Annotated in this window: 54 protein-coding genes and 1 pseudogene; 18 read left to right on the top strand and 37 right to left on the bottom strand. The window is 65.4% G+C overall.

What is annotated here, in order from left to right:
• Positions 1–38 precede the first annotated feature (38 nt).
• The 3 genes from ygfZ (at position 39) to ACYP5B_RS31825 (ending at position 2,298) form a co-directional block, all read left to right on the top strand.
• On the top strand, positions 39–1,034 hold the full coding sequence (gene ygfZ, locus ACYP5B_RS31835) for a CAF17-like 4Fe-4S cluster assembly/insertion protein YgfZ (RefSeq protein ID WP_267603072.1): 996 nt from the start codon (positions 39–41) through the stop codon (positions 1,032–1,034).
• Between the two features lie 31 nt (positions 1,035–1,065).
• Positions 1,066–1,356: a DUF4936 family protein gene (locus ACYP5B_RS31830; protein WP_150990383.1), complete on the top strand. Its 291-nt coding sequence runs from the start codon at positions 1,066–1,068 to the stop codon at positions 1,354–1,356.
• A 114-nt stretch (positions 1,357–1,470) separates the two neighbouring features.
• Complete coding sequence (locus ACYP5B_RS31825) at positions 1,471–2,298, top strand: NRDE family protein (protein ID WP_400092983.1); 828 nt, start codon at positions 1,471–1,473, stop codon at positions 2,296–2,298.
• Positions 2,299–2,308: 10 nt separating this feature from the next.
• On the opposite strand, the gene ACYP5B_RS31820 is transcribed toward ACYP5B_RS31825, so the two are convergent.
• Together ACYP5B_RS31820 and ACYP5B_RS31815 are read right to left on the bottom strand one after the other, a co-directional pair.
• Positions 2,309–2,791, bottom strand: a complete 483-nt coding sequence (locus ACYP5B_RS31820; protein ID WP_459572300.1) for a hypothetical protein — start codon at positions 2,789–2,791, stop codon at positions 2,309–2,311.
• Positions 2,792–2,881: 90 nt separating this feature from the next.
• Complete coding sequence (locus tag ACYP5B_RS31815; protein ID WP_459572299.1) at positions 2,882–3,781, bottom strand: LysR substrate-binding domain-containing protein; 900 nt, start codon at positions 3,779–3,781, stop codon at positions 2,882–2,884.
• Positions 3,782–3,937: 156 nt separating this feature from the next.
• On the opposite strand from ACYP5B_RS31815, the gene ACYP5B_RS31810 reads away from it, so the two are divergent.
• Entirely contained in the window at positions 3,938–5,209 is a 1,272-nt protein-coding gene (locus ACYP5B_RS31810; protein WP_459572326.1) for an MFS transporter, read from the top strand.
• 20 nt (positions 5,210–5,229) lie between these two features.
• On the opposite strand, the gene ACYP5B_RS31805 is transcribed toward ACYP5B_RS31810, so the two are convergent.
• Complete coding sequence (locus ACYP5B_RS31805) at positions 5,230–5,655, bottom strand: GNAT family N-acetyltransferase (RefSeq protein ID WP_267603080.1); 426 nt, start codon at positions 5,653–5,655, stop codon at positions 5,230–5,232.
• Between the two features lie 202 nt (positions 5,656–5,857).
• Here ACYP5B_RS31805 and ACYP5B_RS31800 point away from each other — a divergent pair, with 202 nt between their 5' ends.
• From ACYP5B_RS31800 to denD, 7 genes are all read left to right on the top strand, one after another.
• Positions 5,858–6,610, top strand: coding sequence for a FadR/GntR family transcriptional regulator (locus ACYP5B_RS31800; RefSeq protein WP_267603082.1), 753 nt, complete (start codon positions 5,858–5,860; stop codon positions 6,608–6,610).
• A gap of 34 nt (positions 6,611–6,644) precedes the next feature.
• Positions 6,645–7,541, top strand: a complete 897-nt coding sequence (ltnD, locus tag ACYP5B_RS31795; RefSeq protein WP_267603084.1) for an L-threonate dehydrogenase — start codon at positions 6,645–6,647, stop codon at positions 7,539–7,541.
• Positions 7,542–7,552: 11 nt separating this feature from the next.
• Positions 7,553–8,857, top strand: a complete 1,305-nt coding sequence (otnK, locus tag ACYP5B_RS31790) for a 3-oxo-tetronate kinase (RefSeq protein ID WP_459572298.1) — start codon at positions 7,553–7,555, stop codon at positions 8,855–8,857.
• On the top strand, positions 8,854–9,492 hold the full coding sequence (gene otnC / locus ACYP5B_RS31785) for a 3-oxo-tetronate 4-phosphate decarboxylase (RefSeq protein ID WP_459572297.1): 639 nt from the start codon (positions 8,854–8,856) through the stop codon (positions 9,490–9,492). The genes otnK and otnC overlap by 4 nt, the downstream gene beginning before the upstream one ends.
• 173 nt (positions 9,493–9,665) lie before the next feature.
• The gene (locus tag ACYP5B_RS31780; protein ID WP_459572296.1) at positions 9,666–10,997 is read left to right on the top strand and encodes an MFS transporter; all 1,332 of its coding nucleotides are present in this window, start codon (positions 9,666–9,668) and stop codon (positions 10,995–10,997) included.
• Positions 10,998–11,057: 60 nt separating this feature from the next.
• Positions 11,058–11,840, top strand: a complete 783-nt coding sequence (gene otnI, locus ACYP5B_RS31775; RefSeq protein ID WP_267603089.1) for a 2-oxo-tetronate isomerase — start codon at positions 11,058–11,060, stop codon at positions 11,838–11,840.
• Between the two features lie 73 nt (positions 11,841–11,913).
• A complete protein-coding gene (gene denD, locus ACYP5B_RS31770) occupies positions 11,914–12,903 on the top strand; it encodes a D-erythronate dehydrogenase (protein ID WP_459572295.1) in 990 nt (329 codons plus the stop codon).
• Positions 12,904–12,983: 80 nt separating this feature from the next.
• Here denD and ACYP5B_RS31765 read toward each other — a convergent pair whose 3' ends face one another.
• The 3 genes from ACYP5B_RS31765 to ACYP5B_RS31755 all read right to left on the bottom strand — a co-directional run bounded on the left by ACYP5B_RS31765 (position 12,984) and on the right by ACYP5B_RS31755 (position 15,590).
• Positions 12,984–13,421, bottom strand: a complete 438-nt coding sequence (locus tag ACYP5B_RS31765; protein ID WP_150990356.1) for a YbgC/FadM family acyl-CoA thioesterase — start codon at positions 13,419–13,421, stop codon at positions 12,984–12,986.
• A gap of 100 nt (positions 13,422–13,521) precedes the next feature.
• Positions 13,522–14,508: a tripartite tricarboxylate transporter substrate binding protein gene (locus ACYP5B_RS31760; protein WP_267603095.1), complete on the bottom strand. Its 987-nt coding sequence runs from the start codon at positions 14,506–14,508 to the stop codon at positions 13,522–13,524.
• A 116-nt stretch (positions 14,509–14,624) separates the two neighbouring features.
• On the bottom strand, positions 14,625–15,590 hold the full coding sequence (locus ACYP5B_RS31755; protein WP_459572325.1) for an alpha/beta hydrolase: 966 nt from the start codon (positions 15,588–15,590) through the stop codon (positions 14,625–14,627).
• A 307-nt stretch (positions 15,591–15,897) separates the two neighbouring features.
• Here ACYP5B_RS31755 and ACYP5B_RS31750 point away from each other — a divergent pair, with 307 nt between their 5' ends.
• Together ACYP5B_RS31750 and ACYP5B_RS31745 are read left to right on the top strand one after the other, a co-directional pair.
• Positions 15,898–17,046, top strand: a complete 1,149-nt coding sequence (locus ACYP5B_RS31750; RefSeq protein WP_400092997.1) for an iron-containing alcohol dehydrogenase — start codon at positions 15,898–15,900, stop codon at positions 17,044–17,046.
• Between the two features lie 81 nt (positions 17,047–17,127).
• Positions 17,128–17,649: an O-acetyl-ADP-ribose deacetylase gene (locus ACYP5B_RS31745; RefSeq protein WP_267603097.1), complete on the top strand. Its 522-nt coding sequence runs from the start codon at positions 17,128–17,130 to the stop codon at positions 17,647–17,649.
• Between the two features lie 119 nt (positions 17,650–17,768).
• Here ACYP5B_RS31745 and ACYP5B_RS31740 read toward each other — a convergent pair whose 3' ends face one another.
• The 16 genes from ACYP5B_RS31740 to ACYP5B_RS31665 form a co-directional block, all read right to left on the bottom strand.
• Positions 17,769–18,050 carry a helix-turn-helix domain-containing protein gene (locus tag ACYP5B_RS31740; protein WP_459572293.1) on the bottom strand — a complete coding sequence of 94 codons (282 nt, stop codon included), beginning with the start codon at positions 18,048–18,050 and terminating at the stop codon, positions 17,769–17,771.
• Between the two features lie 222 nt (positions 18,051–18,272).
• A complete protein-coding gene (locus ACYP5B_RS31735; RefSeq protein ID WP_459572292.1) occupies positions 18,273–18,983 on the bottom strand; it encodes an aspartate/glutamate racemase family protein in 711 nt (236 codons plus the stop codon).
• A gap of 157 nt (positions 18,984–19,140) precedes the next feature.
• Entirely contained in the window at positions 19,141–20,061 is a 921-nt protein-coding gene (locus ACYP5B_RS31730) for an alpha/beta fold hydrolase (protein ID WP_318235395.1), read from the bottom strand.
• Positions 20,062–20,137: 76 nt separating this feature from the next.
• Entirely contained in the window at positions 20,138–21,040 is a 903-nt protein-coding gene (locus tag ACYP5B_RS31725) for an SDR family oxidoreductase (RefSeq protein WP_267603101.1), read from the bottom strand.
• A gap of 55 nt (positions 21,041–21,095) precedes the next feature.
• The gene (locus ACYP5B_RS31720; RefSeq protein WP_459572291.1) at positions 21,096–22,031 is read right to left on the bottom strand and encodes a glutathione S-transferase family protein; all 936 of its coding nucleotides are present in this window, start codon (positions 22,029–22,031) and stop codon (positions 21,096–21,098) included.
• Positions 22,032–22,179: 148 nt separating this feature from the next.
• The gene (locus ACYP5B_RS31715; protein ID WP_459572289.1) at positions 22,180–23,001 is read right to left on the bottom strand and encodes an SDR family oxidoreductase; all 822 of its coding nucleotides are present in this window, start codon (positions 22,999–23,001) and stop codon (positions 22,180–22,182) included.
• Positions 23,002–23,005: 4 nt separating this feature from the next.
• Positions 23,006–23,860: a class II aldolase/adducin family protein gene (locus tag ACYP5B_RS31710; RefSeq protein ID WP_267603106.1), complete on the bottom strand. Its 855-nt coding sequence runs from the start codon at positions 23,858–23,860 to the stop codon at positions 23,006–23,008.
• Between the two features lie 129 nt (positions 23,861–23,989).
• Positions 23,990–25,000 (bottom strand): NADP-dependent oxidoreductase, encoded by a 1,011-nt coding sequence (locus ACYP5B_RS31705; protein WP_459572288.1) that lies wholly within the window; start codon positions 24,998–25,000, stop codon positions 23,990–23,992.
• Positions 25,001–25,080: 80 nt separating this feature from the next.
• The gene (locus ACYP5B_RS31700) at positions 25,081–26,457 is read right to left on the bottom strand and encodes a serine hydrolase domain-containing protein (protein WP_400093007.1); all 1,377 of its coding nucleotides are present in this window, start codon (positions 26,455–26,457) and stop codon (positions 25,081–25,083) included.
• A gap of 100 nt (positions 26,458–26,557) precedes the next feature.
• Positions 26,558–27,001, bottom strand: a complete 444-nt coding sequence (locus ACYP5B_RS31695) for a PaaI family thioesterase (RefSeq protein WP_318235399.1) — start codon at positions 26,999–27,001, stop codon at positions 26,558–26,560.
• 91 nt (positions 27,002–27,092) lie between these two features.
• Entirely contained in the window at positions 27,093–27,875 is a 783-nt protein-coding gene (locus ACYP5B_RS31690; protein ID WP_400093008.1) for an SDR family oxidoreductase, read from the bottom strand.
• Between the two features lie 70 nt (positions 27,876–27,945).
• Positions 27,946–29,796 carry an acyl-CoA dehydrogenase gene (locus tag ACYP5B_RS31685; RefSeq protein ID WP_400093009.1) on the bottom strand — a complete coding sequence of 617 codons (1,851 nt, stop codon included), beginning with the start codon at positions 29,794–29,796 and terminating at the stop codon, positions 27,946–27,948.
• A 205-nt stretch (positions 29,797–30,001) separates the two neighbouring features.
• Complete coding sequence (locus tag ACYP5B_RS31680; protein ID WP_400093085.1) at positions 30,002–30,409, bottom strand: PaaI family thioesterase; 408 nt, start codon at positions 30,407–30,409, stop codon at positions 30,002–30,004.
• Positions 30,410–30,446: 37 nt separating this feature from the next.
• On the bottom strand, positions 30,447–31,625 hold the full coding sequence (locus ACYP5B_RS31675) for an acetyl-CoA C-acyltransferase (RefSeq protein ID WP_318235402.1): 1,179 nt from the start codon (positions 31,623–31,625) through the stop codon (positions 30,447–30,449).
• A gap of 138 nt (positions 31,626–31,763) precedes the next feature.
• Complete coding sequence (gene pncA, locus ACYP5B_RS31670) at positions 31,764–32,399, bottom strand: bifunctional nicotinamidase/pyrazinamidase (protein ID WP_400093010.1); 636 nt, start codon at positions 32,397–32,399, stop codon at positions 31,764–31,766.
• A 92-nt stretch (positions 32,400–32,491) separates the two neighbouring features.
• The gene (locus tag ACYP5B_RS31665; RefSeq protein ID WP_459572287.1) at positions 32,492–34,573 is read right to left on the bottom strand and encodes a 3-hydroxyacyl-CoA dehydrogenase NAD-binding domain-containing protein; all 2,082 of its coding nucleotides are present in this window, start codon (positions 34,571–34,573) and stop codon (positions 32,492–32,494) included.
• Positions 34,574–35,039: 466 nt separating this feature from the next.
• Between ACYP5B_RS31665 and ACYP5B_RS31660 the strand changes: the two genes are divergently transcribed.
• Complete coding sequence (locus tag ACYP5B_RS31660; protein WP_459572286.1) at positions 35,040–36,560, top strand: amino acid permease; 1,521 nt, start codon at positions 35,040–35,042, stop codon at positions 36,558–36,560.
• A gap of 58 nt (positions 36,561–36,618) precedes the next feature.
• On the opposite strand, the gene ACYP5B_RS31655 is transcribed toward ACYP5B_RS31660, so the two are convergent.
• The 7 genes and pseudogenes from ACYP5B_RS31655 to ACYP5B_RS31625 all read right to left on the bottom strand — a co-directional run bounded on the left by ACYP5B_RS31655 (position 36,619) and on the right by ACYP5B_RS31625 (position 42,234).
• Positions 36,619–36,789, bottom strand: a complete 171-nt coding sequence (locus ACYP5B_RS31655) for an RNA polymerase sigma factor (RefSeq protein WP_400093087.1) — start codon at positions 36,787–36,789, stop codon at positions 36,619–36,621.
• Between the two features lie 73 nt (positions 36,790–36,862).
• Positions 36,863–37,102, bottom strand: coding sequence for an RNA polymerase sigma factor (locus ACYP5B_RS31650; RefSeq protein ID WP_400093013.1), 240 nt, complete (start codon positions 37,100–37,102; stop codon positions 36,863–36,865).
• Positions 37,103–37,104: 2 nt separating this feature from the next.
• A pseudogene (locus tag ACYP5B_RS31645) lies at positions 37,105–37,296 on the bottom strand (YgaP family membrane protein); the annotation flags it as partial.
• A gap of 431 nt (positions 37,297–37,727) precedes the next feature.
• A complete protein-coding gene (locus ACYP5B_RS31640; protein ID WP_400093015.1) occupies positions 37,728–39,053 on the bottom strand; it encodes a dicarboxylate/amino acid:cation symporter in 1,326 nt (441 codons plus the stop codon).
• Between the two features lie 587 nt (positions 39,054–39,640).
• Positions 39,641–40,603 (bottom strand): threo-3-hydroxy-L-aspartate ammonia-lyase, encoded by a 963-nt coding sequence (locus ACYP5B_RS31635; RefSeq protein ID WP_267603122.1) that lies wholly within the window; start codon positions 40,601–40,603, stop codon positions 39,641–39,643.
• Positions 40,604–40,631: 28 nt separating this feature from the next.
• Positions 40,632–41,603, bottom strand: a complete 972-nt coding sequence (locus ACYP5B_RS31630) for an ornithine cyclodeaminase family protein (RefSeq protein WP_400093016.1) — start codon at positions 41,601–41,603, stop codon at positions 40,632–40,634.
• Entirely contained in the window at positions 41,593–42,234 is a 642-nt protein-coding gene (locus ACYP5B_RS31625; RefSeq protein WP_400093018.1) for a helix-turn-helix transcriptional regulator, read from the bottom strand. The genes ACYP5B_RS31630 and ACYP5B_RS31625 overlap by 11 nt, the downstream gene beginning before the upstream one ends.
• 300 nt (positions 42,235–42,534) lie before the next feature.
• Here ACYP5B_RS31625 and ACYP5B_RS31620 point away from each other — a divergent pair, with 300 nt between their 5' ends.
• Positions 42,535–43,908: an esterase-like activity of phytase family protein gene (locus ACYP5B_RS31620; protein WP_459572285.1), complete on the top strand. Its 1,374-nt coding sequence runs from the start codon at positions 42,535–42,537 to the stop codon at positions 43,906–43,908.
• A 228-nt stretch (positions 43,909–44,136) separates the two neighbouring features.
• On the opposite strand, the gene ACYP5B_RS31615 is transcribed toward ACYP5B_RS31620, so the two are convergent.
• The 8 genes from ACYP5B_RS31615 to ACYP5B_RS31580 all read right to left on the bottom strand — a co-directional run bounded on the left by ACYP5B_RS31615 (position 44,137) and on the right by ACYP5B_RS31580 (position 52,307).
• A complete protein-coding gene (locus tag ACYP5B_RS31615) occupies positions 44,137–44,457 on the bottom strand; it encodes a type II toxin-antitoxin system PemK/MazF family toxin (protein ID WP_318235876.1) in 321 nt (106 codons plus the stop codon).
• Positions 44,451–44,699: an AbrB/MazE/SpoVT family DNA-binding domain-containing protein gene (locus ACYP5B_RS31610; protein WP_318235875.1), complete on the bottom strand. Its 249-nt coding sequence runs from the start codon at positions 44,697–44,699 to the stop codon at positions 44,451–44,453. Before ACYP5B_RS31610 ends, ACYP5B_RS31615 begins: the two co-directional genes overlap by 7 nt.
• Before the next feature lie 653 nt (positions 44,700–45,352).
• Complete coding sequence (locus ACYP5B_RS31605) at positions 45,353–46,066, bottom strand: ABC transporter ATP-binding protein (protein ID WP_267603127.1); 714 nt, start codon at positions 46,064–46,066, stop codon at positions 45,353–45,355.
• Positions 46,066–46,839 (bottom strand): ABC transporter ATP-binding protein, encoded by a 774-nt coding sequence (locus ACYP5B_RS31600; protein ID WP_318235874.1) that lies wholly within the window; start codon positions 46,837–46,839, stop codon positions 46,066–46,068. The genes ACYP5B_RS31605 and ACYP5B_RS31600 overlap by 1 nt, the downstream gene beginning before the upstream one ends.
• Positions 46,836–48,149, bottom strand: a complete 1,314-nt coding sequence (locus tag ACYP5B_RS31595) for a branched-chain amino acid ABC transporter permease (RefSeq protein WP_318235873.1) — start codon at positions 48,147–48,149, stop codon at positions 46,836–46,838. The genes ACYP5B_RS31600 and ACYP5B_RS31595 overlap by 4 nt, the downstream gene beginning before the upstream one ends.
• A gap of 4 nt (positions 48,150–48,153) precedes the next feature.
• Positions 48,154–49,101: a branched-chain amino acid ABC transporter permease gene (locus tag ACYP5B_RS31590; RefSeq protein ID WP_400093022.1), complete on the bottom strand. Its 948-nt coding sequence runs from the start codon at positions 49,099–49,101 to the stop codon at positions 48,154–48,156.
• Positions 49,102–49,294: 193 nt separating this feature from the next.
• The gene (locus tag ACYP5B_RS31585; RefSeq protein ID WP_400093024.1) at positions 49,295–50,533 is read right to left on the bottom strand and encodes a branched-chain amino acid ABC transporter substrate-binding protein; all 1,239 of its coding nucleotides are present in this window, start codon (positions 50,531–50,533) and stop codon (positions 49,295–49,297) included.
• A gap of 148 nt (positions 50,534–50,681) precedes the next feature.
• A complete protein-coding gene (locus tag ACYP5B_RS31580) occupies positions 50,682–52,307 on the bottom strand; it encodes a 3-(methylthio)propionyl-CoA ligase (RefSeq protein WP_459572284.1) in 1,626 nt (541 codons plus the stop codon).
• A gap of 272 nt (positions 52,308–52,579) precedes the next feature.
• Between ACYP5B_RS31580 and ACYP5B_RS31575 the strand changes: the two genes are divergently transcribed.
• From ACYP5B_RS31575 to ACYP5B_RS31565, 3 genes are all read left to right on the top strand, one after another.
• Positions 52,580–54,271, top strand: a complete 1,692-nt coding sequence (locus ACYP5B_RS31575; RefSeq protein WP_459572283.1) for a protein adenylyltransferase SelO — start codon at positions 52,580–52,582, stop codon at positions 54,269–54,271.
• A gap of 128 nt (positions 54,272–54,399) precedes the next feature.
• Positions 54,400–54,846, top strand: coding sequence for a peptide-methionine (R)-S-oxide reductase MsrB (gene msrB, locus ACYP5B_RS31570; RefSeq protein ID WP_267603142.1), 447 nt, complete (start codon positions 54,400–54,402; stop codon positions 54,844–54,846).
• 70 nt (positions 54,847–54,916) lie between these two features.
• Positions 54,917–55,419 (top strand): septation protein A (locus ACYP5B_RS31565; protein ID WP_459572282.1); only part of this gene is annotated, 503 nt, incomplete at its 3' end.

Here is a 55,419-nt window from a genome sequence, read left to right as displayed (position 1 = left end):
CCGGCGCATCCGTGCGCCCCTTGCTTGCGATACCTGCCATGAATGCCCCTGCCCCAGACCGTGCCACCCAGTTCGAAGCCGTGCGTCAAAGCGGAGTCGTCTGCCGCCCCGCGCACCTGGGCCTGATCCGGGTTGCCGGCGAAGACGCTGGCAGTTTCCTGCATACCCAGCTGACCAATGCCGTGGACGACCTGGCCGCCGGCACCGCCCGCCTGGCCGGCTACTGCTCGCCCAAGGGCCGGCTGCTGGCCAGCTTCCTCATATGGCGTGACGAGGAAGGCATCGTCCTGCAGCTGTCCGCCGACCTGCAGCCCGCTATCCAGAAGCGCTTGTCGATGTTCGTGCTGCGCGCCAAGGCCAAGCTGTCCGATCTCACGCCGGCCCGCGCCGTGCTGGGCGTGGCGGGCGCCAGTGGCGCTGCCGCCCTGCAGGCGGCAGGCCTGCCCGCCCCGGCCGAGCCCTGGGACAGCGCCGCGGCTGCCAGCGCCACCGTGATCCGGCTGCCCGACGGCGCCGGCCTGCCGCGCTGGCAGGTGGTGCTGCCGGCCGAACAGGCCGACGAAGTCCAGGCTGCGCTGTCGGCACAACTAGTGCCGGTGGATGCCGTGGTGTGGGACTGGCTGGAAGTACAGGCCGGCGTGCCGCGCATCGCCGTTGCCACGCAGGAGCAGTTCGTGCCACAGATGATCAACCTGGAGCTGGTCGGCGGCGTGAGCTTTCGCAAGGGCTGCTATCCGGGCCAGGAAATCGTCGCGCGCAGCCAGTACCGCGGCACGCTCAAGCGCCGCATGTGGCTGATCCACGGCGAAGGCGAGGTGCCGGCCGCGGCCACCGAGATCTTCCGCCCCGAGGATCCTGAGCAGCCCTGCGGCATGTTGGTCAATGCCGCCGCCGCGCCGCAAGGCGGCTGGGACGGCCTGGCCGAACTGAAGATCGATGCGGCGGGTGGCGCCCTGCACCTGGGCAGCGCTACCGGCAGCCCGGTGCGCGTGGGCGAGCTGCCCTACGCGGTCCCGTTCGGCGACGCCGCCTGAATCCCTGGCAATAGCCATACTGGGAATAGCCATGAGCGACCATCTTTACGTCTATTTCCGGGTACCGGAAGCCCGTGCCGATGAGGCCATTGCGCACTGGCACCGCTGGATGGAGACCGTTGCCGAAGCGAGCGGAATTGGTGGTACGCTCTTACGCAGGCCCGAGGCGCGCGACGGCATGCAGACCTGGATGGAAGCCTACGCCGATGTGCCGCCAGCCTTCGACCAGTTGCTCGATGGGCTTTGGCGGCAGAGCGGGCTGCAGCAGTGGATCAGCGGCGAGCGGCAGGTGGAGCGTTTTGTCGATATCGACCAGCTCTGATGGTGGCCGTGGAACGGCCCCGCCGCAGTGGTCCCCGAATGACGAAACCGACGATCGAATCGCAGACAATGCAGTGAATGTGGCAACCGCAGTGAATGCAGCAAAGGAAGCGCTATGTGCTTGATTCTGGTGGCCTGGCAATCGCACCCGGACTATGCCCTGGTGGTGGCCGGCAACCGCGACGAGTTCTACGCCCGCCCGGCGTCGCCCGTGCATTGGTGGGAAGACGCCCCCCAGGTGCTGGCCGGCCGCGACCTGGCGGAAGTGATCGGAGAGCCGGGCACCTGGATGGGCCTGGCCGGCGACGGCCGCTTTGCTGCCCTGACCAACTACCGCGCCCCTTCCGAAAAACGCACCGATGCCCGCTCGCGCGGCGAGCTGGTGGCCGGGTTCCTGCGTGGCGACAGCGACCCCCAATCCTATCTGTCCGGGCTGACGCCCCGTAGCGGCGTCTACAACGGATTCAACCTGCTGGCGTGTGACCTGCGCGAGCTCTGGTGGTACAGCAACCGTGGCGCATCGCCCTATCCGCAGCGCCTCAAGCCCGGCATCTACGGCCTGTCCAACGCCTTGCTGGATACGCCATGGCCCAAGGTGCGCAGCCGCGTCGGCGCGCTCGCCGAGACCCTGGCCGCCGATACCGGCTTGGCCGGCGCCAGCATCGAGCCCTATCTGGACCTGCTGGCCAACGATCGCCAGGCCTTGGATTGCGAACTCCCGCGCACGGGGGTGACCCCGGAGTGGGAGAAGCTGCTGTCCTCCGCCTTCATCCGCTCGCCCAGCTATGGCACCCGCGCCAGCACCGTGCTCCGCGTGCGCCATGATGGCCGCTTCGAGCTCAGCGAACGCAGCTTCGACGCCAACGGCCGCACCGGCGAGGTGTCCTACCGCGGCCACCTGCGGGTGGCGCGCGACGCCGGCTCGATCCCCACGCCGCGCTAGGGAGGCTGGCTCAGTACTGCTGGGCCGCCAAGCCGGTCGGGCGCAATGCCACGTTCAGCGCCCGGATCGCGGCGGGGTCATTGCGCACGGCCAGCAGCCATGCATCGTCGAAATGCCCGATCTCCAGCAGTTGCATGCCGTGCGGCGCCAGTTCGCGGTTGACGTGCGCCAGGTAGAGCGCGGCGGGCTCCATATCGAAATCGTTGTCGTCACCGCCTAGCGGAATGCCGTCTTCGTCGTAGAGATCGTCGACGTCGATGGCCGAGACGCCGGCCGCGCGCAGCGTCGCGAGGCGCGCCACGGCTTGCACGCCCAGCGTGCTGAAATCCCGCCAGTCGACTTTCACCAGGCAATGCTCCGCGAGCCAGGGCTGCAGCCATGCGGACAGCAGGTCTTCGCCGGCTGGGGGCTCGCCCGGCGGGGCGCGGTCGAGGTCCAGGGCCGGCGTGGCGTCGGCCAGGGCCTGGAGCAGGCGGGAACGGAATTCAGACATGGACGGGATCAACGCGAAAAGCGGCGGCAAAAACAAAGACCGCGATGGTACAGCGTAGACGGCTGACCGCAAGCCCCGCGTGCGGCGGCTTCAGGCCGCAGCCGCCAGCCTGGCCGGCAACGCGGCCCGAACCGCCTCGCTCACGATGCCTGCCAGCCGGGCGGCGGGCGCCTCCAGCTCAGCATCTTTGCGGTAAAGCGCCAGTGCCAGCGAGGGCAACTCGGGCAGCCCGCCCTCGCCCGGCTCCCAGGCCCTCACGGACGGCGGCAAGCCCATGCCTGTGCGGATGGTCAGCCCCAGCCCGGCCGCCGCCCCGGCCCACAGGCCGCCCAGGCTCGCGCTGCTGAAAGCCACCCGCCAGGCCATGCCGGCGCGGTCCAGCGCGGCGGTGCCGGCCGTGCGGAAACGGCACGGCGCCTCGAACGCCACCAGGGGCAGCGGGCCGCTGGCTTGCCACGGCGCGCGCGCGGCGGCGGGCCCGATCCAGCGCATCGGCAACATCGCCACCTGCTCCACGTGCGGCATCCGCACGCCGTCGTCCCACGCCAGCGCCAGGTCCAGCCGGCCGGCGGCCACGCTGTCCAGCAGCTCGGTGTTGCGCGCCACGCGTGCCTCGATCTTCACCTTGGGATGCGCACGGGCGAACCGGCCCAGCACCTCGGGCAGCAGCACTTCGCCAAAATCCTGCTGCAAGCCGAACCGCACCCAGCCCTCCAACGCCACGCCCTGCACGGCGGCGGCGGCCTCGTCGTTAAGCTCCAGCAGCCTGCGTGCATAGGCCAGCATGGTCTCGCCCGCCTCCGTCAGCGCCAGTCCCCGCCCGGCCTTGCGAAAGATCGCCGTGCCAGCCTGCTCCTCCAGCTTCTTGAGCTGCGCACTGACCGCCGAGGTGGAGCGGCCGAGCCGGTCGGCGGCCCGCGCATAGCTGCCAAGCTCCATGCCCACCACGAAGCTGCGCATCACATCGAGGTCGAAGTTCACAGTTGCCATCGCAAACCGTCCTGTTGTTTGGGATGTTTAATCAATAATTATCTGATATTCAGGATTATTCTGGAGCAGCAGAATCCGTGCGTCAAGGCCTGCATGTGCCGCTTTCCCAAGGATGATCCCGTGCCCCGCGTTCCCTCCCCGCTCCCGTTTGCCGCTATGCCTGGCCCTGCCGGCGCAGCCCTCGCCCCACGCCACGGCCCGGGTCACCGCTGGAAAGTACTGGTCCTCGGCGTCGCGGCCAATGCCAGCTTTGCCGCTGCGTTCTCGGGCATTCCCACCACCGCGGTGCTGATGCGCGCCGGCTACCGGATCAGCGATGGCCAGCTAGGTTTTTGCCTGGGCATGATGGGGCTCGGCATTGCGGTAAGCGAAGTGCCGTGGGGCTTGCTGACCGACCGCTGGGGCGACCGCCGCGTGCTGCTGACCGGCCTGGTGGCCACCGCGCTGTGGCTGGTGCTGATGGCGGCGTTCGTGGCGCCGCTGCCGGGCCATATCCCGGGCAACGCCCTGCTGGCGCTGGGCTTGCTGATGCTGGGCCTGCTGGGTGGCAGCGTCAACGGCTCCAGCGGCCGCGCCGTGATGGCGTGGTTCCGCGAAGGCGAACGGGGCCTTGCTATGAGCATCCGCCAGACCGCGGTGCCCGCCGGTGGCGGGATTGGCGCGCTGACGCTGCCGATGTTGGCGCAGTCCTTTGGCTTTGCCGCGGTCTACGGCACGCTGGCCGTGCTCTGCGGCGTCACCGTGGTATTTGCCTGGCGCTGGATGCACGAGCCGCCGGCCGACCCGGCGCGCGCCACGTTGCCCGCAAGCGGTGCGCGCGGCAAGCCGGGCCCCGGCCCATTGAGAAGTGCGCAGGTCTGGAGGCTGGTCAGCGGCATGGGCTTGATGTGCGTGCCGCAAGTGGCCGTGCTGACCTTCGCGACGATCTTCCTGCACGATTTCAGCCACATCGGCATTGCCGTGGCGGGCATGGCCGTGGCGGCGGTCCAGGTAGGCGCCGCCGTCATGCGGGTATGGAGCGGCCGCTGGACGGATCGCCATGGCAACCGCCGCGCCTATATGCGCGCTTGCAGCTTGCTGACCTTGCTTGTGTTCGCCACGCTGGCGGGGCTGACCTGGCTGTGCGCCGCGGCACCGGGCTGGCATGCCATGCTTACGCCGGTGCTGATGGCTTGCCTGGTGCTGGGCGGCATCTGCACTTCGGCCTGGCATGGCGTGGCCTTCACCGAGCTGGCGACGATTGCAGGTGCCAGCCGCGCGGGCACCGCGCTCGGGCTGGGCAATACCTTTGCGTTCTCGGGCTTCTTCCTGGTGCCGCTGGCGATTCCCGTAGTGGCCGCCGGCTATGGCTGGGCGGCCGTATGGCTGGCGGCCAGCGCCAGCGCGCTATTGGCGCGGCCCTTGTTTGCGCGGCAGGCCCACGCCTGACGACAAGCCGGCCGTCGCGCTCAACGCAGCAATTTGCGCATTTCCACGTGAGGAATGCCGGCCTCTTCAAATTCCTCGCCGACCTGCTCGAAGCCCACTCGCGCGTAGAACGGGGCCGCATAGCTCTGCGCATTGAGCACCAGCTCGGGGTAGCCAAGCGCCGCGGCCTTAGCCATCAGGGCGTCCAGCACCATGGCGCCGACGCCGCTGCCGCGCGCGGACTTGAGAACCGCCATGCGGCCGATGTGGCCATCCGGCAGCAGGCGGCCGGTGGCCAGCGCGCTGCCGTCCTCGGCCAGCGCCAGGGCGTGCCAGCTCGGCTCATCCCATTCGTCCCATTCCAGCTCCACCGGCACGCCCTGCTCTTCGACGAAGACGGCATAGCGGATGGCGCGCGCGGTTTCGCGTGCTTCGGACCAGGGGGCGAGGCGGATGGTGATTGTCATAGGTGTTCGGTACGAAAGCGCAAAGCGGTGAAAAAAACAGCCAGGGGAGCGGCCGTCATGATACTCCGGCCACAACGTGGGCAAGCGATACCAACAATTGCTGCAATGCCACATAAATGAAGGGATAGGGGTAATTACCGATCGGCATTCCTCCCAGCAAATTTGTATGATGACCATATTACCTAATCACCTGAGGCCTCCCGTGTTCCAGAAAGTCCCGGCCCGAGCCCTGACAGACACCGTTGCTGAACAACTGCTGGAGAAGATCGAGAACGGCGCCTTCGGCCGTGGCGACAAGCTGCCCACGGAGGCGGTGCTGTCCGAGGAATTCGGCGTCAGCCGCACCGTGATCCGCGAAGCCATCGCGCGGCTGCGCCACGAAGGCGTGGTGGAATCGCGCCAGGGCAGCGGCGTGTTCGTTACCGAGCAGGCCGGCATCCGGCCGCTGCGGATCGACTACACCGATGTGGCCACGCTGGAATCCGTGCTGCACATCGTGGAATTGCGCCGGGCCATCGAGGCTGAGGTGGCGGCCCAGGCGGCGCGCGACCGCACCGATGCCAGCATGATGGCCATCGACTCTGCGCTGGCGCGCATCGACGCCGAGGAAGCCGCCGGCGGCGATGGCGTGGCTGCCGACGTGGCCTTTCACCGGACCATCGCGGAGGCCACCGGCAATCCGTTCTTTCTCAAGACGCTGGCGTTCCTGAGCCAGTACCTGGAAACCGCTACCCGTGTGACCCGTACCAACGAGGCGCGCCGCGCGGATTTCTCGCGCCAGGTGCGCGAGGAACACCAGGCCATCGTGGCCGCCATCCGCGCCGGCGACGCGCTGGCCGCGCGCAACGCGGCCGAGACCCATATGTACAACGCGGCTCGGCGCCTGTCCCATGGCGGGCAGCCCGACACGGCCACCGACCTTGCCGACGCGCCCGCGCGCGGCCTCTCCCACTGATCCACTGATCACTGCCCTCCCGGCAGGAGTCTTCATGAGCAAATCAATTGGCGTCATCGGCCTCGGCGCGATGGGCAACGGCGTAGCGCACAGCCTGCTGCGCGCCGGTTTCAAGGTACATGCCTGCGACCTGCGGCCCGACGTGCTGCAGCGCTTTGCCGATGCGGGCGGCATCCCCTGCGCCAGCCCGGCCGAGCTCGGCGGCAAATGCGATGTGGTGGTGACGCTGGTGGTCAACGCCGCGCAGACCGAGGCCGTGCTGTTCGGCGAACAAGGCGCGGCAAGCGGCCTGCGCCCCGGCACCCTGGTGATCGCCAGCGCGACCGTGCCGCCGAGTTTTGCCGAAGCACTGGGCAAGCGGCTGGGCGAGCGCGGCATCCTGCTGCTGGACGCGCCGGTCTCCGGCGGCGCCGCTCGCGCCGCCAGCGGCGAAATGACCATGATGACTTCCGGGCCGGCCGAAGCCTATGCGCTGGCCGAGGATGTGCTGGCCGCCATGGCCGGCAAGGTCTACCGCCTGGGCGACGCGCATGGCGCCGGCTCCAAGGTCAAGATCATCAACCAGTTGCTGGCCGGCGTGCATATCGCCGCGGCGGCCGAAGCCATGGCGCTGGGCCTGCGTGAAGGCGTGGATGCCGATGCCCTGTTCGAGGTCATCACCCACAGCGCGGGCAACTCGTGGATGTTCGAGAACCGCGTGCCGCATATCCTGTCGGGCGACTACACGCCGCTGTCCGCGGTCGATATCTTCGTCAAGGACCTCGGCCTGGTGCTCGATACCGCGCGCACCAGCAAATTCCCGTTGCCGCTGTCGGCCGCTGCGCACCAGATGTTTATGATGGCGTCCAGCGCGGGACACGGCGGCGAGGACGATTCCGCGGTGATCAAGATCTTCCCCGGCATCGAACTGCCGGCAAAAAAGGCCGAGTAAGGAAAGCCAGGATGACTGCACAGAACCCTTCCCCGCGCGCCCTGCTCGGCTGCATCGCCGACGACTTTACCGGAGCCACCGACCTGGCCAACACGCTGGTGCGCAACGGCATGCGCACCGTGCAGACCATCGGCGTGCCGGCCGGCGGCGAGGCGCTGCCGGGCGTGGAGCAAGCCGATGCGCTGGTGGTCGCGCTCAAGTCGCGCACCATCCCCGCCCCTGACGCCATCGCGCAATCGCTGGCCGCGCTGCGCTGGCTGCAAGCCCAGGGCTGCCGCCAGTTCTTCTTCAAGTACTGCTCCACCTTCGACTCCACCGATGCCGGCAATATCGGCCCGGTGGCCGAGGCCCTGCTGGCGGCGCTTGGCAGCGACTTCACCATCGCCTGCCCGGCATTCCCGGAGAACGGCCGCACCATCTTCCGCGGCCACCTGTTCGTGGGCGATGTACTGCTCAACGAATCGGGCATGGAGAACCACCCGCTCACGCCGATGCATGACGCCAACCTGGTCCGCGTGCTGCAGCGCCAAAGCCAGGCCAAGGTTGGCCTGCTGCGCTACGACGCCGTGGCGCGCGGCAGCGACGCGGCCCGCCAGGCCATTGCCGCCTTGCGCGGCGATGGCGTGAAACTGGCGATTGCCGATGCCGTGAGCGATGCCGACCTGCATACGCTGGGCGAGGCGTGCGCCGATCTGCCGCTGCTCACCGGCGGCTCCGGCCTGGCGCTCGGCCTGCCCGCCAATTTCCGCCGCGCCGGCGTGCTGCCGCAACGCGCGGATGCCGACAGCGTGGCGCCCGTAGCCGGCCCGGCCGTGGTGCTGGCCGGCAGCGCGTCCAAGGCGACCAATGCGCAGGTGGCGCAGTGGCTCGTGGCCAAGCGCCCCGCCCTGCGCATCGACCCGCTCGCGCTGGCGCAAGGCGCGCCCGTGGTTGAGGAGGCGCTCGCCCTGGCGAGTTCCCAGGAGGAGCCGGTGCTGTTCTACGCCACCACCACGCCTGAGGAGGTCAAGTCGGTGCAGGCCGCGCTGGGCGTAGAGCGTGCCGGCCATCTGGTCGAGCAGGCGCTGGCGGACATCGCTGGCGCCTTGAAAGCACGCGGCACGCGCCGCTTCGTGGTGGCCGGCGGCGAAACCTCGGGGGCTGTGGTGCAGGCGCTGGGCGTGCAAGCCTTGCGCATCGGCACGCAGATCGCGCCGGGCGTGCCCGCCACCGTCACGCTGGAAGCACGGCCGCTGGCGCTGGCGCTCAAGTCCGGCAACTTCGGCGGCGTGGACTTTTTTGATGAGGCCCTGCGCCAGCTTGGAGGTGAAGCATGAGCACCGAAGCCAGCCTGCGCGAAGAGATCTGCCGCATCGGCGCCTGCCTCTACCAGCGCGGCTACACCGTCGGCAGCGCCGGCAATATCAGCGCGCGCATGGAGGACGGCTGGCTGATCACGCCGACCGATGCGTGCCTGGGCATGCTGGACCCGGCCGCCATCGCCAAGGTGGACAGTGGCGGCAACTGGGTGGCCGGCGACAAGCCGTCCAAGACGCTGACCCTGCACCGCGCCATCTATGACAACAACCCGCAGGCCCACGGCGTGGTGCACACGCACTCCACCCACCTGGTGGCGCTGAGCCTGGCGGGCGCATGGCAACCGGACGATGTGCTGCCGCCGATCACGCCTTACTACGTGATGAAGGTCGGGCATATCCCGTTGATTCCCTACCATCGCCCGGGCGACCCGGCGGTGGCGGCGCGTGTTGCCCAGCTGGCCGCTGAAGTGCGCGGCGTGCTGCTCGCGCGCCTTGGCCCGGTGGTGTGGGAGGCCACCGTCTCGCGCGCGGCCTTCGCGCTCGAGGAACTCGAAGAAACCGCCAAGCTCTGGCTGATGCTCAAGGACAAGCCTGACCCGCTCGACGAGCAAGCGCTGGCCGAACTGCTCGATACGTTCAAGGCGCGCTGGTAGGGACTCAGGCATGTAGCCAAGACACAGCCCAGAAAAGCAGAAACAAAAGCAAAGCAGAACCTCCCGCCGCACGCCCTCGCTAACGCCTGGGCCGCGGCAAGGGCAGCGTTCGCCCACGGCTTGCCACTAACAACGGAAACAAGCCGGAACCAAGCCGAAATACGGAGACAACCATGAATACATCCACCCAGGCCGCGCTAGCCGGCGCCGGCCAAGACATCGACCGCGACATAGAAAAACGCGCCTACAGCAAGGTGTTCTGGCGCATCATGCCGTTCCTGATGCTGTGCTACGTCATCGCTTACCTGGACCGCGTCAACGTGGGCTTCGCCAAGCTGCAGATGGCGCAGGACCTGGCGTTCTCCGAAACCGTGTTCGGCCTTGGCGCGGGGCTGTTCTTCATCGGCTACTTCCTGTTCGAAGTGCCCAGCAACCTGCTGATGCACAAGATTGGCGCGCGTATCTGGATCGCGCGGATCATGATCACGTGGGGCATCATCTCGGCGCTGTTCGTGTTCGTGAAGACGCCCACCACCTTCTACATCATGCGCTTCCTGCTCGGCCTGGCCGAGGCGGGCTTCTATCCCGGCGTGATCCTCTACCTGACCTACTGGTATCCCGCCAACCGGCGCGCCAAGATGATCGCGCTGTTCATGTCGGGCATCCCGGTGGCCGGCATGTTCGGCAACCCGCTGTCGGGCTGGATCATGGACGCCTTCCATGACTACGGCGGCATGCGTGGCTGGCAATGGATGTTCCTGATCGAAGCCGTGCCCGCGCTGCTGATCGGCATCATCACCGTGTTCGTGCTCAAGAACGGCATCGACCAGGCGCCGTGGCTGGATGCGGACGAGAAGCGCGTGCTCAAGCGCAATATCTCCGAAGACGCGCGCCAGGCCAGCGCCTCGGGCACCGGCCACTCGCTTGGCGCCGTGTTCAAGGACCGCCGCGTCTGGTGGATGTGCCTGATCTACTTCTGCTTTGTCACCGGGCAATATGCGCTGACGTTCTGGATGCCCACCCTGGTCAAGACCAGCGGCGTTACCGGCAACCTCAATATCGGCCTGCTCAGCGCCATCCCGTTTATCTGTGCCATCGTGGTGATGAACTTCCTCGGCCACAGCGCCGACGCCCGCCGCGAGCGCCGCTGGCACCTGATCGTGCCGGCGCTGATGGGCGCCGTGGGCTTTGCCATTGCCGCCTCGTTTACCCACAATACCGTGGTGGCCATCGCCGCGCTGTCCCTGGCCGCCGCCGGCGTGCTGACCTGCGCCCCTCTGTTCTGGTCGCTGCCGACTGCCTTCCTGTCCGGGCTGGCCGCGGCCTCGGGCATTGCGGTGGTGAATTCGGTGGGCAACCTGGCTGGCTTTGTGGCACCGTACATGGTGGGCTACCTGACCGACCTCACCCACAGCACGCAGTCGAGCATGTATGTGCTGTCGGCCATGCTGGTGATCGGCGCCGGGCTGGTCTGGCTGACGCCCGCCAAGCTGGTCAACCGCTGATCCGCCCTTACAAGAACAGCCAAGAACAGCCAACAACAACCTATTCTCCTGGAGCACCGCATGCCGCGTTTTGCCGCCAACCTGTCGATGATGTACACCGAGCACGCCTTCCTGGACCGCTTCGCCGCCGCGGCGGCGGACGGTTTCAAGGCCGTGGAGTACCTCTTCCCGTATGAGCACACTGCTGCCGAAATCCGCGCCCGCCTCGATGCCAATGGCCTGACGCAGGCGCTGTTCAACGCGCCGCCGGGCGACTGGAACGCCGGCGAGCGCGGCATGGCCGCCCTGCCGGGGCGCGAAGCCGAGTTCCGCGATGCCTTCGCCCGTGCGCTGGAATACGCTGCCGTGATCGGCAACAACAAGGTCCACGTGATGGCCGGCCTGGTGCCGGCCGGCGCGGACCACGGGCGTCATCGCGCCTGCTACCTGGAGAACCTGGCGCATGCCGCGCAGGCCGCTGCCGCCCAGGGCGTCACCGTACTGATCGAGCCGATCAATGCGCGCGACATGCCGGGTTACTTCCTCAACCGCCAGGACGACGGACAGGCCATCTGCAAGGAAGTCGGCGCGGCCAACCTGAAGGTACAGTTCGACTGCTACCACTGCCAGATCGTGGAGGGCGACCTCGCCGTCAAGCTCAAGCGCGATTTTGCCGGCATCGGCCACATCCAGATCGCCGGCGTGCCAGAGCGCCACGAGCCGGACCTGGGCGAGCTGAACTACCCGTACCTGTTCGACGTGATCGACGGCCTGGGCTATGACGGCTGGATCGGCTGCGAATACCGTCCGCGCGCCGGCACCTCGGCGGGTTTGGGCTGGCTCAAGCCTTACCTGAAAGGTTGAAAGGCCGCATCTGCGCCAAGCGAATCCATCAAGCCAAACGCGCCGCCCACGGCCGCAAAACTGGAAGACGAACATGCAAGTACTGATCACCGGCGGGGCCGGGTTCCTCGGCCTGCAACTGGCCCGCCAACTGCTAAGACGCGGCACACTGGACATCGACGGCAAGCCCGTGGCCATCGCAGGCCTGACGCTGCTCGACGTGGTAGCGCCGCCCCCGCTGGACGACGCGCGCGTGCGCGTGGTCACCGGCGACCTGTCCGATCCCGCGGTACTGACGCAGGCCATCGATGCGCGCACCGGCGCGGTGTTCCATCTGGCGGCGGTGGTCAGCGGCCAGGCCGAGGCGGATTTTGACCTGGGCATGCGCGTGAACCTGGATGCCGCGCGCGCGTTGCTGGAAACCTGCCGGGCGCTTCACGTGAAACATGGCGTCCGGCCGCGCGTGGTGTTCACCAGTTCGGTAGCCGTGTACGGCGGCATCCTGCCCGCTGTGGTGCAGGACGATACCGCGCTCAATCCGCAATCTTCCTACGGCGCGCAGAAGGCCATCGGCGAGTTGCTGCTGTCGGACTACAGCCGCCGCGGCTTTGTCGACGGCCGCGTGCTGCGGCTGCCGACCATCAGCGTGCGGCCGGGCAAGCCCAATGCCGCCGCATCGTCGTTTGCCAGCGGGATCATCCGCGAGCCGCTGGCAGGCGTTGCCGCCAATTGCCCGGTCTCGCCGGAAACGCCGTTGTGGCTGCTGTCCCCGCGCGGGGCGATTGCCGCGCTGGTGCGGGGCATGGAAATCGATGGCGCCGAATTTGGCCAACGACGCACCGTGAACCTGCCCGGCTTGTCGGTCACGCCTAAGGAAATGGTCGCGGCATTGCGGCGCGTGGCCGGCGACAGCGTGGCGGATCGCGTGAGCTGGGAGCGCGAGGCGCGCATCGAGAATATCGTCGGCACCTGGCCTGCCGCCTGGAATACGGAGCGTGCGCTGGCGCTGGGGTTCCAGGGCGACGCGGATTTCGATGCGGTGATCCGGGCGTATATGGAGGATGCGGGAATAGCGTCGCGTTGAATTTTCAGGCGCATTCGAGCGGCGCTAGCTTGCACGCAGGCCAACGCCGCCGCAGTGAAGGCCTTCAGAAGCCGGGCGGCTCAAGCGTCCGGCTTCACCACTTCATAAGCCGTGATCGTTTCCCGTACCGGCCCCGGAATCGGCGCCGACTTCTGCGTAGCGGGATCCGCGCAGACATAGACGATCTCGCCCGTGACCAGGTGCTCGTCGCCGCGGTACATCTCCACGCGGAACAGCATGCTGGAGCGGCCCAGGCGGGCAATCCGCCCCCGGATCTCCAGCATGTCGTCAAAGCGCGCCGATGCGTGATACTCCAGCGTGGACTTCACCACGAAGATATCCACGCCGTGCGCGTGCAGTACATCCTCCGGATACCGGATCCCCACCGCCCGCCAGTACTCCGTCACGCAGATATCGCAGTAGGTCAGGTAATGCGCATTGAACACGATCGACTGCGGATCCACCTCGGCCCAACGCACCCGCAACGGCATGCTGTGACGGAAATCTTCCTTTGCCATGTCGGCGCTCCCCTTTGATTGCCGGCCAAATATCGGCCCGATATGAAAACGGCGCCGGCCCCGGACAGGGCGGCGCCGGCATTAAGCGGCCAAGCCAGGCTTATTGCGGCTTGTTCAGCCCAAGCTTGTCGATAATGGCCTTCTCTTTCTTGACCGTATCGGCGGCGAAGTGCGCGTATTGCTCGCTGCTCATGTAGAACGGCTCCATGTCGAATTTGGTCAGCGCATCGCGGTAGTTCTGCATTTCCATGGCTTTCTTGAAGCCGTCATGCAGCTTCTTGACGATCTTCGGATCGGTGCCCTTGGGTGCTACCACGCCGAACGGCGAGGTCTGCACGATGCCCAGGCCCAGCTCCTTCAACGTCGGCACATTGGGGAAGCGCGCCGAGCGCTTCTCGCCCCAGGTCGACAGCAGGCGCAGCTTGCCGGACTCCACGTACGGTGCCCAGGCCGGCGTATCCGCCACCGACATCACGTGCCCGCCCAGCAGGGCCTGCATCGATTCCGAGTTGCCCTTGTACGGAATATGCGAGAACTGCACGTTCTGCTTCATGGCCAGTTCTTCCATGGTCAGGTGCAGCGTGGTCATCGAGCCCGGCGAGCCGTAGGTGAGGCGGCCCGGGTTGGCCTTGGCGTAGGCGATGTAGTCCTGCATGGTCTTGATCGGCGAATCCGCCGGGACCACCAGGCCGAACGAGTAGCCGGCCAGGTTGATCACGTAGGACAGGTCCTTGACCGGATCCCAGTTGATCTTGGTGGTGTACGGCAGGCGGTAGACCGGCATGGCTACCTGCGCCAGCGTGTAGCCGTCGGGCTGGGTCGATTGCATCAGCTGGGCGGGCAATACCCCGCCCGCGCCTGGCTTGTTCTCGATGATCACCGGCTGGCCGAGGATCTTGGAGGCGTTTTCCGCCAGCACGCGGAACGGCAGGTCGGTGGAACCGCCCGCGGTGTAGCCGATGATCAGGCGAATCGGCCGTTGCGGGAAATTGTCCGCCTGCGCCAGGGCCGGCGCGCTGGCCAGCCCCAGGGTAGCCGCGGTGGCGGCGAGCGCGCCCGCATGGGCGAGGAAGTGGCGGCGTTGCATGAGTCTGTGTCTCCTATTGCTACTGCTACAAGTAATGCACTACACGTAAAGCCAATGAAATCGGGGGTTCTGCGACCGCTTCGATCCGGCTGCCGGCCCCTGCCGGCGAGCCGCGCTCAGCCGTCGAAGGCAGCGCGCAAGGCGGCGACCGCGTCACCATGGGCGGCGGCCACCGCCGGGACGAAGCGTCCCAGCTTGAAAAAATCGTGGATCATGCCCGGGTAGTCGGCCACTTGCGCCGGCACGCCCGCGGCGCGCAGCTTGGCCGCGTAGGCCACGCCTTCATCGTGCAGCGGGTCGTAGCCCGCCACGGCGATCCAGGCCGGGCAGCAACCGCGCACGTCGGCGCCCGTGCCGCCGCCGTCCAGCGGGGCAAAGCGCCAGTCGTCGCGGCTGGCTTCGCCATCCAGGTATTGCGAGAAAAACCACTGGATCATCGGCGCGGTCAGCAGGTAGCCCTCTGCCAGCGCACGATGCGACGGCGTGTCCTGGCGCGCGCAGGTGCCGGGATAGATCAGCATTTGCAGGACAGGCCCCAGGCCCAGATCGCGCGCATGCACGGCGCAGGCGCTGGCCAGCGTGCCACCCGCGCTGTCGCCACCCAGGGCGATACGGCTGGCGTCGGCGCCCAGGCGCGCCGCCTCGGCGAAGACCCATTCCATGACATCGAACGCGTCGTTCGCCGCATGGGGAAATTTCCACTGCGGACCTAGCCGGTAGTCCACCGACAGCACCATGCAATCCGCTTGCACGCACAGCAGCCGGCTCAGGGGATCATGCGAGTTGACGCTGCCCACGGTGAAACCGCCGCCATGGAAGTACACCAGCAAGGGTAACGGCTCGGCCCAACTGGCCTCGCGCGGCGCGTACAGCCGCACCGGGATGTCGTAGCCATCGCGCGCGGCCACCGTCAGGTTTTCCACGCTGTGCACGGGCAGCGGTGCAATATCCATGATGGGCGCGCTCTTCTCGTACGCGGTCTTGGCGTCAGCCGGGTCCAGCTCGTGGATGGACGGACGCTTCACGCGCCCGATCAGCTCCAGCAACGCGGCCACCTGCGGGTCGAGCGGCGCCGACGGCATGCCGGGCAAGGCAGGCGCGGGCTGGGCGGGCGCGGCAGTGAAAGCAGGCGGGACAGCGGACATGGACAGTCAGAATCAGTAGCAACGAACCTTCGGCAGCAGCCGAATCTCCAGTGGCGTCAACGCCGCTGGCGTTCGAATTGTGAACGATCGTTCGATTTTAGTATGATTCCAGATGTTTCGGCAGCAAAGCATATGAAATTTCCCTGGGGCTGGTCAGGGCGGCAGGTTTTGCGCGATCATCGACCATCGTCAGAAAAGCCGGAAGCCAGAAGAAATAAAACCCTCATCGACGGAGACAGCATAGATGGCCTTCATTTATTACCTGACCCACATCCACCTGGATTTCGGCACCATCAGCCAGCTCAAGGCAGAGTGCGAGCGCATCGGCATCCGGCGCCCGCTGGTCGTCACCGATAAAGGCGTGGTCGCCGCCGGCGTGGCCCAACAAGCCGTGCAGGCCCTGGGCGGCCTGTCGCACGAGATCTTCGACGAAACCCCCTCGAACCCGACCGAGGCCATGGTCAAGAAGGCCGCGGCGCAATATCGGCAAGGCGGCTGCGACGGGCTGATCGCGGTCGGCGGCGGCTCCTCCATCGACCTGGCCAAGGGCATCGCCATCCTTGCCACCCACCCTGGCGAGCTGACCACCTACGCCACCATCGAAGGCGGCAGCGCCAAGATCACCGAGCGCGCCGCGCCGCTGATCGCCGTGCCGACCACCTCGGGCACGGGCAGCGAAGTGGCGCGCGGTGCCATCATCATCCTGGAAGACGGCCGCAAGCTCGGCTTCCACTCCTGGCACCTGCTGCCGAAGTCCGCCATCTGCGACCCGGGCCTCACGCTCGGCCTGCCGGCCGGCCTGACCGCCGCCACCGGCATGGACGCCATCGCGCATTGCGTGGAAACCTTCCTGGCGCCCGCCTTCAACCCGCCCGCCGACGGCATCGCCCTGGACGGCCTGGAGCGCGGCTGGAAGCACATCGAACGCGCCACCCGCGACGGCCAGGACCGCGACGCACGCCTGAACATGATGAGCGCCTCCATGCAGGGCGCCATGGCCTTCCAGAAAGGACTGGGCTGCGTGCACTCGCTGTCGCACCCGCTCGGCGGCCTCAAGGTGGACGGCAAGACCGGCCTGCATCACGGCACCTTGAACGCGGTGGTGATGCCGGCGGTGCTGCGCTTCAACGCCGACGCGCCCAGCGTGGTGCGCGACAACCGCTACGCCCGCCTTCGCCACGCCATGGGCCTGCCGGAGGGTGCCGACCTGGCCCAGGCCGTGCACGACATGACCGCGCGCCTCGGGCTACCCACCGGCCTGCGCCAGATGGGCGTCACCGAAGACATGTTCGACAAGGTGATCGCCGGGGCACTGGTCGACCATTGCCACAAGACCAACCCGAAAGAGGCCAGCGCCGCGGATTATCGGCGTATGCTGGCGGAATCCATGTAAGTGCCGCGGCGGGCCGGCAGCACAGGTGCGCGGAACAGCCGGGGCGATCCAGCTTTATCCACCCAGCACGGAGAAGAGGTCATGACAGGGGAACACCTGCAGGTCTTGCACGGAGACATCACCCGCATGGAAGTCGACGCCATCGTCAATGCCGCCAATAGCGGCTTGCTCGGTGGCGGCGGTGTCGACGGCGCCATCCACGGCGCCGGCGGCCCCGCCATCATGGCCGCCTGTCGCGGCATTCGCGAAACCAAGGGCGGCTGCCCCACCGGCCAGGCGGTGATCACCACCGGCGGCCTGCTACCCTCGCCTTACGTCATCCACGCGGTCGGCCCGGTCTGGCAAGGGGGCGACCACGGCGAAGATGCCCTGCTCGCCAGCGCCTACCAGGCCAGCATCGCGCTAGCCGCGCAGCACAAGCTGCGCACCATCGCCTTTCCCAATATCAGCACCGGCATCTACGGTTTCCCGCGCGAGCGCGCCGTGGATATTGCCATCGAAGCGGTACGCAAGGCGCTGGTGGCGGCGCCCACCATCGAGCAGGTCAGTTTTGTCTGCTTTGATGATGAGAACTACCGGCTGTATCGGCAGAGGCTGACTTGAATGGGGGCGGCCTTCGCTGGAGGTATTGCGAAGGCCGCAGCCATGATCGAGGTCGACGGGGAATCGGCATCTTCTTGCGATTTCCCGTTTCTTGTTCATGAAGATCAAGTACTCCGGGCTCAGGCGGCGTCCAATTCGATATGCACACGCCGCCCAAGGGCCGTGGCGATATTCACCAGCGCATCAAGTGAGAACCGGGATACGCGCCCACGCAGCAGGTCATTGATGCGCGGTTGGGTGACCCCACAATGGCTTGCCGCGTCAGCCTGTTTCCAGTCATTGGACTTGATGATAGCCGCGATCTGCTGCATCAGTTCCGCTCGCGCGCGGAGATTGGCGGCCTGTTGCGGGGTGTCCGCAATGGCGTCCCACACGCTGTCAAACGTTTCGATGTCAGTCATTTGGCACCTCTCATGAGTTCCCCGTATCGGGTCTTGGCCAGATCGATCACGGCATCTTGCTTGGCATCCTCTGGAAACTCTCGCGAGGACTTGAGCGAACCTCCAAGAAATCGGATTGGCGTCATCGCGCAGATATACTGGTTTGGATATAAGAGTGCAAGTCCTTTGCGGCCATGCCTGGGTATGCTGCCTCACCCGCCCTGTTCCGCCCCTGTGCCCGGCCTAATTCCCGACCACCACCCCTTCCAACGCCCACCCCACCGCGGCCTGCGCATGCAACGCCGTGGTATCGAACACCGGCAGCGCCACGTCATCCTGCCCGATCAGCAGCGCAATCTCGGTGCAACCCAGAATCACCCCGCCCACGCCCTGCGCCTGCAAGCCGTCGATGATCCGCCGGTACACCTCGCGCGAGGCGTCGCGCACGATGCCGTGGCATAGCTCTTCATAAATGATCCCGTGGACCAGCGCGCGGTCGTCGGCTTCGGGCACCACCACTTCGATGCCGTGCTTGTCCTGCATGCGGCCGCGATAGAAATCCTGCTCCATGGTGAAAGCCGTGCCGAGCAGGCCGACCCGCGGGACGCCGGCGCGGCGCAGGGCCTGCGCGGTGGGATCGACGATGTGGAGGAAGGGAATGTCGAGCGCGGCTTCCAGGACCGGGGCCACGCGGTGCATGGTGTTGGTACAGAGCAGCACGAAATCCGCGCCTGCGGCCTGCACTTGCAGGGCAGCCTGCCGCATGGATTCGCCGAGCTCGTCCCAGCGTTGCGCGTGCTGCAGTGCCTTGATCTGCTCGAAGCTGACCGTGACCATGACGCTGCGCGCGTTGTGGTGGCCGCCGAGGCGTTGCTTCATATCCTGGTTGATCAGGCGGTAGTACTCGGCCGAGGATTCCCAGCTCATGCCGCCGATCAGTCCGATCGTCTTCATCTTGACCTTCCTTGCGCACCGGCGCTGTCGAATCAGGTCAATGTAGCAGCAGGCGCCGCCCTGCCCCATGCACAGTGCGGCGGGTTCCGACCGGGCCAGCGCAGGCGCGCGTGCCTGACGCGGCCCGCCATGTCAGATCAAGGCAGGTTCGGGCAGATCAGGGCAAGGCGCTGCGGATCAGCAGGTTGATGCGCTCCGGCTGCTCGTGGATGACCCAGTGCGTGCCGTCCGGGATGCGTTCCAGCCGCATGTCCGGGATGAACTTGTCCAGGCCTTCCAGCAGGCTCTTGGGCAGCGCGGTGTCGCGCTCGCCCCAGATCACCAAGGTCGGCACGCGTACCGTGAAGGCGGCGGGATCCAGCTTGGAGATATCGGGGGGCGTTTCGCCCGGGCCCGGCGGGTGCATGGGCGATGCGCGGTAATAGTTGACGCCGCCGGTCAGCGAGTGAGAGCCGCCAGCGCCGGGCTGCGACCAGGCCGCGTGGTATTTCTCGCGGGTCTCGCCGGTAAACCAGGGTGCGGGCTGCTTGCCCTGTCCATTGAGGAAGCCTTCCAGCTTGGCGAAGCCGTCGGCCGCCAGCGCTTCTTCCGATCCCGGTGCGCGCAGCCAGTTCATATAGGCCGAAGCGGCTTGCTGCTGGGGATCACTGGTCAGCGCCTTGGCGAATACGTAGGGATGCGGCGAGTTGATGATGACCAGCCGCTCCACCATCTGCGGAAACTGGATGGCCAGGTTCCAGCAGATCGCCCCGCCCCAGTCGTGTGCGACCACCACGCAATGCGAGTAGCCCAGCGCGTTGATGAACTGGACGAGGTCCTCCACGATATGGCGAGGCCGGTAGGCCTCGGCTTCGGCGGGCTTGCTCGACAGGTTGAAGCCGCGCAGGTCCGGCGCCACCGCGAAGTGGGTCTTGCCGAACTCGGCTAGCTGGGCTTCCCACTCATACCAGAACTCGGGGAAGCCATGCACGAACAGCACCAGCGGCTTGCCGCGCTCGCCCGCGCTGGCGTAGTGCAAACGCGTGCCATTGGGCAAGGTGGCGTACTGCAGGTGCCGAATGACTGCAGGTTTGGTCATGAATTCCTCCCTTGCCGCAATGGCTGACTGTCTCTGGTGGACTTGCTGCTGGCCGCCCCGGGGGCGGCTCCCCTCGTTATCCGCGCAAGGCTGCGACGAGCCCGGCGCGCACTTCCGGCTTGTCGGCGAACGGGTCGCTCGGGTTGCGTTGGCTAATGATATCTTCGAAGCGCTGCCGCACGGGATCCAGCTGCTGCGGATGCGAGTAAATATAGAAGCCACCGTCGCGGATGGCGTCGAAGGTGAGCTGCGCGACTTCGGCGGCCGTGACCTTGCCCGAGCTGACCGCTTTGTCCGACATGGCTTGCGACACCAGTTGCGAGCGCGTGGGCGGTGCGTCGTTGGCCAGCCCGGCCGGCCGGTTGCGGCCCGATTGCGTGATGCCGGTCGGCACGAAATACGGGCACAGCACCGAGCAACGCACCTGCTCGCTGACCAGGCTGAGATCCTGGTACAGCGATTCGGACAGGGAAACCACGGCGTGCTTGGAGACGTTGTAGACGCCCATCGCGGGCGGGCTGAGCAAGCCAGCCATGGAGGCCGTATTGACGATATGGCCTTCGAACGACGGGTCCTTGGCCGCGGCCGCCAGCATCAGCGGGGTGAAGATGCGCACGCCATGGATCACGCCGAAGAGGTTGACGCCCAGCACCCATTCCCAGTCGCGCTCGGTGTTTTCCCACATCAGGCCGCCCGCGCCCACGCCGGCGTTGTTGAACAGCAGGTTGACCTGGCCAAAGGCGGCGATGGCGGCATCGGCCAGCGCCTGCACCTGCTCGGCCTTGGACACATCCACGCGCACGCCGATCACCGGCACGCCTTGCGCCTTGAACTCCGCCACGGTGGCGTCCAGTGCGTCTTCCTGCACATCGGCCAGCACCAGCTTCATGCCAAGCCCCGCGCCCAGCTTGGCGAATTCCTTGCCGAAGCCCGATGCACCGCCGGTAATCACAGCCACCTTGCCCTGGAATTGCTTCATGTTGTCTGCCTCTCGTTGCTTTCGCTTTATGGGATAGCCTTGCCGCGTGCGGGGCTTAGCCCGCGCGCTGCACTTGATAACCTTGGCGCGGGAAATGCACGTTGACCGCACCCGCACGCGGATCCTGGCGGCGCAGCGTGGCACGGTGGGCGTCCAGCGCCACCAGCACGCCGGCCACGGGATCGCGCGCGTAGTCCGTTGGCGTCACGGTGACCGCGTCGCCGGCTTCGAAGCCGCTGTCGGCGGCCACCCCGCCCGGCAACGCTGCCGGATCCGCGTGCCGCGCCACCTCCAGCGCCGACTCCGCGCTGACCACCCGCACTGTGCCATGGCCGAAGGCTTTCATGCGCGCATACCAGGCTTGCACCGCCGGATACGCGTCCAGCAGCTTGGCCAGTTCGCTGGCGCGCTGGATAAACCAGACGTTGTGGTATAGCGAAAAATCCGCCACCGACAGCGCGGGGCCGGCCACGTGCGCCACCCCCGCGTTGAACTGCTGCTCGAGCCGACCGAAGGTTTCATGCAGCAGCGCGATGGCCTCGGGCAAGGGCATGCGCAGCGCATTGGTGTCGCCGCGCATGGCCTTGCGGTCCGCGGAGAAAGCCTGGATCTGCGCCGGCGTGAGGTGGCCAAGCATGCTTTGCACGCCGGCCGGCTGGAACAGGTAGGTGACGGCGGCGGTAAACAGCGCGGTGTCGATCCAGCCAGCGACAAGGCGCGTGGTGGCGGCCTGCACGGCGGGATACAGCGGGCACGCGGGCGCCGCGCTGTCGATCACCTCGCAGATCAGGGCGGTGTCGCAATAGATGTCGGCCCCCACCTGCAGGATCGGGGTGCGGCGGTAGCCACCGGTCAGCGCGACCACATCCGGCTTGGGCAGGATCGGCGGGATTTCCACCGCTTGCCACGCCAGGCCCTTGGCGCCCATCAGCAGGCGGATCTTCTCGGAGAACGGCGACGTTGCGTACTGGTGAAGGATTAGGTCTGCCATGGTGTCGGTATCGCTCGTGTTGCCAGCCTGAAGCCAGACTGAAGCCAGACTAAATTCAGCCTGAAATTTTTCTTATGCCTGCTGCCGGTGCGTCGGGCGGATGCCGCCACGCTTCGCAGCAAGGCGCGTGCCTGCAAGTGCTTGTTCCCTACCGCCCCGTTTGCTTCAGCGCCTTGAGCGCCATGTTCTCGACCAGGCGCGGGGCCAGCAGCTTGAGCCACAGGCCAAGCCGGCCCTTGCCGGTCATCACCAGTTCGCGCTTGCGCGCGGCCATGGCCGCCAGCATCCGGCGCGCGCATTCCTGCGCGCTCATGGCGCCGTCCTCGCGCAGCCGGCTCTCGCCCAGCGGGCGGCCGTCGGGGCCAAAGCCGTTGATGCGCGTATCGGTCGCCACCACGCCGGGAAACACCACGCAGACGTCCACGCCCGAGCCGCGCAGCTCAGCCCGCAGCGCCTCGCAGAACCCCGCCAGCGCAAACTTGCTGGCCGAGTAGGCGGTGCGCCCCGGCACGCCGATCTTGCCGGCCAGGCTCGACACCGCCACCATCAGGCCGCCGCGCTCGCGCAGGTGCGGCAGCGCCTCGCGCGTGCACCACATGGCGCCGAAGTAGTTCACGCGCATGACCTGCTCGTAGTAGCTGTAGTCCGATACTTGCTCAAAGTAGCCGTGGGCGGACACGCCGGCATTGTTGACCAGCACATCGAGCCCGCCGTATTGCGCAACCACCGTGGCTACCAGCCGCCGGCAGTCGAACTCGTCGGACACGTCGACGCGCCACACGCCTACATCGGCTGCCGGGTGCTGGCGGCGGATGCGCTCCGCCAGCGCTTGCAGCATGTCGACACGGCGCGCCGCCAGCGCGAGCCGCGCGCCCTGCTGCGCCAGCAGCAGGGCCAGTTCCGCGCCGATGCCGTCGGAAGCGCCGGTAATCAGCACGACCTTGCCGGTGAATGGTGCAAAGGCGGCCATGACTTCAATCCAGCAGGTCGGGCTGTTCCTTGACGATGCGGGCGTACAGTGGCTGGAACTGGAACCAGCCCGCCTGCGCTGTGCCGACGATCGAGTAAGCCTGGCGTGCGGCAGCGTCGGAGATAACCTTCAGTGGCGCGTTGGTGCGCGCGGCGGCGGCCTCTGCCAGCAGCTGCACCTGGCAAGAGCGCTCCATGGTGATGAACCACCAGGCGGCTTCGTCGACGGTCTTGCCGACCGTCAGCAGGCCATGGTTCTGCAGGATCGCAGCCTTGTTGCTGCCCAGCGCGTTGGCAATGCGCTGGCCTTCGTCGAGCTCCACCACCACGCCACCGAAATCGTCATAGAGGGCATGGTCGTTGTAGAAGGCGCACACGTCCTGTGTCAGCGGATCCAGCGTGCGGCCCAGCGTGGACCAGGCACGGCCATGGGTGCTGTGCGAGTGCGCGGCGGCGACCGCGTCGGCCCGGGTCTGGTGCACGCGCGAATGGATGGCGAAAGCCGCGGCATTGACCGGGTAGTCGCCTTCCACCACGTCGCCGTGGTGGTCGCAGCGAATCAGGTTGGACACCTTGACCTGGCTGAAATGCACGCCGAACGGGTTGACCCAGAACGTATCCGGGAACTCGGGGTCTCGCGCGGTGATGTGGCCAGCCACGCCTTCGTCAAAGCCGAACTTGGAGAACAGGCGGAAGGCCGCGGCCAGCCGCTGCTTGCGGTGCAGGCGCTCCTCGGCCGGCGTATCGAACTTCGGCGGGCGCGGCAGCACGCGGTACTTGGCCTTGACCTCTTCGGACATGCCGGCGGCCATTTCGTCCTGGTCGGCCTGGGGCTTGGTGCTTTCTGCAGGGGCGTTCATGGGGAGTCTCCTATCTCGTAGTTCATACCGCTGGTTTGCTCCCCTCTCCCCCTGAGGGGAGAGGGAGAGGCAGCCGTCGTCATGGCGCGCGGCTCTGGCCCGCTCGGCGGCTTCGGTGCATGCCTCTGGTTAAACCAGCTTGACCAGCTGCTTGCCGAAGTTCTTGCCCTTGAGCAGGCCCATGAAGGCTTCCGGCGCGCTCGCCAGCCCTTGCGCGACGCTCTCGCGGAACTTGAGCTTGCCTTGCGCCACGGCGGTGCCGAGTTCCTGCAGGGCTTGCGGCCACACGTCCATGTGCTCGGACACGATAAAGCCTTCCACGGTCAGGCGCGACACCAGGATCAGCTGTGGGTTCTTCAGAGGCATCGACTGGCCGTCGTAGCCGGCGATCATGCCGCAGATGGCGATGCGGCCAAACGCGTTCATGCGGGCCAGCACGGTGTCCAGGATCTCGCCGCCGACGTTCTCGAAGTAACCATCCACGCCGTCCGGGGTGGCGTCCTTGAACATCGTGTACAGCGCCTTGCTGTCCTTGGCGGCCTTGTAGTCGATGCAGGCATCGAAGCCAAGCTCATTGACCACGTAGTCGCACTTGTCCTTGCCGCCGGCAAAGCCCACCACGCGGCAGCCCTGGAGCTTGGCCAACTGGCCCACCACGCTGCCGACAGCGCCGGAGGCGGCGCTCACCGCGATGGTCTTGCCGGCCTTCGGCTGGATGATCTTGTTCAGGCCATACCAGGCCGTCACGCCGGGCATGCCGACCGAGCCGAGATAGGCGGACAGCGGGATATGGGTGGTATCGACCTTCTGGATGCCGATGCCGTTGGTGACGCCCATTTCCTGCCAGCCGAACATGCCGACCACCTTGTCGCCGACGGCATACTTGGGGTTCTTGGTCGCCACGATCTCGCCGACCGTGCCGCCGATCATGACTTCGCCCAGCGGCTGCGGCGTGGCGTAGGACTTGCCTTCGTTCATGCGGCCGCGCATATAGGGATCGAGCGACAGGAAGTGGTTGCGGACCAGCACCTCGCCTTCGCCCAGGTCGGGCACGGGCACCTCTTCCAGGCGGAAGTTGTCAGGGGTCACGGCGCCGGTGGGACGCGATGCCAGGACGATGCGCTTGTAGGTGTTCGACATGATGGCTTCCTTACAGTGAAATGGACAAGGACACTCGTCCTTTGTCGTTCGTTGTGGGTGGTTGCTTGTCAGCTAGCTTGTTATTTCATCAACGACAGCGCCAGCGCCCGATACGCGCGATGCGTGACGGGGTCGTTGGCGCCGTTGGCCGCGATGGGATGCGAGGCGTAGCGCACGATGGTGAGCTCCGCCTTGGGATCGACATAAATACGTTGGCCGTGGATGCCCCGTGCCTCGAACACACCATGGTCATCGTTCGAGACCCACCACATCGAGCGATAGCTCCAGCCGGGCAAGGTGGCATAGCCGGCCTTGGCAAACTTGGCAGGATCGCCGCCGCGGCGGATGTCCGCCACCACTTCAGCCGGGATGACCTGCTGGCCGTTGAAGCGTCCGCCGTTGCGCATGGTCTCGCCAAAGCGGGCCAGGTCGCGCAGCGTGGTGTTGAGGCCGCCGCCGCCGGATTCGCTGCCGATGCTGTCCACCATGAAGTAGGCATCGTTCTCCGCGCCCATCTTCTGCCAGACGCGCTCGGAAAGCAGCTTGGCCAGAGACTGCCCGGACACGCGCTTGACGATCCAGGCGAGGACTTCGGCATTGACGGTCTTGTAGGCGAAGGCCTGGTCATGCTCGCCTTCCTTTTTCAAGGTGGCAAGGAATTCGTAGAACGTCTTGGGCCCGGCATAGCCGGGCTCGCGGGGCATCATGCCGCCGGCGCGGCTGTAGTCCCAGACCTCGGCCTTGGGATCGGCGTAGTTTTCCGAGTACTTGACGCCCACCGTCATGTCCATGACTTCGCGCACGGTGGCATCGGAGTAGGCGGTGCCCGCCATCTCCGGCAGGTAGCGCGCGACGGGCGCGGCAGGGTCGAGCTTGCCGTCCGCCACCAGCATGGCGGCCAGCGTGCCGACGAAGGACTTGGTGACCGACATCGCGATGTGCGGGGTATGGTCGTCCAGCGCGCCGAAGTACTTCTCAAAGACCACCCGGCCCTTGTGCATCACCAGGATGCCGTCGGTATAGGTCAGGCCCAGCATGTCGCTGAACGTGCGGCGGGTGCCGTCGGCATCGGTGAAAGGCACGCCGCCGATATCGTGCTCGGCGCGCGGCAAGGCCGACACGGGCCCGCGCCCGTGCCAGACCGACGCGGTCGGAACCAGTTCGCGGATATGCGAAAAGCTCCAGCGGGTGCGCGGAAAGCCGTTGCTGGCAGGGGTGAAGCTGATGATCTTGGCGGCTACGGGGGGGAAGCCCTGCATCCAGCCCGCCGACACGGGATCGGTGGCGGCTGCATCCGGGAACACCGGCGCGGCTGGCGCTGCTACCGGCGCGCTGGCCGAAGGAACAGGTGCATTCTGGGCTTGGCCCGGCTGGTACATGGCAAGGGCTCCTGCGCCGAAGGCGGCAAGCACGGTCAGTTTCAATCGCCGCGTGGCGGCAATCCGTTCAAACAGCATCTTGTCTCCATTTCTTGATTCATAGGTGCTGCGCGCCGCGGGCTCTGGCGGCCCTGCCGGTCTTGGTGGCTAGTATCCCCTCCCTGTCCAGCGCCCCGGCTCAGCCGTCCGCGCCGGTATCCGAAGCGCCGCTCGCCGCCCGCTGCGGCGGCACGCGCTTGACGAACTTGAACGTGCCCGACCCGCGCGACACGGTCTTGCCATCGGCATCGACAATCTCGGCCTCGCAAAAGGCCATCGTGCTGGTGCGGTGCACGCACTGCCCGCGGGCGATGAGCTTGCCGCGGCCAGGGGCCATGAAGGTTGTCTTCATCTCGATGGTCACCACGCCACGGCCGTCGGGATCGGTGGCGCGCCCGGCAATGGCCATGGCCACGTCGAGCAGCGTCATCAGCACGCCGCCGTGGGCCATGTCCCAGCTGTTCTGGTGGCGTGTTTCCAGCGCCAGTTCGATCTCGCTGCCCTCCTTGTCCATGCGCGTGCATTGCACGCCGAGGTCGGCAAGGAAGGGAATCTTGAGGGGAAATCCGTTGGTTTTAGTCATGGTTGCAAATGAGGCGAAGACGGTACGGCTGGCCGGCTGACAAGGAGTAAAGGCCCGCCCTGCAGGGGCCAACCGCATTAGAGCATGGACTTTATACCGCGCTCACGCCGCCATCCACCGCCAGTACCTGGCCGGTGATGTGCTTGCCGGCAGCGCTGGCGAACAGCAGCGCCGCGCCCTTCAGGTCCTCGTCGTCGCCCAGCCGGTGCAGCGGCACCGAGGCGCACATGGCTTCCACGCCCAGGCGGTCCAGCGATCCCTGCGTCATCTTGGAGGGGAAGAAGCCCGGCGCCAGCGCATTCACCGTGATGTTGTGCTCGCCCCACTCGGCCGCCAGCGTGCGGGTGAAGTTCACCACCGCGCCCTTGGAGGTGTTGTAGGCAATGGTTTCCATCGATCCCGGCGGGTTGCCCGCCAGGCCGGCGATGGAGGCCACGTTGATGATGCGGCCGTAGCGGCGCGGGATCATGGACAGCTTGCCGATGCGCTGAGAGAGCAGGAACACGCCGCGGATATTCAGGTTCATCACCTTGTCCCAGGCTTCCACCGGATGGTCCTCGGCGGGCGCGCCCCAGGTGGCCCCGGCGTTGTTGACGAGGATGTCGATGTGGCCGAGCTTGGCCAGGGCCTCGTCGGCCAGGCGCACGATATCCGCGTCGCGGGCGCCGTCGGCGGCGATCCATTCGGCGTCGATGCCAAGCCCCCTCAGGTGGGCTTGCGCCGCTTGCAGCTCGTCGGCCTTGCGCGCCGACAGCACGATGCGCGCGCCCTGCTCGCCAAGCGCTTCGGCGATCTGCAGGCCGAGCCCGCGCGAACCGCCGGTGATCAGTGCGGTCTTGCCCTTCAGGTCGAACAATTGCTGGATGGTGTTCATGGTGTCTCCCGATTTGGTGTGGCGCGCGCAGACAGGTGCGCGCGCCTGATCAACTTGTGCGAGCCGCCGGTCAGAACCAGGCGTCCTGCATGTCCAGCGTAGTGCGGTCGAGCGAGGCCAGCAGGTCAAGCTGCGGACCCACCTTGGGCAGTTCCCAGCGGAAGAAATATTCCGCCGCCGCCAGCTTGCCGCGATAGAAGTCCTGGTCTTCCTGGCTCTTGGCGCCCGCCAGCGCGGCCTGCGCGACCAGTTCCTGCTCCAGCCACGCCCACGACAGCACCACATGGCCGAACGCTTCCAGGTACACCGAGGCGTTGGCCAGCGTCACCTTGGCGTCGCCCGCTGCCCACAGCGCCTGCGTGACTTCCGCCACGCGCTTGACGGCGGCACCCAGCGCCTTTGCGTGGCTGCCCAGCGCGGCATCGCCGCTGGCCAAGGCCCGGCCGATCGTGGCCTGGATCTCCTCGCCAAGAACCTTGAATGCCGCGCCGTCCTTCATCACCACCTTGCGGCCCAGCAGGTCCAGGCCCTGGATGCCGTGGGTGCCTTCGTGGATTGGGTTGAGGCGGTTGTCGCGGTAGAACTGCTCGACGTTGTACTCGCGGGTGTAGCCGTAGCCGCCATGCACCTGGATGGCCAGGCTGTTGGCTTCCAGGCACCACTGCGACGGCCAGCTCTTGGCGATGGGCGTGAGGATATCCAGCAGCAGCGCCAGGCGCTCGTGCTCCGCACCCTCGGCGGCACGTTCCTGGTCCACCAGTTGCGCGCAGTACAGGTTGAGCGCCAGCCCGCCTTCCACATAGCTCTTCTGCGCCAGCAGCATGCGGCGGATGTCCGCGTGCTCCACCAGCCGCACTTGCGGGCTGGCCGGATCCTTGCCGCCGGGGCCGATCGGGCGGCCCTGCGGGCGGTTGCGCGCATAGTCCACCGAGTGCAGGTAGCCGGTATAGCCCAGCATCACCGCGCCCAGGCCCACGCCGATGCGGGCCTCGTTCATCATATGGAACATGCAGGCCAGGCCCTTGTGCGGCTCGCCCACCAGGTAGCCGATGGCACCGGCCTTGCCGCCCGGCTTGTACTTCATGCCTTCGCCGAAGTTCAGCAGGCAGTTGGTGGTGCCGCGATAGCCCATCTTGTGGTTCAGGCCGGCCAGTACCACGTCGTTGTGCTCGCCCAGGCTGCCATCGGCATTGACCAGGTACTTGGGCACGATAAACAGCGAGATGCCCTTCACGCCCGGGATCAGCTTGCCGTCCGGGCCTGGGATCTTGGCCAGCACCAGGTGCACGATATTGTCGGACAGCTCATGCTCGCCGGCCGAGATCCACATCTTGTTGCCGCGCAGGCGGTACTGCTGGCCCAGCGGCGATTCGCCCTCGTAGTCGGCGCGCGTGGTGATGTCCGACAGCGACGAGCCGGCCTGCGGCTCGGACAGGCACATGGTGCCGAAGAAGCGCCCTTCCATCTCAGGCTTGACGAAGGTCTCCACCTGCGCCGGCGTGCCGTGCGTGAGCAGCAGGTTGGCGTTGCCGATGGTCAGGAAAGGATAGGAACTGGTGCCGACGTTGGCGCCCTTGAAGTAGGCAAAGCCGGCCTTCTCCACCACCACCGGCAACTGCATGCCGCCGATGTCGTAGTCCTGCCCGGCCGCCATCAGGCCGGCCTCGCAGAAGGCCTTCAGCGCGGTCTTGACCTCGGGGATGATGGTGACGGTCTCGCCGTCGAAATGCGGCTCGTGCTGGTCGCTCTTCTTGTTGTGCGGCGCGAACAGGTCGGCGGCGATCTTCTCGCAGGTATCGAGCGCGGCGTCGAAGGTCTCGCGGGAATGGTCGGCGTAGCGCGGAATACGGGTCAGCCCTTCGACCTTGAGCCATTCGTACAGCACGAAGTTCAGGTCACGGCGGGAAAGGATCAGCGACATGGCAGGAAACGGCTCCCAGACTGAAAGGGAAAATCAAAGATGCGCGATCCGGCGGCGGCGATGGCGCTATTGGCAGCCTCGCGGCGGGGATCGTCGCTGTCTCCACAACGGCACGCTCGCAAGGCGCACCGCACATTCTGTAAATTCTCCAAATGGCGCGGGGAAAGAAAAAGGCGCTCGCGCGCCCGTCTCTTTCCTGCCGTGCTTAGCTACCTTCGCCCAGGCGGGCGATGGTGCCCTGCGCCACCGCGCAGAGCTTTTCCTCGCCATCCTTGACCATGAACACATCGCACCGCACCACCGCTTGCTGGCGGCCGCGGTTGAGGCATTCAGCGCGGGCAATCAGCATGTCGCCAATCGCCGGGCGCAGGTAGTTGATCTTGTACTCGGAGGTCACCACCGGCGCCGCCATGGCCGCGCCGCCCGCATAGGTCAGTGCGTTGTCAGCCAGGTAGCTGACCACGCCGCCATGCAGGAAGCCGTACTGTTGCTGCAGGTCCTGCCGGATAGGCAGGCGCAGCTCGGCGCGGCCGGGCGAGAGCGCGGCCAGCTCGGCGCCGACCAGCACCGAGAAGGGCTGGCTGGCCAGCACCTCCCGGCCATGGGACAGCATCGGGTCGGCTTGATCGCTCACGGTGCGTTGCCGCCGCTCAGAGGACTTCGAACAGGCCGGCAGCACCCTGGCCGCCGCCGATGCACATGGTCACCACCACGTACTTCACGCCACGGCGCTTGCCTTCGATCAGCGCGTGGCCGACCAGGCGAGCACCCGACACGCCGTAAGGGTGGCCCACCGCGATGGCGCCGCCATTGACATTCAGGCGGTCCATGGGGATGCCCAGCGTGTCGGCGCAGTACAGCACCTGCACGGCGAAGGCTTCGTTCAGCTCCCACAGGCCGATGTCGGCAACCGTCAGGCCGGCCTTCTTCAGCAGCTTGGGCACCGCGAACACCGGGCCGATGCCCATTTCGTCAGGCTCGCAACCGGCCACGGCGAAGCCGCGGAACGCGCCCAGCGGCTGCAGGCCCTTGGCCTCGGCCACCTTCGAATCCATGACCACGACCGCCGAAGCGCCGTCGGAGAATTGCGACGCGTTACCTGCCGAGACCACGCCGCCGGGCATGGCGGTGCGGATTTTCGACACAGCTTCCAGCGTGGTGTCGCCACGGATGCCTTCGTCGGCCGAGACCGTGACTTCCTTGGTCATCAGCTGGCCCGTAGCCTTGTCGGCCACGCCGGCGAGCACCGTGATCGGCACGATTTCATCGTTGAACTTGCCGGCTTCGAGCGCGGCGAACGCGCGCTGCTGGCTGCGCACGCCGTATTCGTCCTGGCGCTCGCGCGAGACGTTGTAGCGCTTGGCCACGTTCTCGGCGGTTTGCAGCATGTTCCAGTAAATTTCCGGCTTGTTCTTGGTCAGCCAGCTTTCCTGGATCATGTGGCGGTTCATTTCCTGCTGCACGCAGGAAATGCTTTCCACGCCGCCGGCCACGAAGATGTCGCCTTCATCGGCGATCACGCGTTGCGCGGCCATGGCGATGGTTTGCAGGCCGGACGAGCAGAAACGGTTCACGGTAGCGCCGGGAACGGTCACCGGGCAGCCGGCGCGCAGGGCGATCTGGCGTGCGATGTTGGCGCCGGTGGCGCCTTCCGGGTTGGCACAGCCCATCAGCACGTCTTCCACTTCGCCAGCTTCGATCTTGGCGCGGGCGATGGCGTGCTGGACCGCATGGCCGCCCAGGGTCGCGCCGTGGGTCATGTTGAAACCACCCTTCCAGCTTTTGGCCAGGCCGGTACGTGCGGTGGATACGATGACTGCCTCTTTCATGTCTTGCTCCTCAGTATCTCTGGTATCTGGTGACCTGCGGCGTGCGTTCACGTCCCGCAGTGTCTTGCAATAGGTCTTTGGCCGGGTTCAGTCGTGTTAGCCAGGCTTGGTCAGGCTTAGTCAGGCGATGCGTCAGGTTCAGTACAACAGGCCGGCAGACTGCAGGCGCTGTACGCCCGCGGCTTCCAGGTTTCGCCACGCGTTTGCCAGCGAGCCGTCGAGATCGATGGCGCGACAGGCGTCGTCGACCACAATGGCGTCAAATCCGGCCGTCCGGGCATCGAGCGCGCTCCAGGCAACGCAGTAGTCCGTTGCCAGTCCCACGCAAAACACCCGGCGCACCCCGCGCTCCTGCAAATAGCCTGCAAGCCCGGTGCGGGTGGTGCGATCGGCCTCCATGAAGGCCGAGTAGCTGTCCACCTCGCGGTGATGGCCCTTGCGGATCACCATCTGCGCATGCGGCACCTCCAGCCCGGCATGCAGCGCCGCGCCGTGGCTGCCCTGCACGCAATGCGTGGGCCACAAGACTTGCTGGCCATAGGGCAACACCACGGTCTGGAACGGCTGCGTGCCGGCATGGTTGGCGGCAAACGAAACGTGGCTGGCCGGATGCCAGTCCTGGGTCAGCACCACATGCGCAAACGCCGCCGCGAGGCGGTTGATCACGGGCACGACTTCATCGCCCTGCGCCACGGCAAGCGCGCCGCCGGGCATGAAGTCGTTCTGCACGTCGATGACCAGCAGGCAATCTTCGGGGCCGTATTGCTTGGCCATGCCGCTACTCCTCGCTAGGTGACCGGTTTGCGATCAATGTTGAGAACCCCGCGCGGCCTGACTGCGCCGCGCGAACATCGCCTTGGCCGTACTTAGCCGTTGAAGCCCTTGCCCTCGGCAGCCAGCTTGACCAGCAGCGGGGCTGCTTTCCAGGCTTCGCCGTGGTAGCCCTTGGCATAGCGCGCCATCGACTGCGCCACGTTGAACAGGCCAACCTGGTCCGCGTACAGCATCGGGCCACCACGGAACAGCGGGAAACCGTAGCCGGTCAGGTAGACCATATCGATATCCGAGGCCTTGGAGGCAATGCCTTCTTCCAGGATCTTGGCGCCTTCGTTGACCAGCGCGAACACCAGGCGCTCGACGATCTCCTCATCGGAAATCTTGCGGCGGGTGATGCCCACGTCCTTGGAGTGCTGCACGATCATGTCGTTGACCTGCTGGTTCGGGTACGGCTTGCGGTCGCCCGCCTTGTAGTCGTACCAGCCCGCGCCGGTCTTCTGGCCGTAGCGGCCCAGTTCGCACAGCAGGTCGGCGGTCTTCGAGTACTGGATTTCAGGCTTGTCGATGGCGCGGCGCTTGCGGATGGCCCAGCCGATGTCGTTGCCGGCCAGGTCGCCCATGCGGAACGGGCCCATGGCAAAGCCGAACTTCTCGATGGCCTTGTCCACTTGCTCCGGCAGCGCGCCTTCGTCCAGCAGGTAGCCAGCCTGGCGGCTGTACTGCTCGATCATGCGGTTGCCGATAAAGCCGTCGCACACGCCAGATACCACGGCAGTCTTCTTGATCTTCTTGGCGACCTGCATGACGGTGGCCAGCACGTCCTTGCCGGTCTTCTCGCCACGCACCACTTCCAGCAGCTTCATCACGTTGGCCGGGCTGAAGAAGTGCATGCCGACCACGTCTTGCGGGCGCTTGGTGAAGGAGGCGATCTTGTTGACGTCCAGCGTGGAGGTGTTCGACGCCAGGATCGCGCCCTGCTTCATCACTTCGTCCAGCTTCTTGAAGACGATTTCCTTGACGCCCATTTCCTCGAACACGGCTTCGATCACCATGTCCGCATCCTTGATGTCGTCATAGGACAGCGTGGTGGTCAGCAGGCCCATGCGCTGCTCTACCTTCTCTTGCGTGAGCTTGCCCTTCTTGGCGCTGTTCTCGTAGTTCTTGCGGATCGTGGCCACGCCGCGGTCCAGCGCTTCCTGCTTGGTTTCCAGCATGATCACCGGGATGCCGGCGTTCAGGAAGTTCATGGTGATGCCGCCGCCCATGGTGCCGGCGCCGATCACGGCAATCTTCTCCAGCTTGCGGGTGGGGGTGCCTTCCGGTACGTCCGGGATCTTGCTGGCGGCACGTTCGCCAAAGAAGGCGTGGCGCAGCGCGCGCGATTCAGGCGTGGTCACCAGGGCCATGAAGCCTTCGCGCTCAGCCTTCAGGCCAGCGTCGAACGGCGTGAGCGAGGCAGCCACGGCGTCCACGCACTTCAGCGGCGCCGGGAAATTCTTGGCGACCGCGGCCACGGTATTGCGGGCAAAGGCGATGAAGCCTTCCGCGTTCTCGTGCTTGACCTTCAGGTCGCGCACCTTGGGGTACGGGCCGGGGTTGGCCGCCACCGTCTTGGCGAAGGCCACGGCCGCGGGCAGCACGTCGCCGTCGACGATTTCGTCGAACAGCTTGGTGCCGGCGAATTTTTCGCTGGGGATGGCATTGCCCGACACGATCATGTTCAGGGCGGCTTCCAGGCCGATCACGCGCGGCAGGCGCTGCGTGCCACCGGCGCCGGGCAGCAGGCCCAGCTTCACTTCCGGCAGGGCGATCTGCGCGCCCTTCGACGCCACGCGGTAGTTACAACCCAGCGCCAGCTCCAGGCCGCCGCCCATGGCGACGGAATGGATCGCCGCCACGACGGGCTTGCTCGACCCTTCCACGACCTTGATCACCGAGTGCAGCGTCGGCTCCTGGGTGGCCTTGGGCGTATTGAATTCACGGATGTCCGCGCCGCCCGAGAAGGCTTTGCCGGCGCCGGTAATGACGATGGCCTTGACGGCCGCATCGTCCAGCGCACGGGTCATGCCTTCGACGATGCCAAGCCGGGTGCTGAGACCCAGGCCGTTGACGGGGGGATTGTCGAGCGTGATGACGGCGACGCCGTCCTGAACCTGATACTGCGCTGTCATGCTGGTTCCTTTGGTAACTAGAAGTTGTCTCGGGATTCGAATTCTCGAATTATGTTTTTCTGCGCGGCCCCAAACCACCGCCCGGCCGCCGGAGAAGCCCGAGGCTTGCACCCCTCGGCCGGCGCCCACCCTATCGCGAGCGGATCAAGCATACACAAAATAGCACGGTCGTTCAATTTCATTTTGGGGCTGGCCGGGCGGTACCATGCGCGTTGTTCATGGCGGATCTCGCCCCCGTGCATTCAGGCTGCCAAAGCCCACTAAAAAGCTAGGGTAAGCCCGGAGCGCAATGGCTCATCCGGCACATTCCCCGCCCCCCTGAGGATTGCCTCTAGTCACAGTAGGCGACTTTCCTGACATAAACCGCCGTAACCCTCGGATTTACCCGGATAACCCGGTAGACTCGCGCGCTTTGCCCGCTCGGGCGCCCCACGAGGCGTTGCCCGCCGAAGTTCCAGTGACCCTGATGTCTTCCCATCCTCACCTTCACCAGCATCCCGTCGTCGAGCACGACGATCTCCAGCGCAAGCTCAAGGCCCGCCACCTGACCATGATCGCCATCGGCGGCGCGGTCGGCACCGGGCTGTTCGTGGCCTCCGGCGCATCGATCTCCCAGGCGGGGCCCGGCGGCGCGCTGCTGATGTATTGCCTGATCGGCCTGATGGTGTATTGCCTGATGACCAGCCTGGGCGAGCTCGCCGTGCATATGCCGGTGGCCGGCTCCTTCGTCACCTACAGCGCGCTCTATGTGGAGGAAGGCTTTGGCTTCGCGCTCGGCTGGAGCTACTGGTTCAGCCTGGCCGTGACGATTGCCGTGGAACTCACGGCGGCGCAGCTGGTGATGCAGTACTGGTTCCCGCACATCTCCGGCGTGATGTGGAGCGCGGCCTTCCTGCTCTTGATGTTCGGGCTCAACGCCTTCTCGGTACGCGGCTTTGGCGAGGCCGAGTACTGGTTCGCGCTGATCAAGGTAGCCACGATCCTGATCTTCCTGGCGGCCGGGCTGATGATGATCTTCGGCATCCTCAAGGGCGGGCCGCAATCGGGCTGGCACAACTTCACGCTTGGCGACGCCCCCTTCGTGGGCGGCATCCCCGCCATGTTCGGCGTGGCCATGATTGCCGGATTCTCCTTCCAGGGCACGGAGACCGTTGGCGTGGCAGCCGGCGAGGCCGCCGACCCGGCGCGCACCATCCCGCGCGCCATCCGCCAGACTTTCTGGCGCATCCTGCTGTTCTACGTGCTGGCGATCCTGATCATCGGCGTGCTGATCCCCTACACCGACCCCAGCCTGCTGCGCAACGACGTCACCGACATCGGCGTGAGCCCCTTCGCGCTGGTGTTCCGCCATGCCGGCCTGGCCTTCGCCGCCGGGCTGATGAACGCGGTGGTGCTGACCGCCCTGCTCTCCGCCGGCACCTCCAGCATGTACGCCTCCACGCGGATCCTGTACGGCCTGGCGGTCAGCGGCCGCGCGCCAAGGGCATTGGCGCGGCTCTCCGCCAACGGCGTGCCATACAACGCCCTGTTCGCCACCACCGCCGTCGGCGCCCTGTGCTTCCTCAGTTCGTTGTTTGGCGACAAGGCAGTCTACTTGTGGCTGCTGAATACGTCCGGCATGACCGGCTTCATCGCGTGGCTCGGCATCGCCATCAGCCATTACCGCTTCCGCCGGGGACTGGTGTACCAGGGCTACAAGCCGTCCGACCTGGCCTACCGCTCGCCGCTCTATCCCGTCGGCCCCATCTTTGCCATCGTGCTGTGCGTGGTGATCGTGCTCGGCCAGAACTATCAGGCATTCAGCGATGTGCGCGGGCGCTGGCTGGAGATTGTCGGCACCTATATCGGCGTGCCGCTGTTCCTGGTGCTATGGCTGGGGTATCGGCTGGTCAGGAAGACGCGGCTGATCGACTATGAAGACATGCCGTTCAACTGCAAGCGTGCGGGCGAGGCGGAGGCGGTTGGCGTGGGTGCGCCGGGGCGCTGAGCGAGCGGCCTGGCCGCGCACACCTAGCATCACATACTGCCAGTGCCTGCGCCGGAATTTAGTCTCCTGGCACCTGCGTGGTGCGGGGGGCCGAGATATTGAGGTGCGTCGCGGTCTCCGGCGCGGACAGTTCTTCGATATCGCGCAAGATCAGGATTTCCCTGTAATGCGGCGGCAACGCAGCAATCGCCACCACCGGATCATGACGCAGTTGATGCGGCACCGGCACTTGGTACAACGTCTCCTCAAGCGCTTCCGATAGTGGCACCGTCTTTTTAAAGACCGAAAACAGCCGAAAACACTCACGCATCGACGATGCGAAACATCCAAGCTGCTAGTGCCGACAGCTTGTGCAGCGTGTGGATCTTGCTGTGCAGTTTCCACAGTGCGACCTGAACCGCGTCCTCAGCGTCTTCACTGGTGGCGCAAGTGCGGCGGGCGAAGCGCCTGAGGTCCGGCTGCATGGCGATGAGCAACTGGTCGAGCGCGCGGGCGTCACCCTGAAAGGCAGCTTCCACCAACTGAGCATCGAGTCGTCCCATGATCAGTCGGAGCGTTTCAGCTTGCGGCCGAACATGGCACACATCGGGCAGAAGCCGATGAAGCCGGTGCAGGCGAACACAACGCCAGCGGCCACCGCCACCCATTTGATGGTAGGGTCCATCGGCACGACGAAGGAGGCGGCGATTACGATAACCAAGCCGATGCACAAGCGCAGTGCGCGCTCCCATTTCGGAAGATTCTTCTGAAAAACTTATAACCTCTCTTGCGGTTGAAGGACAGCGTTCCTACGGGGTAGGAGGCGGCCAGCGCCGCAAAGGATTCAAAAATTCCTGCTTTTTGTCGCTCCAACTGCCGCCCAATGCACGCGCCAGTTACAGCCTGGTTTCCAGGACTTTGGCCCGGCTTTGCAGCAGATAACTCTCGACCACTAACTACGCTGCGTCGTGGTAGTTACATGGCTTGCGCACCCAGCCGCCTCCAGCGACGCTTGCTGGGTGCGTATCGACACGTTGGCAGCTAGGACTAGAGCTTTAGGCATGGCGACTCTCCTTGTGGAGAGGTGGCCAGCGCGGGATGTCATTTGCCGCCTTCGGGCACCACTCGGTCAACCACCCACAGTGCGTCGCGTCAGCAGCAACGTCAGCGCATAGCTCTTTCGCGAAATCAGGCCATGCTTTCTGGAGACTGCATCGTTTGCTTGACCAGGGCGCCGTGACCGGCGACAAACTCATCGGAGAGTGAATCGGGCTCTTCCTCCGTCCCAAGTTCCCCCTCCCATTTTGCAACCACGGCAGTGGCGATACTGTTGCCCAGGACATTGGTCGCCGTGCGCCCCATGTCAAGGAACTGATCGATTCCCATCACCAGCAGCAGGCCTGCCTCCGGCAAGCCGAACATCGGCAAGATGGCGGCTACCACCACCAGCGAGCCGCGCGGGACCGCGGCCATGCCCTTGCTGCTGACCATCAGGATCAGAAGCATGGTGATCTGGTGCCCGAGCGACATGTCGACATTGAAGGCCTGCGCGATGAAGACCGCCGCAAACGCCTGATACACCATCGAGCCATCGAGGTTGAACGAGTAGCCAAGCGGCAGGACAAATCCGACGAGGCGCTTCTTCACCCCAAAGCGCTGGAGCCGCTCGATCATCTTCGGGTAAGCCGCCTCGCTGCTGGCGGTGGAGAAAGCGATCATCATGGGTTCGCGGATGCCCTTTGCCAGCTCGAACATGCGCCCCTTGAGAACCGCATAGCCTGCGATAAAGAGCACAGCCCACAGCGCCAGCAACGCGAGATAGAACGCGCCGATGAACTTGCCATAGGTCACCAGTACGTCGAGCCCCTGCACGGTGATGGCCGCGGCAAGCGCTGCAAAGATGCCGACCGGCGCGAACAGCATCACCGTATTGGTGATGCGCAACATCACGTTCATCAGTTCGTCAACGGAACGTTTCAGGAACTGGCCGGAATCACCGGTAGCCTTGCCCAGTGCAACGCCGAAGAAGAGCGAGAAGATCAGGATCTGCATGATCTCGTTGGTCGCCATGGCCTCGAAGATGCTCTTCGGGAAGATATGCGTGACGAACTCTTTCAGGTTGAGCGCGCTGGTCTTGAGATTCGTGCTTGCGCCAGCGTCCGGCAGGACCATGTTCAGGCTGACACCGGGTTGCGCCAGGTTCACGAACAGCAATCCGATGCTCAGCGACACGAGCGACGCGACGATGAACCAGGTCAAGGCCTTGGCGCCGATGCGGCCGATTGCCTTGGCGTCGTCCATGCTCGCGATGCCCGAGACCAGCGTCGCAAATACGAGCGGGGCGATGATCATCTTGATCATGCGCAGGAAGATCTCGGTGATGATCGAGAAATTCCCGGCGATCACCTTGGCGGCTGCCGCGTCAGCCGCCATGCGGTGACAGGCATAGCCGACGATGACGCCCAGGACCATGCTGAGCATGATCCAGCGGGTAAGTTTGTTTGTGGTTTTCAAAGCTTTCGCCTCCTGGCCAGTTTCCGATATCGGCGCCCGCGGCTGGTCTGGGCCAAGGGCTGCCTTTCCCGCCTCGCCGACGGCGGGCAGCGCTCCAACCTTGGCGGGCAGACGCCATGCGCCAAGGCCTCGGCCTCGGCGCACAGTGCATCCCGTTCATGTCGATAAGACAGATTATCCAGAATTAGACAAACCGTCAACACGATGAAAACCCGAGGTATTTCGGGAAGACGAGGGCACAGCGCCGGCGGCACGCGCACGAGAGGCCCGCTCGCCCACAATGCGCGCGAGCAAGCCGCGCTGGATGATCGCAAGCGCATGCCTTCGGGCGACGGCCGCAAAGCGGAAACATTGGAGGAGATGGCCAGAGCGAGGCCAGGAATGCAATTGCGATGCCGGGGGACTTCCGGTGAACGCAAACGCCATCGTGTGCGCAGCCTGATGGACAGGCTCACACGGATGACTATCGGTAGAAATGGGCGAATCTGTTCCTGGCGCTGATGCCGCCGGGGTCAACGTCACCTGCGCCACGCTGCATGGCCAGCCGGTGCCATGCGCACCGGCCGCCCGCACGCGGATCATGCCAATCAGCCAGCAAGCAAGGCCGCGAACCGGTCAATATCGATGTTCCCGCCGCTGATGATGACCCCCACGCGCTTGCCCTTCAGTTCGGCCTTCATCGCGCGCGCGGCCGCAAAGCCGAGGCAGCCGGTGGGCTCCACCACCAGCTTCATGCGCGATGCGAAAAAGCGCATGCAGTCGACCAGTTCCTCGTCGGTCGCGGTCACGATGTCATCGACATCGCGGCGAATGATCTCGAAGGTGTAGTTGCCAAGGTGCTGCGTCTGCGCGCCGTCGGCGATGGTCTTGGGTGTCTCGATATGCACGATCGAGCCGGAGCGGAACGACTGCTGGCCGTCGTTGCCGGCGGCTGGCTCCACGCCGTAGATCTTGCATTGTGGAGCCAGTGCGCGCGCGGACAGTGCGGAACCGGAGAGCAGCCCGCCGCCGCCAAGGCAGACGAACAGGGCATCCAGCTCGCCGGTTTCCTCGAACAGTTCCTTGGCCGCGGTGCCCTGCCCGGCAATGACATCCGGATGGTCATACGGCGGGATCAGGGTCAGGCCGTGCTCCTCGGCCAGCTTGCGGCCGATTGCCTCGCGATCTTCCGTATAGCGGTCATAGATGACCACTTTGGCGCCGTAGCCGCGGGTCGCGGCTACCTTGGCGGCCGGCGCATCATGGGGCATCACGATCGTCGCAGGGATGCCGAGCAATGAGGCCGACAACGCAATGCCTTGCGCATGATTGCCCGAAGAATACGCCACCACCCCTGCCCGCCTCTGGCGCTCGTCGAACTTCGAGAGCGCATTAAAGGCGCCACGAAACTTGAAGGCACCCATGCGCTGCAGGTTCTCGCACTTGAAGAAGAGTTCCGCGCCCACTTCCTTGTCCGCAGTGCGCGAGCGCATGACGGGGGTGCGGTGAGCATGGCCCTCAAGCCGCCGGGCGGCTGCTGACACATCATCAAAAGTGGGTAGATTCAGCATGATCGTAAGTCTCGTTTGAGTAAGAAGGCTACCAGGGCCAGTGAATGCTGGTGCCTGCTTGCGCGGCGGCGGCTCGCCGATGGAGCAGGCGAGCCACCGTCAGGTCCTGCAGCGCCAGGCCCGTCATATCGAAGACGGTAATGTCGGCATCGTGGCGGTCAACTTGCGCCTTGCCGGCCAGCACGTCGCCGATTTCCGTGCAAGGCGTATCCGGCGCCCACTGCGTTTCGCCGATCTGGCGGGCCTGGGCCCGGTCGTCGACAAACAGCCGCGCGCGCGCCAGCAGGCCGTCGGGCAACTCGCGCTTGCCGCGTGTGTCCGCGCCCACGCAGTTCAGGTGCGTTCCGGCCTGCACGGCTTGCAGGTCGAACAGCGCACCGCCGCCAGGCGTTGCGGTGATCACCACGTCGCTGCCCTCCACCGCCGCATTGCGATCGGCGGCATGGGAAATCTCGCAGCGCTTGGCAAAGGCGCGCTCGAACGCGGCGTCGGGCTGGCCCGTCACCGTAACGTATTGAACCTGCTTGAGCGAGGGCAGCAGCGCAAGGGCGAACGTCAACTGGATCCGCGCTTGCACGCCAGTGCCGAACAAGCACAGGCGCTCGCTGTCCTGGCGTGCCAGTAACTGAAGCCCCAGGCCGCCAGCGGCGCCGGTGCGCATCGTGGTGACGGCGTTGCCATCGATCATGCACACTGGCCGGCCGGTTGCCGGATCGATCAGCATGATCGTAGCCTGATGCGGCTCGCCGCCTACCTGGCGGTTGGCCGGCCAGAATCCGGCCGCCTTGAAACCCAGCAGGCCCTGCGACTGGACATCGCCGGACTTGATGCCGAACACGCCACCGGTCGCCAGCGGCTCCCGAACCAGCGGAAAGACACGGCCCTCGCCCTGGCTATGCAGGGCAAAGGCTTCGTTCACCGCCTCCAGTGCATCTGCCGGCTGCAGCAGTGACTCGACCTGGTTCTTGTCGAGCAGGAGCAAGCGCGCTTCACTTGGCATAGCTATACACCGTAGCCCGCGACACGCCGAGATGCAGCGCCACGATTTCCATGGCGCGGCGCACCTCCATGAATCCCGCCTCCTTGAGTTCGCGCAGCAACGCGCGCCTGTCTTCGGCCTTGAGGGATCGCGGTGTAGTGGCAAGGCGCGCGGCAAACTGGTCGATGCGGGCCCGAATGGCATCCGCGCCGGCCGGGTCGAGCGACTCCTTCATGGTCGCGCCCGCGTCCACGCTGCCGAACTGGCTCAGCACGTTTTGCAAGCTGCGGAACAACGTCAGGTCGACGTTCATGCACAGGGCGGCCACATAGCCCCCGGTCGAATCCTTGATGCCGATCGACGTGCTCTTGGCCTGCCGCCCGTCGGCGAACTGATTCGCATAGTTGGCGATCACCTGCGGATACTCGGGGTCGGCAATCCGGGCAAGCCCCAACTCGGTTGCGGGGTCTCCCACCTGGCGGCCCGACAGGTTGTTATGGATGGCGAGGATGGCGTGCTTAGGGTCCAGCAGATCGTGGACAACCACCTCGCAAAAGGGCGCGAAGGTCTCGCTCAATCCTTGGGCCACCTGCTTGAGTTGCTCGAGCAGCGCTTGCTGCTCGGGCGTGCGTTCTGGCGTGCGTTTTTTCATACGGACATATTATCCAGATATAGACAATTTGTCAATACAGCGAGTAACCGGGCGACAAGAAGGATCGCGGTTGCAGGAAATTTCTTGAGCGTCCCAACCTGAGACCGATGGCCCTGCCATAAAAGTTATCTACAAGTTACTTAGACCTGGCGCGATCCGACAATGCTGGCGATCAGGTTAGCGCGTGCGGCCGTTGTCAGATCGAGACACTTACCTGTCACGCGGCCGTCACGCCATCATCACGCCACCGTCATGTGGCCCATGCATCGTAGCGGTCTTTCGACACCATTCTTCTCCTACATGCGCATCCTCCCGTCCGCGACCGTCATTGCCGTTATCGCCGTCACCGCTGCGGCCTGGGCTTTACCCGTCGCGGCCCAGGCCATAGCCCCTGCCGCCTACCCCGCCACCCTCGCCGGCCACGCCATCCTGCCCGCGCAGAGCTATATCGCCGCGCCCAAGGATGCGCCGCAGGATCTGCAGGCAAGCGGCAAGTTCACCACCGGCGCGCGCGTGGAAAAGATCGGCGCGGTGGAAGGCCAGTCGAACAACCGGCCAACAGACGTATCGCTGCCCTTCAAGGGCCAGCCGCTGCAAGGCCATTCCGGCATCAAGCACATGGCGGACGGCAGCTTCTGGGTGCTGACCGACAACGGCGCCGGCAGCAAGGCCAATTCGCCGGACTTCATGCTCTACCTGAATCACTACAAGGTGGACTTCAAGAACGGCAAGCTCCATCGCCTGGGCACCGTGTTCCTGCACGATCCGGACAAGAAGGTGCCCTTCCGCATCGTTCACGAAGGCAGCAGGCAACGCTACCTGACCGGTTCGGACTTCGATACGGAGAGCTTCCAGTTCGCCGGCGGCGCGCTGTGGATCGGCGACGAGTTCGGGCCCTTCCTGATCAAGGCCGACCTGCAAGGCAAGGTGCTTGCCGTGTACGACACGCTGGTCGACGGCAAGGTTGTCCGCTCGCCCGACCATCCCGCCGTGACCACGCCGGGCGTGCCGGGCGGCGCGGTGGATTTCCAGGTCAAGCGCTCCAAGGGCTTCGAGGGCATGGCCTCGTCACCGGACGGCAGCAAGCTCTATGCCCTGCTGGAAGGCCCCGTGTGGAACGCCGAAGCCAAGGACTTTGAACGCATCGACGGCAAGGAAGCCCTGCGGGTGCTGGAGTTCGACACCCAGGCCGGCAAGTGGACGGGCCGCTCCTGGAAGTACCCGCTGGAAGCCAACGGCAACGCCATCGGCGACTTCAACATGATCGACGCCACCACCGGCCTCATCATCGAGCGCGACAACGGCGAAGGCACGGCCGACAAGGCCTGCCCCGAAGGCCAGAAGCGCAACGACTGCTTCTCGGACATCGCGAAGTTCAAGCGCATCTACAAGATCGAGCTGACCGACGCCAACGCGGGCGGCCCGGTCCGCAAGATCGGCTACATCGACCTACTCAATATCGCCGACCCCGACAAGCTGGCCCGCAAGCCGCTGAACGACGGCGTGCTCAAGTTCCCGTTCTTCACCATCGAGAACGTGGATGTGGTGGACCCGACCCACATCGTGGTCGGCAACGATAACAACCTGCCTTTTTCCAGCAGCCGCGAGCCGAACAAAGCGGACGACAACGAGCTGGTCCTGCTCGAGGTCGGTGAGTTCCTGAAGGCACGTTGAGCCTGGCTGGCGCGGCGCGCCTTGCGCCGCGCTCGTCCCTGTGCTGCTTCCGTCCGGGGCTTGGCGTTTGGGCGCTCTCGTCAACTCCGTGGGACTCTGCTCGGAGATTGCGCCGTGGCCGCTGCCGATCGCAACTAGTCAGTACACATACCAAGCACTGCTCCAGCAGTAGGCTTCCCATCGTGAGTATGGCGCGGTGCTCGAGGCGGAGACGCGTCCCTTTTCCCGTTATTCCGCAAAAACTTCCTGCAAGGTGCGCAGGGTGCTCAACAACGTTTTATCGGCCACCACACCGGCTTTCTTGACCAGGCGCACTTTGTCCACCGTGCGAATCTGGTCGAGCAAAATCAACCCACTCTTCTTCATGAAGGTGATCGGAACGCGGAACGGCGCAGGCTGCCCCTTCGTTGTCATCGGCGCGACGATGACCGTGCGCAGATGGTCGTGCAACTCGGGCGGTGACACGACCACGCAGGGACGCGTTTTCTGAATCTCGCTACCCAAGGTCGGGTCCAACGCGACCAGCCATATTTCACCGCGCGCTACCACACGAGCTCCGCATCACCCGCGTTGGAGAATTCGCCCATCACCAGCGCGTCATCGCCGGCTGCAGCGACATCCTTGCTGGCTTCAGCCCAACCCGCACGAGCCTTCCTTTGCGCACGCCGAATGACCAACGTGTCATCCTCAACTTCCATGTCCACTTCACCCTCCAAACCGAGCTGAGCAAGGATCGGCTTGGGGATCAATACACCCTGCGAATTACCCATCCTGCGAATCATCGTTCTCATAGCATCACCGTAAGCACAATGTTATACCGTCCAATGCTGAATGGCAACACAATGTTATTACATCCTGGCTCAATCATCTAATATCACCGAAAGCATCGCCCACAACTGCCATCGCCTCCCGCCGCTCCTGTGGCAAGCGCACATCCGCAATGACGCGCTGCGCCGTCTGCATCTAGCCGCGCAGAGCGGCGAGACGCTGTTCTACCTCATGCGGCCCCAGGCTTCTCAAAAGCGCATACCGGCAAGTGTACTTATCGGCATATTAGTGGTGGTGGGGGGGGCCGAAAAAGCTGTGTCCATGGGCGCAACGGGCAGATCCGCATGCGCAACTACTACAGGCACGATCCCCGCGACGCGAAAGGGGAAGCCCGAAACGCGCGGGTCAATGAACCCCATCCATGGCTAAGTCGGCATCTGCAAACGCGCGCAGCATGGATTGATGTTGGCGATTCGCCGGAACCCTTGCGCAGGTCATATTGCGCAGTACGCGCTGGAGATCGCCCATGAGGCCGACGTGACCAAGATGGTAAAAACGGTTTTTCAAACGCGCCAGGACCCACCAGCCTGGAGGAAGAGAAAGCCGGTGCCTCGCACACCAGAGATACCGCCTGCTGGGCGTGGACGGCATCCCCCCCGGCCCTTGCCACCTGCCCCTACACCTCCAGCCACTCCTTGCGAATAGCCGCATTGGCCTTCAGATCCCCCGGCGTGCCTTCGAACACGATATGCCCGTGCCCCATCACATAGACCCGCTGGGAAATATCCAGCGCGATGGCCAGCTTCTGCTCGATCAGCAACACCGACACGCCACGCTCCTTCAGGACCTTCAGGTAATCGCCCACCAGCGTGACGATCATCGGGGCCAGCCCTTCGGTAGGCTCGTCGATCAGCACCAGGTCGGGGTCGCCCATCAGGGTGCGGCACAGCGTGAGCATCTGCTGCTCACCGCCGGAGAGCACGCCGGCGGCGGTGTTCTCACGCTCCTTCAGGCGCGGGAACATGTTGTACATGTCCTGCACCGTCCAGCGGGGCTTGGACTGGCGCGGATTGCGCTTCTCGCCAAGTTGCAGGTTCTGGCGCACCGTGAGCGTAGGGAAGATATCCCGGTTCTCCGGCACGTAGCCCACGCCCAGGTGGGCGATCTCGAAGGTGCGCCGCCCGAGGATCTCCTCGTCGCGAAAGCGCACCGAGCCCTCAGCCTTGACCATGCCAAGGATGGCCTTGGCCATGGTCGAGCGCCCCACCCCGTTGCGGCCCAGCAGCGCGACGATCTCGCCTTCGCCGATATGCGCATCGACGCCGTGGAGGATATGGCTCTTGCCGTAGTAGGCGTGCAGGCCCTGCACGTCCAGCATGCGCTTGCCCATCAGTGCGCTCCCTCAGTAGCAGGTTCGTCCAGGGTCGTGCCCAGGTAGGCTTCCTTGACCTTGCGGTTGGCGCGGATGGCTTCGGGCGTGTCGGTGGCGATGACCTCGCCGTAGACCAGCACCGAGATGCGGTCGGCCAGCCCGAACACCACGCTCATATCGTGCTCCACCATCACCAGGGTCTTGCCCACGGTGACGCGACGGATCAACTCCACCGCATGGTCGGACTCAGAACGGCTCATGCCGGCCGTGGGCTCGTCCAGCAGGATCACCTCGGCGCCGCCGGCAATGGTGATGCCGATCTCCAGCGCGCGCTGCTCCGCATAGGTCAGCAGGCTGGCCTGGGTGTTGCGGCGGTGCTGCAGGCCGATCAGTTCCAGCACTTCGTCAGCCCGCTCGCGCGCGTCGCGCAGCTCCGAGAGACGATGCCAGAACGAATACTTGTAGCCCAATGACCAGAGCACGGCGCAGCGCAGGTTCTCGAACACCGACAGGCGGTGAAAGATATTGGTGATCTGGAAGCTGCGCGACAGCCCCATGCGGTTGATCACGAAGGGCTGCAGCCCGCCTATCTGCTGGCCATTGAGCTTGACCGTGCCCGAGCTGGGCGCAAAGCGGCCAGAGATCAGGTTGAAGGTGGTCGACTTGCCGGCGCCGTTGGGGCCGATCAGCGCATGCCGCTCACCCTTGGGGATGGTCAGGTTGACGCCCCGGATGATCTCGGTCTGGCCGAATTTCTTGCGTACGTCGTTCAGTTCCAGTGCGGCGCTCATGCCGTGCCTCCCGCCATTTCGGCCTGTACCTTGTCCCACGTGGCGCGTACCCGCGTGCGGGCAGCGCGGCAAGCCAGCAGGCCAGCCACCCACAACGCTGCCGCCACCAGCCACGGTGCCACGGTGCCGGCGTCGAAGCCGATGCGCAGCAACGACATCTCGGTGCCGTTGGCGCTATCCACCTGCACCTTGTAGACCAGTTCCACGGTGAGGATCACCGCCGCCAGCAGCACCAGCCCGGCGGCCGCAGCGATGCCGTAGTCGGGCAGCATGCGGCGCAGCTTGCCGCGCGCGAGCAGCGGCACCTGCATCATCAGCAGGCTGGCGATGCCGCCGGGCACGAACATGACCATCAGCACAAAGAACAGGCCAAGGTACAGCAGCCAGGCCTTGGTCAGGTCCGACAGTGCCACTGCGAACAGGATGAAGACCACGGCGCCGATCACCGGGCCGAAGAACACGCCCGCACCGCCGATGAAGGCCGCCAGCAGCACCCCCCCGGAGCGCACCGCACTGACGTTCTCGGCCGACACGATCTCGAAATTGATGGCCGACAGCGCCCCCGAGATGCCGGCGAAGAACGCCGACAGGATCAGCACCAGGTAGCGCACGCGCTGCGTGTTGTAGCCGATGAATTCCACCCGCTCCGGGTTGTCGCGCACCGCGTTGGCGATGCGCCCAAGCGGCGTCTGGGTCCAGGCGTACATGGCCGCCATGGACAGCAGGCACCACACCGCGATCAGGTAATACACCTGGCGGCCGGGGCCGTAGGTGATGCCGAACACGGGGTCTCCCACCATGCGGTTGGTGGAGATGCCGCCCTCGCCGCCGAAGAAATCCGGGAACATCAGCGAGCTGGCAAATACCATTTCCCCGATGCCCATGGTGATCATGGCGAAGGTGGTGCCGGACTTCTTGGTGGTGACGTAGCCGAACAGCACACCGAAGAAGGCGCCGGCCAGGCCGCCAACCACCGGCAGCAGCGAGACCGGCAGCCATACCTTGCCCGCGCCAACCATATTGAGCACGTGGATGGCGATGAAGGCGCCCAGGCCCGCGTACACCGCATGGCCGAACGACAGCATGCCGGTCTGCCCAAGCAGCATGTTGTAGGACAGCGCGAAGATAATCATGATGCCCATCTGCGACATCAGCGTGATGGCGAAGCCGCCGGTGAAAAACAGCGGCATCACCAGCATCAGGGCGGCGGTCAGGCCCCAGATCGCCCAGCGTGCCAGGTTCATCGGGCGGTAGCGCATGGTGCGGCCCGTCACGACCGCCTCGCGGCGTTGTTGCATTGTCGTCTCCATGCTGTCAGCCCTCCCGGGTACCCATCAGACCACGCGGGCGGAAAATCAGCATCACCACCAGCAACAAATACGGCAGTACCGGGGCAACCTGCGCCACCGTGAGCTTCCATAGCGAAGACAGCGGCGTGCTGTCGGTAATCTGCAGGCCGATTGAGCCCAGCAAGCCAGCCAGCGAGGCGTCGAGCGTGACGGCAAAGGTTTGCAGCACGCCGATCAGCAGCGAGGCAATGAAGGCCCCCACCAAAGACCCCATGCCGCCCACCACCGCCACCACGAAGATGATCGACCCCACCGCTGCCGCCATCGACGGCTCGGTAATAAAGGCATTGCCGCCGATCACGCCGGCCAGCCCCGCCAGCGCGGCGCCACCGCCAAAGACCATCATGAACACGCGCGGCACATTGTGGCCAAGCGCTTCGACCATCTCGGGATGCGTCAGCGCCGCCTGGATCACCAGCCCGATGCGGGTGCGGGTGAGCACCAGGTAGATCGCCACCAGCATGGCCAGCGACACCAGCATCATGAAGGCGCGGTACTTGGGGAACGACGAGGTGAATACGGTAAACAGCGGCCCGTCCAGTTCGGCCGGGATGCGGTAGGGTACGGCGGCCAGGCCCCATACCAGCTTCACGCCTTCCTCGATCAGGTAGGCCAGGCCAAAGGTGAACAGCAACTCGGCCACATGCCCGAACTTGTGCACGGTGCGCAATCCGAAGCGCTCGACCAGCGCCCCGGCGCCGGCCACCAGCAGCGGCGCGAAGATCAGCGCGGGCCAGAAGCCGATCTTGCTGGCGATGGTGTAGGCAAAGTACGCGCCCAGCATGTAGAAGCTTGCGTGCGCGAAGTTCAGCACGCCCATCATGCTGAAAATCAACGTAAGCCCGGAAGAGAGCATGAACAACAGCAGCCCGTAGCTGATGCCATTCAACAGGGAAATGACGAAGAATTCCACAACATATCCTTCATTCTGACGCCGGCCAGCCACCTGGCTGCCGGCAGCCGGCCGGTCTGGAAACGGTTGCACGCGGGTGCAAACGGGTGTGCGCCGCCCACCCGGGGCCGCAAGCGCTGCCCCGGGCCGACCGAAGTATGCAGGATCGGGCGGCGCGCCGGAACCCGACGCGCCGCCCGCCAAGCGCGCAGGCTTAGCCCGGGCGCTTCATCTGGCAGGAAGTCGGCTGCGCTGCCACGTACTGGTCCATCAGCGCATCGGTCTTCCAGCCAAAGCCGGTGTTTTCCTGGTCGAACTTGACCTCCTTGCCATCAACCTTGGTCCAGGTGGCCACCACCAGCGATTGCTGGGCCTGGTGATCCGAGCCGCGCATCTCCACGGTGCCATTCAGGCTTTCGGCCTTGATGCCTTCGAGCGCCTTGGCCACCTTGACCGGATCCGTCGACTTGATGTCCGTGAACGCCTTGCCCAGCATGGCGATGCCGGTGTACGCGGCCATCACGTAGAAGTCATCGTTGTACTTCTTCTTGAAGCCTTCGATGACGTCGCCGCCCTTGAAGCCCTTGTTGTTGGGGTTGTAGTAGCCGACGTACTTGACATGCCCGGCTTCCGACGGCCCCATGGCGGTGGGCACGCCAGTGGTGGCGGCGTAGTAGGTGTAGTAGTTGGTGCCCAGGCCCGCGTCCTTGCCGGCCTTGATCAGCAGCGCGAGGTCGCTGCCCCAGTTACCGGTGATGACGGTATCTGCGCCGGAGGCCTTGATCTTGGCCGCATACGGGGCAAAGTCCTTGACCTGTGCCAGCGGATGCAGGTCTTCGCCGACGATCTGGATGTCCGGACGCTTGCGCTTGAGGTAGTCCTTGGCGGCGCGCGCCACCTGGTGGCCGAACGAGTAGTTCTGGTTGATCAGGTAAACCTTTTTGACGTTGGGATCCTTGGCCAGGAAGGTGGTCAGGGCTTCCATCTTCATGTCGGAGTTGGCGTCGAGCCGGAAATGCCAATAGTTGCACTTGCTGTTGGTCATGTCCGGGTCCACCGCGGCGTAGTTCAGGTAGACGATTTCCTTGCCCGGATTGCGCTCATTGTGCTTGGCCACCGCGTCTTCCAGCGCCATGCCCACGGAGGAGCCGTTGCCTTGCACGATATAGCGGATGCCCTGGTCCACCGCCTGCTTGAGGATGGTCAGGCTTTCCTGTGGCGAGAGCTTGTTGTCGAAGCCAACCACTTCAAACTTGTTGCCACCGCCCCAGTTCTTCTGGTTGGCGATGTCCGCCACATACTGCCAGCTCTTGAGCTGGTTCTGCCCCACCGGCGCCATCAGCCCGGACAGCGGGTCGATAAAGGCAATCTTCACCGTATCGGCAGCCGCGACCCCGGAACCCATTGCCGCGAAAATGGCCGTGGCGGCCACGAGCGGACGCAATCTGATCATGCTTGTCTCCTTCGGTTTTATTGTTGGCTGTTGTTGATCCCGGTTCGCGGCGGCGCTCTCTCCCACGACCTCGCGCGCCGCGAACCTGTCCTGCAATCGCCGGCATCGAAGGCCGGCAAGCATTGGCGGCTCTATGGCCGCCTTGGGGTCAGGCCGCCGGCAGGCGGTAGTCCTTGAACTGCTCGCGCAGCTTGAGTTTCTGCATCTTGCCGGTAGCGGTGAGCGGAATCTCGGTGACAAAGACGACGTCGTCGGGGATCCACCATTTGGCGACCTTGCCTTCGAAGTACTTCAGCAGTTCCTCGCGCGTCACCTCGGCCCCCGGCTTCTTCATCACGACCAGCAGCGGGCGCTCGTCCCACTTGGGGTGATAGCAGGAAATGCAGGCCGCCATGTGCACCGCCGGGTGGGCGGCCGCGACGTTCTCGATATCGATCGAGGAGATCCACTCGCCGCCGGACTTGATCACGTCCTTGCTGCGATCGGTGATCTGCATATAGCCGTCGGGGTCGATGGTGGCCACGTCGCCCGTGGGGAACCAGCCATCCACCAGCGGCGACGCGTCGTTGCGGTAGTAGTGCTCGATCACCCAGGGACCGCGTACATGCAGGTCGCCAAACGCCTTGCCATCCCAGGGCAGCTCGTTGTCGTCGCCGTCGACGATCTTCATGTCCACGCCGTAGATCACGCGGCCCTGCTTTTCCTGGATCTTCTGCTGCTCGTCTTCCGGCAGGTCGTTGTGGCGCGCCAGCAGCTTGCAGGAGGTGCCCAGCGGGGACATCTCCGTCATGCCCCAGGCGTGGATGGTCTCCACGCCGAGCGCCTTGAGCGCGCGGATCATGGCGGGCGGCGCGGCCGAGCCACCGATCACGGTGCGATGGAAGGTGGAGAACTTGAGATTGTTGGCCTGCACATACTGCAGCAGGCCCAGCCATACGGTGGGCACGCCGGCCGAGAAGGTCACCTTCTCCTGCTCGAACAGTTCGTAGACCGAGGCGCCGTCGAGCTTGGCGCCCGGCAGCACCAGCTTGGCGCCCACCAGCGGCACCGAGTACGGCAGGCCCCAGGCATTGACGTGGAACATCGGCACCACGGGCAGGATCACGTCACGGGCCGAGCAGCCCAGCGCGTCCGGCAGCGCCGATGCGTAGGAATGCAGCACGGTGGAGCGATGCGAATACAGCGCGCCCTTGGGGTTGCCGGTGGTGCCGGAGGTGTAGCACAGGCTGGAAGCCGTGTTCTCGTCGAACTGCGGCCACGTGTAGTTGCCGTCCTGCGCGTCGATCAGGTCCTCGTAGCACAGCAGCGCAACTTTGGCGTTGGCCGGCACGTGCGAGCGGTCGCTCATCATCACCCAGCCCTTCACGCCCGGGCAATGCGCCGCCACGCCTTCCACCAGCGGCAGGAAGGTGGCATCGAAGAACACGTACTGGTCTTCGGCGTGGTTGATGATGTAGGCGACCTGCTCGGGAAACAGGCGCGGGTTGACGGTATGGCATACAGCTCCCGAGCCCGATACGCCGTAGTAGATCTCCAGGTGACGATAGCCATTCCAGGCCAGCGTGCCGACACGGTCGCCCGACTGCACGCCCAGCGCGGCGATGGCCTGGGCCAGCTTGCGCGAGCGCAGCTCGCAGTCGCGGTAGGTATAGCGGTGCAGATCGCCTTCGGTCCGTCGCGAGACGATTTCCGTGCCGCCATAGTGGCGTGCGGCGTGCTTGATGATGGAGGAAATGAGCAGGGGTTCGCTCATCATTTGACCCATCAATGCCATGGAATAGTCTCCTGTGATTTCTCGGAATCCGTCAAAAAAACGAACAACCGTTCTATTTTTGGGCCGATTGTTCCCATACTTTGATGAAGCGTCAACGGGAATCCGTTGTGCGCCGCCATATCCGGCATGCCGGGTGGCTGCACATCTGCCCCATGCCGGTGCGCTGGGGGCAGGATTCAAGGTCAGTCTGGAAACATTGCGGTGACAATAGCGGTCAGAGATGCGAGTGACGGCGTGGAAGTACAATAACGCCTGCCATGTTGCACCTCAACATGTCGTTTTCCCTAGCCTGCAAGCGCACTTGCGGGAAATTCGACGAGCCGGCGCTGCACCGCCCAGCTACCCAAAGTGATGCCCCTGTGAATTCTCCCGAGCTAACCAACCTTCCCCAAGCCTTGCCTGAGGCCGCCCTCTCCGCCCCGCTGGACACTGCCGAACCGCGGCCGCCGTTCACGAGCGTGCCGGGCTTTGCAGAGTTGGGCCCGCGCTTCTTTACACGGCTCGCGCCGACGCCGCTACCCTCCCCCAGGCTGGTCAGCGTGTCGGCCTCCGCCGCCGGTTTGCTCGGCTGGGATGCGGATGCCGCAACGCAGCGTAGCTTCATCGAAACTTTTGCAGGAAATCACGTGCCCGAGTGGGCCGACCCCCTCGCCAACGTGTACTCGGGCCATCAGTTCGGGGTCTGGGCGGGCCAGTTGGGCGACGGCCGGGCGATTCGCCTGGCCGAGGCGCGCACCGCCTCCGGCCCCTGGGAAATCCAGCTCAAGGGCGCCGGCATGACGCCCTACTCGCGCATGGCCGATGGCCGCGCCGTGCTGCGCTCCTCGATCCGCGAATACCTGTGCTCCGAGGCGATGCAAGCCCTGGGCGTGCCCACCACCCGCGCCATGTGCATCATCGGCTCCGACGCCCCGGTGCGCCGCGAAACCATCGAGACCGCCTCCGTGGTGACGCGCCTGGCGCCGTCCTTTATCCGCTTCGGCCATTTCGAGCATTTCGCGGCCCGCGAGGACGTCGGCGCACTGCGCCAGCTGGCGGATTTCGTGATCGACCGCTTCATGCCCGAGTGCCGCGAGGACAAAGAGCCCTACCAGGCGCTGCTGCGTGAAGTCTCGCTGCGCACCGCCGACCTGATGGCCAAGTGGCAGGCCGTGGGCTTCTGCCATGGCGTGATGAACACCGACAATATGTCGATCCTCGGCCTGACCATCGACTATGGCCCCTTTGGCTTCCTCGATGCGTTCGACGCCAACCACATCTGCAACCATTCCGATTCGCAAGGCCGCTACGCCTACAGCCAGCAGCCGCAGGTTGCGTTCTGGAACCTGCACTGCCTGGCCCAGGCGCTGATGCCGCTGTGGCGCGAGGGCGATGGCAAGGCCGATGCCGAAGCCGAAGCCAACAAAGCGGCCACCGACGCCGCGGTGCAAGCCGCGCGCGCCGCGCTGGATCCGTTCCGCGAGCGCTATGCCGCGGCCTTCTTCCAGCAATACCGGGACAAGCTCGGCCTGCGCCCGACGGGCGGCCCCGATGCCGACGACGAGCCGCTGCTGACCGACCTGTTCCAGCTGCTGCACGCCCAGCGCGTGGACTACACCTTGTTTTGGCGCAACCTCGCCCGCATCTCCTCTGCCGATGGCAGCCAGGATGCCCCGGTGCGCGACCTGTTCCTGGACCGCGCGGCGTGGGACGCCTGGGCCGAAGGCTACCGCGCCCGCCTGCGTGCCGAGAACTCTGTCGACGCCGCGCGCGCCGTGGCCATGCTGGCGGTCAACCCCAAGTACGTGCTGCGCAACCACCTGGCCGAGACCGCTATCCAGCGTGCGCGCGAGAACGACTTCAGCGAAGTGGACCGCCTGCTGGCCGTGCTGTCGCGCCCGTTCGACGAGCAGCCGGAGGCCGAAAGCTATGCCGCGCTGCCGCCGGACTGGGCAGCCGGGCTGGAAGTGAGCTGCTCGTCATGAAGGCGCAGCGGCAATGTAAGGTTTGACAGGGCAGATACGACCAACTGGCCTTGGGTGACGAAAAGCGGGCTGCGCAACAAGCTGTGCGCCTGCCGAGTCTCCCGGCCAACGAGAAAGGAAAGCCGAATATGACCACGCACAAGACCGAAGCCGAGTGGCGCGAGCAACTCTCCGACATCGAGTACCGCGTTGCCCGCGAAGCCGCCACCGAGCGGCCCTTCACCGGGCGCTACTGGGATCACTGGGAGCGCGGCACCTACCGCTGTGTCGGCTGCGGCACGCCGCTGTTCGAAGCCAGCACCAAGTTCGACGCCGGTTGCGGCTGGCCGAGCTACTTCCGCCCGATCAACGGCGAGGTGATCGACGAGCACACCGACCGCACGCACGGCATGGTCCGGGTGGAAGTCCGCTGCAAGGAATGCGGCAGCCATCTTGGCCACGTTTTCGAAGATGGGCCCGCGCCCACCGGTTTGCGCTACTGCATCAACTCGGCTGCGCTAAAATTCGACGAGCGCGACCCCGCCGACCTCAATGCGGGTGACGCCGCGCCGACATCGCCCGACACGCCGCGCTAAGCCCGAACCGCCCGCGCGGCGGTTCGCCGCCAACCCAGCCCTCGACCTTGCGTCGCTCTATCCTGTCCGCATGAAATTCCTGTTCGACCTGTTTCCGGTCATCCTGTTCTTCGTCGCCTTCAAGTTCGCGGGCATCTATGCCGCCACCGGAGTGGCGATCGCCGCCACGGTCGTGCAGATCGGCTGGGTCTGGCTGCGCCACCGCAAGGTCGAGCCGATGCAGTGGGTCAGCCTGGTGATCATCTCCGTGTTTGGCGGCGCCACGCTGCTGCTGCACAACGAGACCTTCATCAAGTGGAAGCCCACCGTGCTGTACTGGCTCTTCGCCGCCACGCTGACGCTGTCGGCACTGATCTGGCGCAAGAACCTGATCCGCGCCATGCTGGGCAAGCAGGTCACCATGCCGGAAGCCGCCTGGGGCAAGCTCAACGCCGCCTGGGCCGCTTTCTTCGCCGTGATGGGCGTGGTCAACCTCTACGTGGCCTACCAGTTCTCCACCGACGCCTGGGTCAACTTCAAGCTGTTCGGCAGCATGGGCCTGATGCTGGTGTTCATCCTGGCGCAAAGCGTCTG

The sequence above is a fragment of the Cupriavidus sp. 8B genome (assembly GCF_054589115.1).
The sequence above is the reverse complement of the archived record's forward strand: the minus strand, read 5'-3'. Positions and strand labels throughout refer to the sequence as shown.

Excerpts from the sequence above, each read along its gene's own strand:
- ACYP5B_RS31815 (WP_459572299.1), bottom strand. The coding sequence starts at position 3,781 with ATGGCAACTGTGAACTTCGACCTCGATGTGATGCGCAGCTTCGTGGTG.
- ACYP5B_RS31765 (WP_150990356.1), bottom strand. The coding sequence starts at position 13,421 with ATGGCAAAGGAAGATTTCCGTCACAGCATGCCGTTGCGGGTGCGTTGG.
- otnK (WP_459572298.1), top strand. The coding sequence starts at position 7,553 with ATGACTGCACAGAACCCTTCCCCGCGCGCCCTGCTCGGCTGCATCGCC.
- ACYP5B_RS31610 (WP_318235875.1), bottom strand. The coding sequence starts at position 44,699 with ATGAGAACGATGATTCGCAGGATGGGTAATTCGCAGGGTGTATTGATC.
- ACYP5B_RS31680 (WP_400093085.1), bottom strand. The coding sequence starts at position 30,409 with ATGCTGTCCCATGGCCGGGAGGTGCTGGCCAGCCAGCCCTTCTCGGTG.
- ACYP5B_RS31750 (WP_400092997.1), top strand. The coding sequence starts at position 15,898 with ATGGCCTTCATTTATTACCTGACCCACATCCACCTGGATTTCGGCACC.
- ACYP5B_RS31760 (WP_267603095.1), bottom strand. The coding sequence starts at position 14,508 with ATGCAACGCCGCCACTTCCTCGCCCATGCGGGCGCGCTCGCCGCCACC.
- ygfZ (WP_267603072.1), top strand. The coding sequence starts at position 39 with ATGAATGCCCCTGCCCCAGACCGTGCCACCCAGTTCGAAGCCGTGCGT.
- ACYP5B_RS31830 (WP_150990383.1), top strand. The coding sequence starts at position 1,066 with ATGAGCGACCATCTTTACGTCTATTTCCGGGTACCGGAAGCCCGTGCC.
- pncA (WP_400093010.1), bottom strand. The coding sequence starts at position 32,399 with ATGGCCAAGCAATACGGCCCCGAAGATTGCCTGCTGGTCATCGACGTG.
- ACYP5B_RS31695 (WP_318235399.1), bottom strand. The coding sequence starts at position 27,001 with ATGACTAAAACCAACGGATTTCCCCTCAAGATTCCCTTCCTTGCCGAC.
- denD (WP_459572295.1), top strand. The coding sequence starts at position 11,914 with ATGCAAGTACTGATCACCGGCGGGGCCGGGTTCCTCGGCCTGCAACTG.
- ACYP5B_RS31735 (WP_459572292.1), bottom strand. The coding sequence starts at position 18,983 with ATGAAGACGATCGGACTGATCGGCGGCATGAGCTGGGAATCCTCGGCC.
- ACYP5B_RS31820 (WP_459572300.1), bottom strand. The coding sequence starts at position 2,791 with ATGTCTGAATTCCGTTCCCGCCTGCTCCAGGCCCTGGCCGACGCCACG.
- ACYP5B_RS31660 (WP_459572286.1), top strand. The coding sequence starts at position 35,040 with ATGTCTTCCCATCCTCACCTTCACCAGCATCCCGTCGTCGAGCACGAC.
- otnI (WP_267603089.1), top strand. The coding sequence starts at position 11,058 with ATGCCGCGTTTTGCCGCCAACCTGTCGATGATGTACACCGAGCACGCC.
- ACYP5B_RS31740 (WP_459572293.1), bottom strand. The coding sequence starts at position 18,050 with ATGACTGACATCGAAACGTTTGACAGCGTGTGGGACGCCATTGCGGAC.
- ACYP5B_RS31745 (WP_267603097.1), top strand. The coding sequence starts at position 17,128 with ATGACAGGGGAACACCTGCAGGTCTTGCACGGAGACATCACCCGCATG.
- ACYP5B_RS31825 (WP_400092983.1), top strand. The coding sequence starts at position 1,471 with ATGTGCTTGATTCTGGTGGCCTGGCAATCGCACCCGGACTATGCCCTG.
- ACYP5B_RS31575 (WP_459572283.1), top strand. The coding sequence starts at position 52,580 with ATGTCGTTTTCCCTAGCCTGCAAGCGCACTTGCGGGAAATTCGACGAG.
- ACYP5B_RS31715 (WP_459572289.1), bottom strand. The coding sequence starts at position 23,001 with ATGGCCGCCTTTGCACCATTCACCGGCAAGGTCGTGCTGATTACCGGC.
- ltnD (WP_267603084.1), top strand. The coding sequence starts at position 6,645 with ATGAGCAAATCAATTGGCGTCATCGGCCTCGGCGCGATGGGCAACGGC.
- ACYP5B_RS31730 (WP_318235395.1), bottom strand. The coding sequence starts at position 20,061 with ATGACCAAACCTGCAGTCATTCGGCACCTGCAGTACGCCACCTTGCCC.
- ACYP5B_RS31720 (WP_459572291.1), bottom strand. The coding sequence starts at position 22,031 with ATGGCAGACCTAATCCTTCACCAGTACGCAACGTCGCCGTTCTCCGAG.
- ACYP5B_RS31580 (WP_459572284.1), bottom strand. The coding sequence starts at position 52,307 with ATGGCATTGATGGGTCAAATGATGAGCGAACCCCTGCTCATTTCCTCC.
- ACYP5B_RS31635 (WP_267603122.1), bottom strand. The coding sequence starts at position 40,603 with ATGCTGAATCTACCCACTTTTGATGATGTGTCAGCAGCCGCCCGGCGG.
- ACYP5B_RS31710 (WP_267603106.1), bottom strand. The coding sequence starts at position 23,860 with ATGAACGCCCCTGCAGAAAGCACCAAGCCCCAGGCCGACCAGGACGAA.
- ACYP5B_RS31620 (WP_459572285.1), top strand. The coding sequence starts at position 42,535 with ATGCGCATCCTCCCGTCCGCGACCGTCATTGCCGTTATCGCCGTCACC.
- ACYP5B_RS31755 (WP_459572325.1), bottom strand. The coding sequence starts at position 15,590 with ATGCCGTCGGCGCCGCTCGACCCGCAGGTGGCCGCGTTGCTGGAGCTG.
- ACYP5B_RS31725 (WP_267603101.1), bottom strand. The coding sequence starts at position 21,040 with ATGAAGCAATTCCAGGGCAAGGTGGCTGTGATTACCGGCGGTGCATCG.
- ACYP5B_RS31805 (WP_267603080.1), bottom strand. The coding sequence starts at position 5,655 with ATGACAATCACCATCCGCCTCGCCCCCTGGTCCGAAGCACGCGAAACC.
- ACYP5B_RS31625 (WP_400093018.1), bottom strand. The coding sequence starts at position 42,234 with ATGAAAAAACGCACGCCAGAACGCACGCCCGAGCAGCAAGCGCTGCTC.
- ACYP5B_RS31585 (WP_400093024.1), bottom strand. The coding sequence starts at position 50,533 with ATGATCAGATTGCGTCCGCTCGTGGCCGCCACGGCCATTTTCGCGGCA.
- ACYP5B_RS31595 (WP_318235873.1), bottom strand. The coding sequence starts at position 48,149 with ATGGAGACGACAATGCAACAACGCCGCGAGGCGGTCGTGACGGGCCGC.
- ACYP5B_RS31700 (WP_400093007.1), bottom strand. The coding sequence starts at position 26,457 with ATGCTGTTTGAACGGATTGCCGCCACGCGGCGATTGAAACTGACCGTG.
- ACYP5B_RS31665 (WP_459572287.1), bottom strand. The coding sequence starts at position 34,573 with ATGACAGCGCAGTATCAGGTTCAGGACGGCGTCGCCGTCATCACGCTC.
- ACYP5B_RS31600 (WP_318235874.1), bottom strand. The coding sequence starts at position 46,839 with ATGAGCGCCGCACTGGAACTGAACGACGTACGCAAGAAATTCGGCCAG.
- msrB (WP_267603142.1), top strand. The coding sequence starts at position 54,400 with ATGACCACGCACAAGACCGAAGCCGAGTGGCGCGAGCAACTCTCCGAC.
- ACYP5B_RS31675 (WP_318235402.1), bottom strand. The coding sequence starts at position 31,625 with ATGAAAGAGGCAGTCATCGTATCCACCGCACGTACCGGCCTGGCCAAA.
- ACYP5B_RS31605 (WP_267603127.1), bottom strand. The coding sequence starts at position 46,066 with ATGGGCAAGCGCATGCTGGACGTGCAGGGCCTGCACGCCTACTACGGC.
- ACYP5B_RS31685 (WP_400093009.1), bottom strand. The coding sequence starts at position 29,796 with ATGTCGCTGATCCTTTCCCGCCGTGACCTGAACTTCGTGCTGTACGAA.
- ACYP5B_RS31810 (WP_459572326.1), top strand. The coding sequence starts at position 3,938 with ATGCCTGGCCCTGCCGGCGCAGCCCTCGCCCCACGCCACGGCCCGGGT.
- ACYP5B_RS31650 (WP_400093013.1), bottom strand. The coding sequence starts at position 37,102 with ATGGGACGACTCGATGCTCAGTTGGTGGAAGCTGCCTTTCAGGGTGAC.
- ACYP5B_RS31630 (WP_400093016.1), bottom strand. The coding sequence starts at position 41,603 with ATGCCAAGTGAAGCGCGCTTGCTCCTGCTCGACAAGAACCAGGTCGAG.
- otnC (WP_459572297.1), top strand. The coding sequence starts at position 8,854 with ATGAGCACCGAAGCCAGCCTGCGCGAAGAGATCTGCCGCATCGGCGCC.
- ACYP5B_RS31690 (WP_400093008.1), bottom strand. The coding sequence starts at position 27,875 with ATGAACACCATCCAGCAATTGTTCGACCTGAAGGGCAAGACCGCACTG.
- ACYP5B_RS31705 (WP_459572288.1), bottom strand. The coding sequence starts at position 25,000 with ATGTCGAACACCTACAAGCGCATCGTCCTGGCATCGCGTCCCACCGGC.
- ACYP5B_RS31780 (WP_459572296.1), top strand. The coding sequence starts at position 9,666 with ATGAATACATCCACCCAGGCCGCGCTAGCCGGCGCCGGCCAAGACATC.